At 63.1% G+C, this 56013-nt stretch carries 58 protein-coding genes, 1 tRNA gene, 1 pseudogene and 1 other annotated feature (1 of these 61 only partly in view); of the genes and pseudogenes, 35 read left to right on the top strand and 25 right to left on the bottom strand.

Going from position 1 to position 56013, the window contains the following annotated elements:
• From VQ045_RS04645 to VQ045_RS04585, 13 genes are all read left to right on the top strand, one after another.
• Positions 1–460: the 3' portion of a flagellar hook protein FlgE gene (locus tag VQ045_RS04645; RefSeq protein WP_327623889.1), read on the top strand. Its footprint begins 800 nt before the window's first position; only the last 460 of its 1260 coding nucleotides appear in the window; the start codon falls outside the window, past its left edge; its stop codon occupies positions 458–460.
• A gap of 40 nt (positions 461–500) precedes the next feature.
• Positions 501–2000, top strand: coding sequence for a flagellar hook-associated protein FlgK (gene flgK / locus VQ045_RS04640; protein WP_331829312.1), 1500 nt, complete (start codon positions 501–503; stop codon positions 1998–2000).
• 11 nt (positions 2001–2011) lie between these two features.
• Positions 2012–3097: a flagellar hook-associated family protein gene (locus VQ045_RS04635; RefSeq protein WP_327623887.1), complete on the top strand. Its 1086-nt coding sequence runs from the start codon at positions 2012–2014 to the stop codon at positions 3095–3097.
• A gap of 152 nt (positions 3098–3249) precedes the next feature.
• The gene (gene flaF / locus VQ045_RS04630; protein ID WP_327623886.1) at positions 3250–3597 is read left to right on the top strand and encodes a flagellar biosynthesis regulator FlaF; all 348 of its coding nucleotides are present in this window, start codon (positions 3250–3252) and stop codon (positions 3595–3597) included.
• A gap of 2 nt (positions 3598–3599) precedes the next feature.
• Complete coding sequence (flbT, locus tag VQ045_RS04625; protein ID WP_327623885.1) at positions 3600–4055, top strand: flagellar biosynthesis repressor FlbT; 456 nt, start codon at positions 3600–3602, stop codon at positions 4053–4055.
• Positions 4055–4459, top strand: a complete 405-nt coding sequence (gene flgD / locus VQ045_RS04620) for a flagellar hook assembly protein FlgD (RefSeq protein ID WP_327623884.1) — start codon at positions 4055–4057, stop codon at positions 4457–4459. The genes flbT and flgD overlap by 1 nt, the downstream gene beginning before the upstream one ends.
• 5 nt (positions 4460–4464) lie before the next feature.
• Positions 4465–4734 carry a flagellar biosynthesis protein FliQ gene (gene fliQ / locus VQ045_RS04615; RefSeq protein ID WP_327623883.1) on the top strand — a complete coding sequence of 90 codons (270 nt, stop codon included), beginning with the start codon at positions 4465–4467 and terminating at the stop codon, positions 4732–4734.
• 151 nt (positions 4735–4885) lie between these two features.
• Entirely contained in the window at positions 4886–6973 is a 2088-nt protein-coding gene (gene flhA, locus VQ045_RS04610; RefSeq protein WP_327623882.1) for a flagellar biosynthesis protein FlhA, read from the top strand.
• Entirely contained in the window at positions 6970–7725 is a 756-nt protein-coding gene (locus tag VQ045_RS04605; protein ID WP_327623881.1) for a flagellar biosynthetic protein FliR, read from the top strand. The genes flhA and VQ045_RS04605 overlap by 4 nt, the downstream gene beginning before the upstream one ends.
• Positions 7726–7763: 38 nt before the next feature.
• On the top strand, positions 7764–8129 hold the full coding sequence (locus tag VQ045_RS04600) for a hypothetical protein (protein ID WP_327623880.1): 366 nt from the start codon (positions 7764–7766) through the stop codon (positions 8127–8129).
• A gap of 35 nt (positions 8130–8164) precedes the next feature.
• Positions 8165–8689, top strand: a complete 525-nt coding sequence (locus VQ045_RS04595; RefSeq protein ID WP_331829311.1) for a rod-binding protein — start codon at positions 8165–8167, stop codon at positions 8687–8689.
• Positions 8690–8699: 10 nt separating this feature from the next.
• Positions 8700–9053 (top strand): hypothetical protein, encoded by a 354-nt coding sequence (locus VQ045_RS04590; RefSeq protein ID WP_327623878.1) that lies wholly within the window; start codon positions 8700–8702, stop codon positions 9051–9053.
• Positions 9050–9520 carry a hypothetical protein gene (locus tag VQ045_RS04585; protein WP_327623877.1) on the top strand — a complete coding sequence of 157 codons (471 nt, stop codon included), beginning with the start codon at positions 9050–9052 and terminating at the stop codon, positions 9518–9520. Before VQ045_RS04590 ends, VQ045_RS04585 begins: the two co-directional genes overlap by 4 nt.
• A 108-nt stretch (positions 9521–9628) precedes the next feature.
• Here the strand turns inward: VQ045_RS04585 and VQ045_RS04580 are convergent, their stop codons facing one another.
• Positions 9629–9970 (bottom strand): hypothetical protein, encoded by a 342-nt coding sequence (locus VQ045_RS04580; RefSeq protein WP_327623876.1) that lies wholly within the window; start codon positions 9968–9970, stop codon positions 9629–9631.
• A 417-nt stretch (positions 9971–10387) separates the two neighbouring features.
• On the opposite strand from VQ045_RS04580, the gene VQ045_RS04575 reads away from it, so the two are divergent.
• Positions 10388–10771 (top strand): hypothetical protein, encoded by a 384-nt coding sequence (locus VQ045_RS04575; RefSeq protein WP_327647102.1) that lies wholly within the window; start codon positions 10388–10390, stop codon positions 10769–10771.
• A gap of 47 nt (positions 10772–10818) precedes the next feature.
• On the opposite strand, the gene VQ045_RS04570 is transcribed toward VQ045_RS04575, so the two are convergent.
• The 4 genes from VQ045_RS04570 to VQ045_RS04555 all read right to left on the bottom strand — a co-directional run bounded on the left by VQ045_RS04570 (position 10819) and on the right by VQ045_RS04555 (position 16101).
• Entirely contained in the window at positions 10819–11130 is a 312-nt protein-coding gene (locus VQ045_RS04570; RefSeq protein WP_327623874.1) for a polyhydroxyalkanoic acid system family protein, read from the bottom strand.
• A 145-nt stretch (positions 11131–11275) separates the two neighbouring features.
• Positions 11276–12613, bottom strand: a complete 1338-nt coding sequence (locus VQ045_RS04565) for a DEAD/DEAH box helicase (RefSeq protein ID WP_327647100.1) — start codon at positions 12611–12613, stop codon at positions 11276–11278.
• Positions 12614–12841: 228 nt separating this feature from the next.
• Complete coding sequence (locus VQ045_RS04560; protein ID WP_331829310.1) at positions 12842–14089, bottom strand: D-alanyl-D-alanine carboxypeptidase family protein; 1248 nt, start codon at positions 14087–14089, stop codon at positions 12842–12844.
• 188 nt (positions 14090–14277) lie between these two features.
• Positions 14278–16101, bottom strand: a complete 1824-nt coding sequence (locus VQ045_RS04555; RefSeq protein ID WP_327623871.1) for an ABC-F family ATP-binding cassette domain-containing protein — start codon at positions 16099–16101, stop codon at positions 14278–14280.
• Between the two features lie 261 nt (positions 16102–16362).
• On the opposite strand from VQ045_RS04555, the gene VQ045_RS04550 reads away from it, so the two are divergent.
• Together VQ045_RS04550 and VQ045_RS04545 are read left to right on the top strand one after the other, a co-directional pair.
• Positions 16363–16842, top strand: a complete 480-nt coding sequence (locus VQ045_RS04550) for a thermonuclease family protein (RefSeq protein WP_331829309.1) — start codon at positions 16363–16365, stop codon at positions 16840–16842.
• Positions 16843–17007: 165 nt separating this feature from the next.
• The gene (locus VQ045_RS04545; protein ID WP_331829308.1) at positions 17008–19038 is read left to right on the top strand and encodes a putative bifunctional diguanylate cyclase/phosphodiesterase; all 2031 of its coding nucleotides are present in this window, start codon (positions 17008–17010) and stop codon (positions 19036–19038) included.
• A 68-nt stretch (positions 19039–19106) separates the two neighbouring features.
• On the opposite strand, the gene VQ045_RS04540 is transcribed toward VQ045_RS04545, so the two are convergent.
• The 4 genes from VQ045_RS04540 to VQ045_RS04525 all read right to left on the bottom strand — a co-directional run bounded on the left by VQ045_RS04540 (position 19107) and on the right by VQ045_RS04525 (position 25899).
• Entirely contained in the window at positions 19107–22238 is a 3132-nt protein-coding gene (locus tag VQ045_RS04540; protein WP_331829307.1) for an efflux RND transporter permease subunit, read from the bottom strand.
• Positions 22235–23599 carry an efflux RND transporter periplasmic adaptor subunit gene (locus VQ045_RS04535; protein WP_331829306.1) on the bottom strand — a complete coding sequence of 455 codons (1365 nt, stop codon included), beginning with the start codon at positions 23597–23599 and terminating at the stop codon, positions 22235–22237. The genes VQ045_RS04540 and VQ045_RS04535 overlap by 4 nt, the downstream gene beginning before the upstream one ends.
• A 219-nt stretch (positions 23600–23818) precedes the next feature.
• Positions 23819–25672: a PRC-barrel domain-containing protein gene (locus tag VQ045_RS04530; RefSeq protein WP_331829305.1), complete on the bottom strand. Its 1854-nt coding sequence runs from the start codon at positions 25670–25672 to the stop codon at positions 23819–23821.
• Positions 25673–25734: 62 nt separating this feature from the next.
• A complete protein-coding gene (locus tag VQ045_RS04525; RefSeq protein ID WP_253964745.1) occupies positions 25735–25899 on the bottom strand; it encodes a DUF1328 domain-containing protein in 165 nt (54 codons plus the stop codon).
• Positions 25900–26152: 253 nt separating this feature from the next.
• Here VQ045_RS04525 and VQ045_RS04520 point away from each other — a divergent pair, with 253 nt between their 5' ends.
• Entirely contained in the window at positions 26153–27064 is a 912-nt protein-coding gene (locus tag VQ045_RS04520; RefSeq protein WP_331829304.1) for a diacylglycerol/lipid kinase family protein, read from the top strand.
• Between the two features lie 54 nt (positions 27065–27118).
• Here VQ045_RS04520 and VQ045_RS04515 read toward each other — a convergent pair whose 3' ends face one another.
• The 6 genes from VQ045_RS04515 to VQ045_RS04490 all read right to left on the bottom strand — a co-directional run bounded on the left by VQ045_RS04515 (position 27119) and on the right by VQ045_RS04490 (position 29630).
• Entirely contained in the window at positions 27119–27484 is a 366-nt protein-coding gene (locus tag VQ045_RS04515; RefSeq protein WP_327647983.1) for a hypothetical protein, read from the bottom strand.
• Positions 27485–27560: 76 nt separating this feature from the next.
• Positions 27561–27788: a hypothetical protein gene (locus VQ045_RS04510; RefSeq protein ID WP_331829303.1), complete on the bottom strand. Its 228-nt coding sequence runs from the start codon at positions 27786–27788 to the stop codon at positions 27561–27563.
• Positions 27789–27889: 101 nt separating this feature from the next.
• Positions 27890–28342, bottom strand: a complete 453-nt coding sequence (locus VQ045_RS04505; RefSeq protein ID WP_327623863.1) for a hypothetical protein — start codon at positions 28340–28342, stop codon at positions 27890–27892.
• Between the two features lie 2 nt (positions 28343–28344).
• Positions 28345–28815, bottom strand: coding sequence for a DUF883 family protein (locus tag VQ045_RS04500; RefSeq protein WP_327623862.1), 471 nt, complete (start codon positions 28813–28815; stop codon positions 28345–28347).
• A gap of 38 nt (positions 28816–28853) precedes the next feature.
• On the bottom strand, positions 28854–29405 hold the full coding sequence (locus VQ045_RS04495; RefSeq protein ID WP_327623861.1) for a sigma-70 family RNA polymerase sigma factor: 552 nt from the start codon (positions 29403–29405) through the stop codon (positions 28854–28856).
• 6 nt (positions 29406–29411) lie between these two features.
• Positions 29412–29630 (bottom strand): NepR family anti-sigma factor, encoded by a 219-nt coding sequence (locus tag VQ045_RS04490; protein WP_327623860.1) that lies wholly within the window; start codon positions 29628–29630, stop codon positions 29412–29414.
• 326 nt (positions 29631–29956) lie between these two features.
• On the opposite strand from VQ045_RS04490, the gene VQ045_RS04485 reads away from it, so the two are divergent.
• The 5 genes from VQ045_RS04485 to VQ045_RS04465 all read left to right on the top strand — a co-directional run bounded on the left by VQ045_RS04485 (position 29957) and on the right by VQ045_RS04465 (position 33467).
• A complete protein-coding gene (locus tag VQ045_RS04485; RefSeq protein WP_327623859.1) occupies positions 29957–30751 on the top strand; it encodes a response regulator in 795 nt (264 codons plus the stop codon).
• Positions 30752–31131: 380 nt separating this feature from the next.
• Complete coding sequence (locus VQ045_RS04480) at positions 31132–32073, top strand: HWE histidine kinase domain-containing protein (RefSeq protein ID WP_327647986.1); 942 nt, start codon at positions 31132–31134, stop codon at positions 32071–32073.
• A gap of 145 nt (positions 32074–32218) precedes the next feature.
• Positions 32219–32509, top strand: a complete 291-nt coding sequence (locus tag VQ045_RS04475) for a hypothetical protein (RefSeq protein WP_327623857.1) — start codon at positions 32219–32221, stop codon at positions 32507–32509.
• Positions 32510–32653: 144 nt separating this feature from the next.
• Positions 32654–32938: a glycine zipper domain-containing protein gene (locus VQ045_RS04470; protein ID WP_327623856.1), complete on the top strand. Its 285-nt coding sequence runs from the start codon at positions 32654–32656 to the stop codon at positions 32936–32938.
• Positions 32939–33158: 220 nt separating this feature from the next.
• A complete protein-coding gene (locus VQ045_RS04465) occupies positions 33159–33467 on the top strand; it encodes a hypothetical protein (RefSeq protein ID WP_331829302.1) in 309 nt (102 codons plus the stop codon).
• A gap of 73 nt (positions 33468–33540) precedes the next feature.
• On the opposite strand, the gene VQ045_RS04460 is transcribed toward VQ045_RS04465, so the two are convergent.
• Positions 33541–34323 (bottom strand): HugZ family pyridoxamine 5'-phosphate oxidase, encoded by a 783-nt coding sequence (locus VQ045_RS04460; protein ID WP_331829301.1) that lies wholly within the window; start codon positions 34321–34323, stop codon positions 33541–33543.
• Positions 34324–34529: 206 nt separating this feature from the next.
• Here VQ045_RS04460 and VQ045_RS04455 point away from each other — a divergent pair, with 206 nt between their 5' ends.
• The 5 genes from VQ045_RS04455 (at position 34530) to VQ045_RS04435 (ending at position 40189) form a co-directional block, all read left to right on the top strand.
• Positions 34530–36116, top strand: a complete 1587-nt coding sequence (locus tag VQ045_RS04455) for an ABC transporter substrate-binding protein (protein ID WP_331829300.1) — start codon at positions 34530–34532, stop codon at positions 36114–36116.
• Between the two features lie 156 nt (positions 36117–36272).
• Entirely contained in the window at positions 36273–37280 is a 1008-nt protein-coding gene (locus tag VQ045_RS04450; protein WP_331829299.1) for an ABC transporter permease subunit, read from the top strand.
• Between the two features lie 94 nt (positions 37281–37374).
• The gene (locus VQ045_RS04445) at positions 37375–38229 is read left to right on the top strand and encodes an ABC transporter permease subunit (protein ID WP_327648007.1); all 855 of its coding nucleotides are present in this window, start codon (positions 37375–37377) and stop codon (positions 38227–38229) included.
• Positions 38230–38240: 11 nt separating this feature from the next.
• Entirely contained in the window at positions 38241–39212 is a 972-nt protein-coding gene (locus VQ045_RS04440) for an ABC transporter ATP-binding protein (RefSeq protein ID WP_327623850.1), read from the top strand.
• The gene (locus tag VQ045_RS04435; RefSeq protein WP_331829298.1) at positions 39209–40189 is read left to right on the top strand and encodes an ABC transporter ATP-binding protein; all 981 of its coding nucleotides are present in this window, start codon (positions 39209–39211) and stop codon (positions 40187–40189) included. Before VQ045_RS04440 ends, VQ045_RS04435 begins: the two co-directional genes overlap by 4 nt.
• Before the next feature lie 160 nt (positions 40190–40349).
• On the opposite strand, the gene sciP is transcribed toward VQ045_RS04435, so the two are convergent.
• Entirely contained in the window at positions 40350–40640 is a 291-nt protein-coding gene (gene sciP, locus VQ045_RS04430; RefSeq protein WP_206455261.1) for a CtrA inhibitor SciP, read from the bottom strand.
• Positions 40641–41003: 363 nt separating this feature from the next.
• Between sciP and mnmA the strand changes: the two genes are divergently transcribed.
• The gene (mnmA, locus tag VQ045_RS04425; RefSeq protein ID WP_327623848.1) at positions 41004–42179 is read left to right on the top strand and encodes a tRNA 2-thiouridine(34) synthase MnmA; all 1176 of its coding nucleotides are present in this window, start codon (positions 41004–41006) and stop codon (positions 42177–42179) included.
• 36 nt (positions 42180–42215) lie between these two features.
• On the opposite strand, the gene VQ045_RS04420 is transcribed toward mnmA, so the two are convergent.
• The gene (locus tag VQ045_RS04420) at positions 42216–43181 is read right to left on the bottom strand and encodes a Gfo/Idh/MocA family protein (protein WP_331829297.1); all 966 of its coding nucleotides are present in this window, start codon (positions 43179–43181) and stop codon (positions 42216–42218) included.
• Positions 43182–43532: 351 nt separating this feature from the next.
• Here VQ045_RS04420 and VQ045_RS04415 point away from each other — a divergent pair.
• Positions 43533–43609, top strand: a tRNA-Met gene (locus VQ045_RS04415).
• Here the strand turns inward: VQ045_RS04415 and VQ045_RS04410 are convergent.
• From VQ045_RS04410 to traA, 6 genes are all read right to left on the bottom strand, one after another.
• Positions 43566–45191 (bottom strand): recombinase family protein, encoded by a 1626-nt coding sequence (locus VQ045_RS04410; RefSeq protein WP_331829350.1) that lies wholly within the window; start codon positions 45189–45191, stop codon positions 43566–43568. The genes VQ045_RS04415 and VQ045_RS04410 overlap by 44 nt on opposite strands.
• A 16-nt stretch (positions 45192–45207) precedes the next feature.
• On the bottom strand, positions 45208–45468 hold the full coding sequence (locus tag VQ045_RS04405; protein ID WP_331829296.1) for a pilus assembly protein HicB: 261 nt from the start codon (positions 45466–45468) through the stop codon (positions 45208–45210).
• Positions 45465–45884 (bottom strand): putative toxin-antitoxin system toxin component, PIN family, encoded by a 420-nt coding sequence (locus VQ045_RS04400; RefSeq protein ID WP_331829295.1) that lies wholly within the window; start codon positions 45882–45884, stop codon positions 45465–45467. Before VQ045_RS04400 ends, VQ045_RS04405 begins: the two co-directional genes overlap by 4 nt.
• A gap of 93 nt (positions 45885–45977) precedes the next feature.
• Entirely contained in the window at positions 45978–46208 is a 231-nt protein-coding gene (locus VQ045_RS04395) for a hypothetical protein (protein WP_331829294.1), read from the bottom strand.
• Entirely contained in the window at positions 46198–46413 is a 216-nt protein-coding gene (locus VQ045_RS04390) for a helix-turn-helix transcriptional regulator (protein ID WP_331829293.1), read from the bottom strand. The genes VQ045_RS04395 and VQ045_RS04390 overlap by 11 nt, the downstream gene beginning before the upstream one ends.
• A 130-nt stretch (positions 46414–46543) precedes the next feature.
• The gene (gene traA / locus VQ045_RS04385; protein WP_331829292.1) at positions 46544–49615 is read right to left on the bottom strand and encodes a Ti-type conjugative transfer relaxase TraA; all 3072 of its coding nucleotides are present in this window, start codon (positions 49613–49615) and stop codon (positions 46544–46546) included.
• A 171-nt stretch (positions 49616–49786) separates the two neighbouring features.
• On the opposite strand from traA, the gene VQ045_RS04380 reads away from it, so the two are divergent.
• The 5 genes and pseudogenes from VQ045_RS04380 (at position 49787) to VQ045_RS04360 (ending at position 54016) form a co-directional block, all read left to right on the top strand.
• Positions 49787–50113, top strand: a complete 327-nt coding sequence (locus VQ045_RS04380) for a conjugal transfer protein TraD (protein ID WP_331829291.1) — start codon at positions 49787–49789, stop codon at positions 50111–50113.
• Position 50114: 1 nt separating this feature from the next.
• Positions 50115–50381, top strand: a complete 267-nt coding sequence (locus VQ045_RS04375; protein ID WP_331829290.1) for a conjugal transfer protein TraD — start codon at positions 50115–50117, stop codon at positions 50379–50381.
• Between the two features lie 586 nt (positions 50382–50967).
• On the top strand, positions 50968–51675 hold the full coding sequence (locus VQ045_RS04370) for a hypothetical protein (RefSeq protein WP_331829289.1): 708 nt from the start codon (positions 50968–50970) through the stop codon (positions 51673–51675).
• Positions 51676–52053: 378 nt separating this feature from the next.
• On the top strand, positions 52054–52437 hold the full coding sequence (locus VQ045_RS04365; RefSeq protein ID WP_331829288.1) for a hypothetical protein: 384 nt from the start codon (positions 52054–52056) through the stop codon (positions 52435–52437).
• A gap of 309 nt (positions 52438–52746) precedes the next feature.
• Positions 52747–54016 (top strand): annotated as a pseudogene (locus VQ045_RS04360) (IS256 family transposase).
• A gap of 10 nt (positions 54017–54026) precedes the next feature.
• Here VQ045_RS04360 and VQ045_RS04355 read toward each other — a convergent pair.
• Positions 54027–55255, bottom strand: a protein-coding gene (locus VQ045_RS04355; RefSeq protein WP_331829287.1) for an IS3 family transposase whose coding sequence is annotated in 2 segments (ribosomal slippage) — positions 54027–54964 and positions 54964–55255 — 1230 coding nt in all. Because the reading frame shifts where the segments join, the coding sequence is not laid out codon by codon here.
• Positions 54855–54971: a sequence feature (AL1L pseudoknot), on the bottom strand. (Overlaps the previous gene by 117 nt.)
• Before the next feature lie 355 nt (positions 55256–55610).
• On the opposite strand from VQ045_RS04355, the gene VQ045_RS04350 reads away from it, so the two are divergent.
• Positions 55611–55838, top strand: coding sequence for a hypothetical protein (locus tag VQ045_RS04350; RefSeq protein WP_331829286.1), 228 nt, complete (start codon positions 55611–55613; stop codon positions 55836–55838).
• Positions 55839–56013 lie beyond the last annotated feature (175 nt).

Below are 56013 nucleotides of genomic sequence, written 5' to 3'. Positions count from 1 at the left end.
CATGACCCTGTCGGACGGGGCCGTCGTCGCGGTCAATTTCGGTGAGATTACCGAGTATGCCACTGACTTTAGCGCAAAGCTGAATGCAAACGGCAACCCACCCGGCGTCATCAGCGAGTTCGCGTTTACCGACGAAGGACAGATCAGCGGGGTTCTGTCCACCGGCAGCGTCATCCCACTCTACCAATTGAACCTCGCGCGGTTCCAGAGTCCGGATCAACTCGCCGCAGCTTCCGGCAATGTCTACAGCGCCACGTCGAATTCGGGGGCTGCCGAAATCGGAACTCCGGGCGGCAACGGCTTTGGCGGCCTTTTGTCCGGGGCGATCGAGCAGTCGAACGTCGATCTGGCTACCGAACTTACGGATATGATCGAAGCCCAGCGAAGTTACAGCGCCAATTCGAAGGTGTTCCAGACGGGTTCGGAAATCCTCGACGTACTCGTCAATCTGAAGCGCTGAGCCACACCCGGCCGGCGTCCCCCAAGGACTTTTCCACGTCATGTCGCTTCTTACCGCATTCTCGAACGCGCGCTCCTCGCTGGGAAGCCTCTCGGCGCAGTCGGCGCTCGTCTCACGCAACATTACCAATGCCGACAATCCATCGGCAACGCGGAAATACGCCACTCTAGGCACCGGCCGGCAGGGCGGTGTTCAGATCCTTTCGGTCGCCCAATCCCGCGATCAGGCGCTTTTCCGTTCGTTGGTCACCTCGAATTCGACGGTCGGCGCCGTCGAGGTGACCGCGAACGCGCTCGACCGAATCCGGGACGTGATCGGGGATGTCGACGCGTTCGATTCTCCGGCGGCATCGCTCGTCGGGCTTCAGAACGCCTTGTCGCAACTCGCCGTCACGCCGGAAAGTCCGCCCTCGGCCGAGGCCGCGATCTCCGCCGCCAAGGACATGGCCAGCAGCCTCAACCGCGCAAGTTCGGCGGTCCAGAACATGCGGAAGGATGCCGATACGCAGCTTGCCCAAGCTGCGGCCGCCATGACCAAGCTTCTTGCCGAGCTCGAAACGGTCAACAAGCGGGTGACGGTCGGCACGGCTACCAATGCCGACATCACCGATTTCGTGGATCGACGGGACCAGATCGTTTCCGAATTGTCGGGATATGTCGGTCTCAACGTGCAGATGCGGGCTGGGAACGACCTTGTCCTGACGACCGACTCCGGCATCACCTTGTTCGAAACGACGGGGCGTCCGATCGATTTCACGCCATCCCCCGCCTATAGCGCGACCGTCAGCGGTGGCGCGTTCAAGATCGACGGGGTCAGCGTCTTCGGTCCCTTGGCGCCCATGCCGATCAAGGGCGGCAGCGTCTTCGGTCTGTTGCAGCTGCGCGACGAGACCGCCATCACGTTCCAGGGACAGCTCGACGCGCTGGCATTCGCACTCGTCGACAGCTTTGCCGAGACCGAGCAAAATCCCGCTCCGCCCCCGGCCGTGCCGGACACAAATCGTTATGCCGGGCTGTTCACCGCCACGGGCATGACCACCGTGCCGGGCTCGTCCGCGGCGACCGTTGGCCTTGCCGGACTGATCAAGGTCGCTGCCGGAGTGGACAATACCGTCGGCGGTGACCCGATGCGCCTCAGGGACGGCGGAATTTCCCACGCGGACCAACCCGACGAAGCGCGGTTCGTCTACAACTCGAAGGGCGCGGGCGGGTTCACCTCCCGGATAAACGACCTCGTCGCCCAGTTTTCAACGACGCGAAGCTTCGACATCACGCTCGGAGCTGGTGGTACCGGAACGCTAGGCGACTACGCCGCCGCCTCCATGGGATGGCTCGAGAGCCGCCGTGCCGAAGCGACTGCAGATGTCGATTACGGCAAGGTGCTTCTCGCCCAGACCCGGGAGACCCTGTCGAACCGGACCGGGGTCAACCTCGATGAAGAAATGACCCGACTTCTCGATCTCGAACGGTCCTACCAGGCATCGAGCAAGCTGATCTCCACCGTCGGTCAGATGATCGATGCCCTCCTTGCGATTGCCTGATCGGAGACACGATGTCGAATTTTCTCGTATCCAGCTATTCGCTTTCCACGGCCCCTCGCTCGTCTGTGTCCAGAATTCAGGCCGACCTCCAGATCGCACAGAAGGAGGTCACGACGGGGCGCTTCGCCGATGTCGGGCTGGCGCTTGGGGTTCGGACCAGCCAGGCGATCTCGCTGCGCGCCGAATTTCAGAGCACGAACCGTTTGCGCGAGGCCAACGGCCTGATCAGTCAACGTTTCGACGTCATGCAGTCTGCCATGACGTCAATGGCCGCGACCGCAGACGCGTTCATGAGTTCGTTGATCGGCAACGGAACCAGTACGCCGGGCGTTTCAGCCACGGTTCAACAAGCGGCCGCCGGTCTCCAGCAGTTGATGGCAGCGTTGAACAGTTCGACCGGATCGCGCTTCCTGTTCTCGGGGGCGGCCACGGAGAAGCCGCCCATTGCCTTTCAGGCGGTCGGGGGCGGCGACACTCGTACCTATGAGGACAACTCGACCGCAAAGCAGGCGACGGCCGATGCGTTCCTGACGAAGTTTGGGTTCAACCAAAATGATCCGGCGGTGGAAACGATCAGCGCCGCGGATCTGGGCGATTTCATCGACACCGAGTTCGAGGATCTGTTCGCGCTTGCTCCAACCGCCGGTCTGGGATGGGGCAATTGGTCAAACGCGGATGGCACGCCCGTCTACAACGTCATCAATGGCGAAAGCCAGATCAATGTCAGCTACGCGGCCGATGCCGCCGCGTTCCGTAACATTACCAAAGCTTACGTGATGCTGGGCGACCTTGGCGCTCTCGGAATGAACGAGGAGGCACGTCAGCTTGTCACAAGCCGGGCGGTCGAAAGTCTGAGCCTGGGATTGTCACAGTTGAAGACGATGCAAAGCGAGATCGGCGCCAGCCAAGCTCGCCTGGATCGAGCCGACCAGTCGCTGAAAGGCCGCAGCACCGTTCTGAACATGTCGATCACTTCGATTGAGGAGGTTGACCCATACGAAGCTTCGACGCGGGTAACCAATTTAATGAACTTGCTGGAGTCTTCCTATGCGCTGACCGCGCGGATCTCGCGCCTCAGCATCTTGAACTACCTGTAGGGACGGAGGCGGGCGCCCGGATCTGATGACCCGGGATGCAACAAGAAAATTCGGCGGGATAGGGGTTCCGGCTCGCTGCTCGCAAGAAAAGACAGATCGCAAGACCCGGTTCGGCGCGAATGCGTCATCCGGGTGGGCAACAAGGGGTTGGAATGTATCAGTTCTCTTACGCGGAAGTGGCTCAAGACGTCGAAGTCGATGCCCGCGATCGTGAGCGCCAGGCACTCGATCATTCGATCGCGCTGCTCAAGACCGCCGAGGCCAACGGCCCGCGTTCGCGCGATGCCATCGAGGCGATCTACACCACCCGAAGCCTGTGGGCGATCCTCGTCGAGGATCTCGCGAGTGCCGAGAACGGCCTGCCGGACGAACTCCGGGCCGAACTGATTTCGGTCGGTTTGTGGATCATGCGCGAAGCCGAAGACATCCGGATCGGGAAGTCCCAGAATTTTAAGGGCATCATCGAGATCACCACGCTGATCCGCAACGGGTTGAACTGAGGATGGCAACGCTTCGCATCACGCTGCGAGCTGGCGAACGCATCTTTGTCAACGGCGCAGTTCTGAAGGTTGATCGCAAGACCACGCTGGAATTTCTCAACGACGTCACCTTTCTGCTCGAGAGCCATGTAATGCAGGCCGAACAGGCCACGACACCACTGCGCCAGCTCTATTTCATCGTCCAGATGATGCTGATGGATCCGAACAGCGCCGCCGCCGCGCGCCAACTGTTCGGCAAGACCCTGGAGAGCATGCTCGGAACCTATCAAAACAGCGACATTGTCGATGGTCTCGCCGAAATTGAGGGTTTGATCGAACGGGAACGGGCGTTCGAGGCGTTGAAACGCCTGCGCACGCTTATCCCGATCGAGGACGATATCCTGCGGGTTATAACGGCATCGCCTGGGCCAGCCCGTACCAAGACACCCGAACTGCGGCTTGCCGCCGGAGGCTTTTGATGAGTATTGGCGCCGTCACCTCGACCCCACCTGCATCCGCCAGCGCGAGCCTTACCGCCGCGTCCAGCAAGAACGGCATGGATTACGACGCGTTCCTGAAGCTGCTGGTTGCCGAGATGTCGAACCAGGACCCGCTCAATCCTACGGATTCGACCGAATACATCGCGCAGTTCGCGAGTTTCGCCGGTGTCGAGCAGTCGATCAAGACCAACAAGAAGCTGGATTCGCTAATGATGGTGTCGGCGCTGACACAGGCGAATTCGCTGATCGGACGGACCGCGACATCGGCCGACGGGACGATCTCGGGCACGGTTGCCGCTGTGCGCGTCGTCGAGGGCGGCGTCGAGGCCCTGCTCGAAGATGGCCGGACATTGCCTCTCGCTCCCGGCCTGACGGTGGAGTAGACCAAATGAACCAAGCTGACGCTCTCGACATCGTCCAATCCGCCGTCTGGACTATCGTTACCGCCTCTGGCCCGGCGGTGGCCGCCGCCATGGGCGTCGGCGTGGTGATCGCCTTGTTCCAGGCGCTGACCCAGATCCAGGAAGTGACGCTCACCTTCGTTCCCAAGATCCTGGCGATCTTCGTCGTGATTGCGCTGACGGCTTCCTTCACCGGAGCGCAGGTCTACGCATTCACGCAGGAATCCTATTCCCGTATCGAAAACGGCTTCAACTGACCAATTCGCCGGCTGGGCACGCGCCCGGTGGCGGACGCCAGCCTTGAGCAATCTTCGTCTGCGACGAACGGAAAGCCGGGCAACGGTGTAAGGCGGTCGTGACGATCGCCACGCATCTCCCGGCTGAACGCTTGCCGTAGAGAGTAGCATCATGGCCGTCGACACGCTGGACCCCGTATCCGCCGAAACCAAGGGCGGTCGCGATATCGGTTTCGCGATCGCGGTCGTTTTCGTCCTCGCAGTCCTCTTCGTCCCGATTCCGGCTTTCCTCATCGATCTGGGCCTGGCGCTGTCGATCGCCCTGTCGGTGCTGATCCTGATGGTGTCGCTGTGGATTCATAAACCCCTTGAATTCTCCGCTTTCCCGACCGTTCTGCTGCTTGCCACCATGCTGCGCCTGTCGCTCAACATCGCGACCACGCGCGTCATTCTGTCTCAGGGCCACGAGGGCGTGAACGCGGCCGGCCATGTGATCGGCGGATTTTCGCAATTCGTGATGGGCGGCGATTTCTTCATCGGTATCGTCGTCTTCCTCATTCTGATCACTGTCAATTTCCTCGTCATCACCAAGGGTGCATCGCGTATCGCCGAGGTCGGTGCGCGCTTTACCCTCGACGCGATCCCCGGCAAGCAGATGGCGATCGATGCGGATCTGTCGTCGGGCCTGATCGACGACAAGCAGGCGCATTGGCGCCGCAAGGAGCTCGAGGAGGAGAGCGCCTTCTTCGGCTCCATGGACGGCGCGTCGAAATTCGTGCGCGGTGATGCGATCGCCGGTCTCATCATCACCGCCGTCAATATTTTCGGCGGTATCGTCATCGGCATCAGCCGGCACGATATGGACGCGGCCAGCGCCGCCGAAGTCTTTACCAAGCTGTCGGTGGGCGACGGACTGGTCTCGCAGATTCCCGCGCTGATCGTTTCGCTCGCCGCCGGTCTTCTCGTGTCCAAGGGAGGGACGCGCGGCGCGGCCCAGACCGCCGTCATCGGCCAGCTCGGCTTCTATCCCCGGGCGCTCGCTGTATCGGCGATGTTGATGGCCTTGCTCGGCTTCATGCCGGGTCTGCCATTCCTGCCATTCATCATCCTCGCCGGGCTGCTCGCTTCGGTCGCCTATCTCGTCCCGAAACGCCGCAGGGAGGTGGTCCGCAAGGCGGACGCCGACCGCAACCAAGAGCAGGAAGTGGCCCGGGAGGCGGAACGCACCTCGGTGAAGGAATCGCTGAAGATCGTCGAGATCGAGCTCGTGCTCGGCAAGCAGACGTCGGCGCATCTTATGCTGCAGCGGGACGAACTCGCCCATCGCGTCCAGAAGATGCGCCGGCGGTTTGCCGGGCGTTATGGCTTCGTCGTGCCGGAAATCAAACTATCCGACGATCTTGCCATCGAAGCGAAATCCTACGAGATCAAGGTTCACGGAACGACGGTCGCATCGCAGCAATTGCGCCTCGGCGAACATATGGTGGTCCTCGGCGACGCTTCGGTGCCGGACGTGCCCCACGATCTGACCAAGGAGCCGGCATTCGGCATGCGCGCAGCCTGGGTCCCGGAGAGTTTTTCCGCCGAAGTTCGGCGCCAGGGCTTCGAGCCGATCGACACGCTGTCGATCATGTTGACGCATCTGTCGGAGACGATCCGCAACAACCTCGCCCAGCTTCTGTCCTACAAGGACATGCGCTCCCTGCTGGACCGTCTGGAGCCCGAATACAAGCGTTTGATCGAGGAGATCATACCCACTCACATGTCGTATTCCGGCCTGCAGGCCGTCATGAAGCTGCTGCTGGCGGAGCGGGTGTCGATCCGAAACCTCAGTCTCATCTTGGAAGCGATCGCCGAGATCGCGCCGCATGTGCGCCGTTCCGAGCAGATCGTCGAGCATGTCCGCATGCGCATGGCGCAGCAGATTTGCGGTGACCTTTTGCACGATGGCAAGCTCGGTGTCCTTCGCCTCGGCAACCAGTGGGATCTTGCCTTCCATCAGGCGTTGAAGCGTGACGCGAAGGGCGAAGTCACGGAGTTCGATATCGACCCGCGCCTTGTCGAGCAGTTTGCCACGGAAGCCACAAAGGTCATTCGCGAGAAGATGGATCAGGGCGAGATCTTCGTGCTTGTCTCCGCCCCCGACGCGCGGCCCTATGTCCGCATGATGATCGAGCGGATTTTCGTCAATCTGCCGGTCCTCTCCCATCTCGAGATCGCCCGCGGCGTCGACATCCGGGCTATCGGTTCGATCTCGTGACGGCGGAACTCTCCGACATCGTCTTCTCGCTGTTTCTGATCTTCTGCCGGATCGGCACCTGCCTGCTGCTCATGCCAGGTTTTTCGTCCTCCCGCGTTCCGTTGCAGGTCCGGCTATTCCTGGCCTTCGCGATATCGCTGGCGCTGTCCCCGGCCTTGCTGCCGGTTCTGCAGCCGCTTGTGGCTGGGTCGGGAGACAATGCCCGGCTGTCGCTGATGGTGACCGAAATCCTCAACGGCTTGTTCATCGGACTACTGGGACGCAGCTTCATGATCGCGCTGCAATTTGGCGGATATGTCATCGCCAATTCCATTGGCATGGGCCAGTCGATGGGCGTGCCGATCGATGACCAAAGCCCGGCTCCCGCCGTGGCTTCGCTGGTGACGCTGACTGCCACCACGCTGATCTTCGTCCTGAACCTGCATGCCGAAATCGCCAGGGCCCTCGTCGCCTCCTACAGCGCGATGCCCGCCGCCGCGGGTTTTTCCGTGCGCGGCTCCCTCGTCAACATCACTGACAATCTCGACGAGGCCTTCCTCTTGACTCTTCGGATTTCGAGTCCATTCGTCCTGTATGGCGTCATCGTCAATTTTGCGATCGGGCTGGCCAACAAGCTGACGCCGACGATCCCGATCTACTTCATCTCGCTGCCATTCGTGCTCGCCGGCGGGTTGGTTCTGTTCGGCTATGTGATCAGCGATTTCCTGGTTCTGTTCATGCAGGACTTCGAGCAGTGGGTACTGACCGGATGAGCGGGAACCGATCCAAACTCCATCGCTTGGAGCGGCTGATGAAGGTGCAGGGCCAGAAGCGTCTGCTCGAGGAATGGCGCCTGGGACATCTTCGCAAGGAACGCAACGAGATCGACCGATCCGACTCCGAGCTGCTCGGCAGTCTCGGCACGACGTCGGAGCTGCACGGCCTCTTCGTCGAGGCCAAGGTCCGCAATCTGCGGCGCAACGAGGCGGCCCGCCGGGTCAATCTCGAGCGCCAGACCGAGACCGAGAAGAAAATCCAGTCGACCCGTCGATCCGAGAAGGGCGTCGAGAAGTTGCGCGACGAAACGCGTCGATCGACGGTCGTCGAGGACGAGGCGAAAGATCTGGAAGTCGGCGTCGACGGATTTCTGGCTCGGAAGCGGACAAGCTTCGAATAAGGCCGGCGCGATACAAGAGGCGAACCTGCCGATTCATGAGCCGACTGTCGCCGATGACCGTTTCCCCCATCCTATCCGCCGCGAAGACCGAGCCGACGCAGATCGCGCCGCGCGTTACTGATTCTCGTATGGTCAAGGATGCGGCCTCGACCGATTTCGCGACGATTCTCGACGCGGCGGCCCCCGATGTCACGTCGGAATCGCCGCCGGCACCGATCATCCCGCTTGTCGCCCATGAAGCGCGGGCTGTGCCGCCTCTCGAGCAGTTCGAGGGCTTCGTCCTGCGCAGCTTCGTCGAATCGATGTTGCCATCCGAAGCCTCCAGCTATTTCGGATCCGGCACCGCCGGCGCGATCTGGCGTTCGATGATGGCCGAGGAGATCGGCAACGAACTCGCCAAGGGCGGCGGCATCGGTATCGCCGCTTCGATCGCCAACGAGCCCGGTGGTGGCTTCGACGCGGTCGATGGCCGCGAGGCCGCCAGCGACAGCCTGAACCGCATGCTTCGGCAAAACGACATCGCGCGGGCCGGGGCCATCCGCAAAGACAGTGCAGAATAGGAACGTCGACTTGGATACCATGCTCGCAAAGGCCGTTGATCGGCTCGAAACCGCCCTTGCCACCGAGACCGACGCGCTCAGCGCCGGCAAGGCGCTCGATCTCATGGAGATCACCGCCCGCAAGAACCAGAGCCTGCTCGAGCTCAGCCGTCTGGCGCGCCGAGCCGAGGCCTTGCAGGAAGACCCGGACGCGCGAGAGCGTTTGACGGGCCTTGCCAAGGTTATCGAGCAGAACCGCCGCGCGCTTGAACTGCATGTCCGCGCCAGTCACGAGATTTCGGCGCTGATCGCCCGTTCGATTACCGACGCCGAATCCGACGGCACCTATAGCTTGCAGCTCGGGCGCAAGGCCGTTCGGTCGTGATCAAACTGGTGGCTGTCGGTCTCTGGGTCTGCATTGTCGCCCTCGGATCCAGCTATGTCATGGCCTCGATGAACGCTGATGCCGCCACCGAAGGCACCGAGTCGACCTATTTCGAAGGGCTCGACTACCGCAAGACCGGCAATATCACCATTCCGATGATCGCGGACAACGCGATCCAGGGCTATATTCTCGCGCAATTCGTCTTCACCATCGACGGCAAGGTGGCCCAAAAGCTTCAGGTTCCGCCCGACCCGTTTATCCTCGACGAAGCATTTCGACGGCTTTACTCGACGGACGGCTTCAACTTCGAGGAGCCGCAGCGCTTCGATCTCACCTCATTGACCACTTCGATCCGCGACGCGGTCAATGCCCGCTATGGGCAGGTGCTCGTGCACGAACTTCTGGTGGAGCAGTTCGACTACATCGCCAAGAAGGACATCCGCAACGGACGGCCTGAGTCCCAATAGAGTCGCCCGCCGCGCCGCCATCTCTGGACGCAGACGAGGGGCCCAGGATCGTGGTCAGTCGGTGCGAAATGCCGACGGAAAATCGGTCCCCGTTTACCTCATTCCCCGCTACTCGGTGATCGCGTAGTAGCGGCCGGTCAGGCGCAGGATTTCCGCCCGGTTCGCGGCGACAACGGGACCGGTAAAACGCAAGCCGATCTGGAGTCCGCGGGTCCACACCAGTGTGGCCGGCTGAAACGTACAATCCACCTCGTCATAGAGCGCGATCTGGCTCGGCAAGCGGCGGGCGGCATATCGTCCGATACGCGCGCCCTTCGAGGAACGGTCGATCGCCGTGCCGTCCTCCAGGAATGTCCGATCCAGGGACACGATCTTGACCGGCTGGATACGGGTGCGCCGACGGGGCACCATGCGGCTATCGGAGCGCGGTGGGGTCGAATGCATCGTCATGGCACGCATCCTATCGCGGCGATGGCGAACAAATCCTCAACGCCTGCCGGGTCGGGTGGCTCTGCCCTTCGTGGAATTTGTCCGAGATCTACGTCATCACAGGGGTGGAACATCGGCGCCGCGCTCGATCCCTCTTCAAGCGCTAGGGCGGAATGAGGATAAAGCGCTGAGCCGGAGGCCGCCGAAAAACCCGCGCCCACGTTTGCGAGCCGGCTGACTAAAATCGATCCCGTTTGGTCGTGATCTATAAAACCTTAACCTGTGAATGCGATGTTCCCTGGTGGAGGCCTTCGACCGGCTTTCGTCGAATATCAAGGGTTCGAGGTTCTCTTGTCCACATCCATTCCCCATCAACCGACCGTCAAAGCGTGGCCACCGGCCGACTTGTATCCGCCTCCCCCGCGCTCTGACCGGATCGTGAATCTGGGCTTGGTAGGGCTGGGAATTCTATCGATTAGCTTCTTCTCAGCCGTCACCATCATATCCGCGCTGGACCCCAGTTATTTCACCCGCCCGCTGCTCGACCAGATGATCACCGGGTCGACGGACAAGCCAGGTGACTTGGTCGAGGGGGCAATACCGGTGCCCAAGTTGGTTCGGGCTGTCGCGCTGACGCCGCGGGATTTCCAGATCGTCATGGTTTTCGGTTCGGAAGCGCATCTGGCCTCGCCCGGAGAGCTCTGGCGCGTGAGGGTCGGATCATTGGTTCCTGGGCTCGGGGAGATTCTCGCGATCGAGCCGGGAGAGAACGGCGGGACCGTGCGCGCCCAGAACGCGACCTTGACCGGCGTTCGCAACTGAGGGGTATGCCTCGCAGCGTCCAGCCTGCTGTCGACTGACCCGTTGCGCTACTTTTTCTCCAGCAGCACCTGACCCTCCTTGCGGAGGCGACCTTTGAGCTTCTCGGCGATCGCTGCGAGGAATACCGGCAGATCCACCTCGACGTGGACCGCATCGTCGAGAACGTCGAGGCGTCCGGTTACCGACTGGCCCATTACCCGTGCCCGGAAGTCGAGATGCTCGCCCGTCCATACATCTTCGAACTTGACCATGCCGCCGAGCATGTCTTGGCGCAGCTTGCCGAAACTCTCCTCGATCCGCGTGCGGGCCGCCTCGCGGCTCAGCTTGTGGGGAATGTCGACCTTGATCGTTTCGGCCATCAGGGGCTCCTTGTTGCAACAGCCCGGCATATGGCGACGGCGCTTTGGCTCCGCAACTCACGGTTCGCCGATGGATGTCGCTGACGACGAAAAAAGGGCGACCTCGCGGCCGCCCCTTCGCATTTGCAAGAAGCGCGCCGCTGACTCAGCCGACCGTCGCCGAACGGGTCTGACCGCCGCCGGACCGCCGGCGCCGGTTGCCGCCACTGGGCTTGGCCTTGTTGCCGGCCGCCGGACGCGCGCCGCGACCCTCGCCGAAGCGTTGGCCACCACCGCCAGGGCGTCGACCCTGGGGTTTGGCGCCACGCGGCGGGCGCTTCTCCTCGGGAGCGTTCAGATCGACATGAGCCGCGTAATCGGTCTTCTGCAAATCGAATGTCAGGCCCGTGAGCTTTTCGATCTGGCGCAGCTTCGAGCGTTCGGAGGGATCGACCAGCGCCACGGCGATGCCGGATTTGCCGGCCCGCGCGGTGCGGCCGATGCGATGGACGTAGCTCTCCGGCTCTTCCGGCAGGTCGAAATTCACCACGTGGCTGATGTCGTCCACATGGATGCCGCGGGCGACGATGTCCGTGGCGACCAGCACGTTGATATTTCCGGACTGGAAGGCGGCGAGCGCCTTCTGCCGCGCCGCCTGGCTCTTGTTGCCGTGGATCGCGCCTGACTCGATGCCGGCCTTTTCCAGATCAGCGGACAACCGGTTGGCGCCGTGCTTGGTACGGGTGAAGATCACCACCTTGGCGAATTCGGGCTGGGCGAGCTTTTCGATCAGCCACAGCTTCTTGGCCTTCTGAGGCACGAGATAAACGCTCTGATCGATCTTCTCGACGGTGATGACTTCGGGCGTCACCTCGACCCGGACCGGCTTGGTCAGGATCTTGGCCGCGAGATCCTCGATCGAGCGCGGCATGGTCGCCGAGAACAACAGCGACTGGCGCTCCTTCGGCAATTGCCCGACGATCTTCATGACGTCGCGCACGAAGCCCATGTCGAGCATACGGTCGGCTTCGTCGAGAACGACGTGACGGACCTCGCCCAGGATGATGGCGCGCTGGTTGACGAGGTCGAGCAAACGGCCTGGCGTCGCGATGACGATATCGACGCCGCGGCGCATGGCCTCGATCTGCGGACGAATCGACACGCCGCCGAAGATGACGTGGTGCGATAGCTTCGTGCCGGCCGTGTAGGCCTTGACGTTGCCGGCGATCTGCGAGGCGAGCTCACGGGTCGGCGTCAGGATGAGCATCTTCGGCGTCTTGGGAGCAGGGCGCCCGCCCTTTTCCAGAAGCGCATGGATGACTGGCAGCGAGAACGCCGCAGTCTTGCCGGTTCCGGTCTGAGCGACGCCGAGGACGTCGCGACCCTGCATCACGGCGGGGATCGCCTGCGATTGGATCGGTGTGGGTTGCGTGATGTCGAGACGCGCAAGCGCGTCGAGAAGCGTGTCGGCGAGGCCGAACGCCTTGAAATCGGTATGGGTCAATGGATGCCTTACGGGATGCGGACGATGCGTCCGCGAAAAAGTCGATCGTCTTCGCGCATGCGGACGGATCGACGGGCCGTGTCGAAATGCGAAACCCTCGACCGAAGCCGGGGGCCGATTCGATTGGCGCTGGCAAAAATCTCAAAACCTGGCAGGCTTCGGGAAACAAGCAGGCGCTGCGCGATCACGGCGTGATGCCAACGCATATCGGCTTTAATGTGCGGCGCGTCAAGGCTCTTTCGCACTGCGCCATGTCAAATGGCCGACGATCGTCTCGCCGATCCGCCGCAAAAAGCTCGTCCGCGCGACCGGTTTGGCGGCGTGCAGCGGCACGTCTCGCACGGTTTCGTCGCCGCGCAAGAACCGGATCCAGCCGAGCCGCTGGCCTTCCGCGACCGGCGCCACGACCGGACCGTTGTCGATGATCGTCCGCGTCAAGTCGGCGAGACTGCCCCGTGGCACCAGCAAGCGGAGTTCGGAATCGGCAACGAGGGATATCGTGTCGACCACGCCGTCGCTGACCGGCATTTCTCCGACCGGCTCGCCCGCCTTGATCAGCACTACCTCCTCGAAATCCTGCAATCCGTATTCCATCAACCGCCGCGTCTCGCTCGCGCGCTCGTCGGCCGATTGCATTCCGCTCATCGCCAGCACGACGCGCCGGCCATCGCGTTCGGCCGAAGCGACGAGGCCAAAGCCGGCCCTGGCCGTGTGGCCTGTCTTTAGCCCGTCGGCGCCGACACGCAGCAAGGGGTTGCGATTCTGCTGCTTGATACCGTTGAAGGTGAAGCTCTCCTCCGCGAAGAGCGGATATTCGTCTGGAAACTCACGGATCAGATAGGCGGCCAGAAGCACCAGATCGCGCGCCGTCACATATTGCTCCGGGTCGGGCAGGCCGTGCGGATTGGTGAAGTGGGAGTTCGTCAGGCCGATCCTTTTGGCTTCGGCGTTCATCGTCGCGGCGAAGGCCTCGACCGAGCCCGCGATGCCTTCCGCCGCGACGATCGTGGCATCGTTGCCCGACTGGATGATGATGCCTTTGATCAGGTCGTCGAGGCTGACCTCGGATTTGAGCGGCAAGAACATCGTCGAGCCACCGGATTCCGCGCCGCCCTCCCGCCATGCTTTTTCCGAGACGGTGAAGCGGTCGTTGCGCTCCACGGTGCCTTGGCGCAATGCGTCGAAGATCACGGCCAGCGTCATCAGCTTGGCGAGGCTCGCCGGCGCGATCCTCTCGTCGACGTTTTTCTCGTAGAGCACCCGGTCGGTGGAAAAATCGACGAGGAGGGCCGTCGGGGCGGTGGTTTCGAAGGCGAAGGCGGGCAGGGGCAGTAGGGTGACGAGGGCGAAGGCAAGCATGACGAGCAGCGCCGGGAAATATCTGGCCCGATGCGCTATCCGCTCCGTTCGGGTCCGGCCGGTTGCTATCGCTAGCGCACCCGGCGTCGACACCGGTCTCTTCGGGGCTTCGATCATTGGCGTCTCCGTTTCACTTCGTCTGCGACCGCGCACCGGCGTCGTGAGATGAAGGATGCACCCGATCATACGCAGTTTCGATTAAGAAGAGCGTGAAAGCTATCCCGCGGCCATCCCTGCGTCCGGATGCGACCGTACGTATGTCGATTGCGAGACGATCAGTGCCAGGCGCAGATCTGGAAACAGCTTCACCCCTCGATCTCAGCCCGCTGCATTTCCAGTTGCAGCCAATCGTCCTCGGCCTTCGACAGCGCGGCCCGGTTCGTGTCGACCGCGCTCGCCAGTTCGGCAAAGCGCTTGGCGTTCTTGGCAAAGAGTGCCGGGTCCGCCATTTCGGTCTCGGCCTTGGTGATCGCCGCTTCCAGTCTGGCGATTTCCTTCGGCAGGTTCTCGAGTGCGAATTTCTGCTTGAAGGAGAGCTTGGGGCCGGACTTCGTCGCGCTCTGCTGGGCACCCGAGCCACCGGAACGGCGTAGGGGTTTGGCCGCCGCGGTGCCGCCGGTGGCTTCGGTCTTTCGAGCCTCGCGCTTCTGGGTGAGCATGTCCGTATAGCCGCCGGCATATTCCAGCCAACGGCCATCGCCGTCCGGCGAAATCACGCTGGTCACCGTGCGATCGAGAAAATCGCGGTCGTGGGAGACGAGAAGGACGGTGCCAGGATAGTTGGCGATCAACTCCTCCAAAAGGTCCAGCGTCTCCATGTCGAGGTCGTTGGTCGGCTCGTCGAGAACCAAAAAGTTAGCCGGCGTCGCCAGAGTCTTGGCCAACAGCAGGCGTGCCCGTTCGCCGCCGGAGAGCTTGCCTGTGGGGGTGCGGATCTGCTCCGGGGTGAACAGGAAGTCCTTGAGATAGCCCACGACGTGGCGCGGCTCGCCATTGACCATCACCTGGTCGCCGCGCCCGTCGGTGATCGCATTCTGCACCGACAGATTGTCGTCGAGTGCCGCGCGCTTCTGATCGAGGAAGGCGAGATCGAGATTGGTGCCGAGCTTGACCTTGCCGGAATCGGGTTTGAGCTCGCCGATCAGCATCTTCAACAAGGTGGTTTTGCCGATACCGTTCGGACCGACGAAACCGACCCGGTCGCCCCTGGCGATTCGGGTGGAGAAATCGTCGATCAGCGTGCGCCCGTCATAGGCCTTCGAAATCCCGACGGCCTCGATGACGAGCTTGCCGCTCTCGCGGGTGGCGCTGGCCTCCATCGCCACCTGGCCGACGGCGCGGCGGGTATCGCGGCGCTGCTGGCGCAAATCGTGAAGGGCGCCGAGCCGGCGCATGTTGCGGGTGCGCCGCGCGGTGACGCCGTAGCGCAGCCAGTGCTCCTCGCGCACGATCTTGCGGTCGAGCTTCTGCAGGTCGCGTTCTTCCTCTTCCAGCACCTTGTCGCGCCACGCCTCGAAGCCGGAAAAGCCCTCGTCCAAGCGTTTGGCAGCGCCGCGGTCGATCCAGACGGTGGCCCGGGTGACGCGTTCCAGGAACCGTCGGTCGTGGCTGATCACGACGACGGCGCTCTTCATCTGACGCACCTCGTCCTCCAGCCATTCGATGGTCGGCAGGTCGAGATGATTGGTCGGCTCGTCGAGGAGGACGATGTCCGGCTCAGGCGCCAGCGTTCGGGCGAGTGCCGCGCGTCGGGCCTCGCCGCCGGACAGGTTCTCCGGCTTCATCTCCTCGGTCAGCCCCAGCGCGTCGAGGCACCGCGTCACCCGGTGCGGGTCGTCGGCCGGGCCGAGACCCGAGGTGACATAGGCGCCGACGGTCGTGAAGTCGCCGAAGTCGGGCTCCTGCGGCAGATAGCGCAGGGTCGTGCCAGGCTTCAGGAAGACCTCGCCGGAATCCGGCTCGACCTGTCCGGCGGCGATCTTCAACAGCGTCGATTTGCCGGAGCCGTTACGCCCGACCAGCGCGATGCGCTCGCCGGGCAGGACGTTGAGTTCGACGCCGGTCAGAAGCGGCGTGCCGCCGAAGGTGAGGCGAACGCCGTCGAGGCGCAAAAGGGGAGGGGGTGCCATGGCGGCGTTCTAGCCGGGATGGCGGGAAGGGGGAAGAGCGGCGCGGCCGGGATCGCTGCTCCCCTTGGCACGGCCTTCCAAGACCGGTGCAACACTTCAGTATAAGTTGCTTGAAAGATTCGCGATCACGGTAAATTTTCGTTTACGGGCGAGGGCTAGTCTCAAGGGATGAGTCCCTGGACCTCGTCATCGCCGCGCAAACGTTTCGCTCGCCAGCCCAACCGGTTCCGGCGGAAACGGCGTACGTGGTTGCCGTATCGCATGATCCGGGATGCCGTGTCGGTTGCCACGGTTTTCGCGGTCATGGTGGGTGTCGGTGTTGCCAGGGAGCAGGGATGGCTCGACCATCTCGACCGCTTGCTTCCCACACAGTCGCAATCGACCGGGCCGCGCTCTGCCGCACGTCATATTCCGCTTTGCTCTGGTTCGGTCCGCGTGACCTGTGTCGTCGATGGCGACACGGGCTGGGAGGCTGGCACGAAATGGCGGATGACGAGCATCGACGCGCCGGAGGTCTCGAAGCCCGGCTGTGCGGCCGAAAAAAGCATGGGCGATCGGGCGACGCGGCGGCTCCAATCGCTGATGTCCGGCGGATATTCCTTGCAGGGCGGTGGACTGGATCGCTACGGCCGGCGGCTGGTGTCAGTGACCCTCGCCAACGGCCGCGATGCGGGCGAGGTGCTGATGGCAGAAGGTCTGGCGCAGCGATGGCCGAACAGCGGCAACAAATGGTGCGGCTGAACGGCCAGACCTGACCTGAAAATCATCCAGCATCCGAGACGATCGCGTTCATTGAAATTTACGCCGTCCCCTGCTCCGTCACGCCGAGAAAATTCCTCATAGTAAGAGGACAGTTCTTCAATTTTCGGAGGTTATGCCGGAAGGTTCAACAAGATCGGCACCGTGATGCGCATCGTTTTCCATCTGATCAGCGACCACAATATTCCGCTTGTGCTGCTTGCGGCATTGATGTGCGTCGTCGGCGCCGCGGTGACGATCAGCTTGTTTCGGCGCGCCCTGCAGAATGAGGGCCTGCGCCGGCAAGGGTGGAACTTCCTCACGGCCGTCAGTGCCGGTTCAGCGATTTGGGCAACCCATTTCATCGCCATGCTGGGTTATCGTCCTTCCGCGCCGGTATCCTTCGATCCCGTGCTCACGCTGGTATCGATCCTGATCGCCGTCGTCGGCTCCGGAATCGGCTTTGCAATTTGCGCGAAATGGAAAAATCGGTCGGGAACGATTATCGGCGGCGGTGTCATCGGCCTCGCCATTGCCGCGATGCACTATGTCGGCATGCTGGCGTATCGCGTTGAAGGCCTGGTGTCGTGGAATCAGGCCTATGTCGCGGGTTCGATCGCGCTGGCGGTCGGCCTGTCCATAGCGTCTATCGCTGCCTCGCACCGCTGGGCATGCGGCGTGAAGCGGCACATCACGACGGCATTGCTGGGGGCCGCGATCGTCCTCCTCCACTTTACCGGCATGGCTGCATTCCAAGTGTCACCGATAGCGGGAGCCGGCGCCGGCGTGGACAGCGGTGTCTTCGCTGCCATGGCATTGTCGATCCTGATCGGTGCCATGATCATTCTCGGCACGGGCATATCCAGCTATCTCATCGACGATCGCACGCGCGCGGTGTCGAATGAGCAGTTGCAACGGATGGCATCTCACGATCCGCTGACGGGATTGGCCAATCGTCGGGCGCTGCGGGAGCGGATCGACGCTGGCTTCCTGTCGGGTGAGCATTTCGGGTATCTGCTCGTCGACCTCGCTCAGTTCAAGGCCGTAAACGATACGTATGGCCATGCTATTGGCGATATCCTTCTCGTAGAGGTGGCCGCTCGCCTCAAGCAGATCGTTGGTGCCGATGGTTTCGTCGCCCGCATAGGAGCGGACGAACTGGCAATCATCCTTTCAGGCACTGACGATGATGCCGTCGGCATCGCCTACGAGATCCTTCTTGCGATCAGTGATCCGTTCGAGATTCTGGGCCATGTTATTGTCACGGGTTGCAATATCGGCATTTGTCGCGCCGCGCTGGCTGTAACCGCTGAAGGCCTCATGCAACAGGCCGACATCGCGCTTAACGAGGCCAAGCGTACCGGCCGCGACCGCGTGTTTTTCTACGAGGAGGGCATGCTCGAGAAAGTCGCTGCTCGCCATCAACTTGAAACCGATCTGAAGTCCGCGTTGGAAAACCAGGAGTTCCGTCTGGTCTATCAGCCGATCCGCGCTCTCGCGAGCGGGCAGACGATTGGGTACGAAGCGCTGATTCGATGGCATCATCCCACACGCGGTCTGGTGCCGCCCGCTGATTTCATCCCTCTGGCGGAGGAGATCGGATGCATTGTGGCGATCGGCGGTTGGGTGCTCGCGGAAGCCTGCCGGGAGGCCGCGAAATGGGACAACGACAAGTATGTCGCGATCAACGTTTCCCCGGTGCAGTTTCGTTCGCCACTGCTGTTCTCGCATGTCACGCAGGCTCTGGCGACCAGCGGCGTGCCCGCTCATCGTCTGGAGATCGAGCTGACGGAAACGGCGATCGTCGCTCAGGGCGCGCGTGTCGCCCAGACGTTGGAGGCGTTTCGGGCACTGGGTATCACGGTGGCGATGGACGACTTCGGTACCGGCTTTTCGTCGCTCGCGCATCTGCGTGACTTGCCGCTCGACCGGATCAAGATCGATCGAAGTTTCGTGGCGACCGCGGCGACGGACAAAAATTCCATGGCGGTTCTTCGGGCGGTGACGCAACTCGGCCGGGATATCGGGATCGCGACATTGGGAGAGGGCGTCGAAACGGTCGAACAACTACGCTTGCTGGAATCCTTGGGTTGCGATGCCGCCCAAGGCTATCTCATCGGCAAGCCCGGAGCTGTCGAAGCCGCGTCGTTTAAAACCTCTGCTGACCCGAAATTCGCGGCCGCGGTCGCCCGGACGTGATTTGATCCTCCACCATCAAGGTCAACGCTCCAAGTGAGCTTCGTTGCGGGTGGTCGCCCGTTCGTTCCTCACTCCGCCGGCGCTCCGCGAGCCTCCGCTGCCGCGATATCGCGTTGCAGACGCGCCGCTTTCTCGGCGTTCGGCGTCGAGAAGCGGCCGAGGATCAGATAGGCGACGGGCGTGACGTAGAGCGTCGAGAAGGTTGCGAGGCCGAGGCCTCCGACGATCACCGTTCCGAGCGCCGCGCGCGCCTCGGCGCCGGCACCGGAGGCCAGCAGCAGCGGCACGCCGCCGACAACGGTGGCGATCATGGTCATGATCACCGGACGCAGCCGGATCAACGCGGCCTGCTCCGCCGCCTCACGCAATCCCATCCCTTCCTCTCGTAACTGATTGGCGAATTCGACGATGAGGATGCCGTTCTTGGCCATGATGCCGACCAGCAGGACGAGGCCGATCTGGCTGTAAAGATTAAGGCTGGTCCCGAAGAAATTCAGCGCGAAGATCGCGCAGGCGACACCGAGCGGCACCGTCGCGAGGATGATGAAGGCCGAAACGAAGCTCTCGAACTGGGCGGCGAGGACCAGGAGGATAATGACGATGGCAAAGCCGAACACCATCGCAAGCCCGCTGTTGGCCTCTCCGAGCGCCGCGGCTTCGGCCAGCGGAATCAGCCGCTGGTCGGCCGGCAGAATATCGGCGGCGAAAGCCTGCAGCGAGACCCAGCCGTCCTGGATCGCCATGCCGTCCGGCAATTGTGCGGCGAGCGAGACCGCGCGTGAGCGAGCCTCGCGGGTGAGCGCCGGCGCGATCGGCTTTTCCTCGACGCTGGCCACCGTCGACATCGGCACGATGCGGCCATCCTGAGCCTTCAGGAAGATGTTGGCGAGATCGCCCGGGTCGTTGACCGGTTGGCTGGTCGAAATCAGCTTGATCGACACCTGTTTGTCCTCGATGTAGGTCCGGCCGATTTCGCGGCCGTCGAGGAGCGCCTGCATGGCCGTGGCGAGGCCGTCGATGTCGATGCCGAGATCGGAGGCTCGGGCTCGGTCGATCAGCACCGAGAGCTGCGGCTGGGTAGCGTCTTCGGAGAGCCGTATGCTGCCCCAGCGACCGTCGGCCTGCATGGCCTCCTTCAGCCTGTCGGCGCTCGTTGCCAGCTCTTCGTAATTCTGCCCGGCGATGGCGAATTGCAGGCCGCGGCCGCCGCCGCGGATGCCGAGCGAATTCGGCTGGATCGCAAAGGCGCGCACGCCCGCCACCTGGCGCAGCTTGCCATTGATCTCGGCGACGATCGCCTGCTGCGAGCGTTCGCGTTCCGCCCAGTCGGCCAAGGTGACGACCAGGAATGCGGAGTTCGCTGAGCCGCGTCCCGAGATGGCGAAGACATTCCGGGCTTCGCCGGCTTCCACATAGGGAAGAACGATGTCCTCGATCCGGCGCAGCTGGGAATTGGTGTAGTCGAGGCTGGCTCCTTGCGGCGCGCTGACGCTCATCAGGACAAGGGCGCGATCCTCGCTCGGCGTCAGTTCCTGGGGCATCTGGAGAAAGGTGAGGTAGGCCGCGAAGGAGAACAGGCCGGCGACGACGACGACGAGGAGAGGAAGCGCGAGGCAGGCGCGCAGGGTGACGGCGTAGAGTCCGGCGAGACGTGTGCCGAGCCAACGCATCGTCCGCTGGAACCAACCCGGTCTCCGCTCGTCCTCGCGGGCCTTGAGGAAATGCGCCGCGAGCATTGGGCAGAGCGTCAAGGCGATGAAGGACGAGATGACCACCGCGATGGCGAGGACGAAGCCGAACTCGCGAAACAGGCCGCCGGCCGTCCCCGGCAGGAACGAGATCGGCACGAAAACGGCGGCCAGCGTCGCCGTCGTCGAGATCACGGCGAAGAACACCTCGCGGGTGCCGATGACCGCCGCGGCGTGGGGCCGGGCACCCATGTCGCGGCGCCGCACGATGTTCTCCAGGACGATGATCGCGTCGTCGACGACCATGCCCGTCGCCAGTACCAGCGCCAGGAGCGTCAGGATGTTGATCGAAAAGCCGACGAGATGGATGAAGGCGATCACGCCGATCAAGGCGATCGGGATCGTCACCGCCGGAATGACGGTCGCGCGGACATTCAGGAGAAACAGGAAAATCACCAAGACGACGATGGCTACGGCCAACCCCAGCGCGACAGCCACCTCGTGGATCGCCCCGTTGATGAAGGTCGCGTCGTCGCTGGTCACGCGAATCGTGACGCCATCGGGAAGCGTACGATTGAGATTGGCGACTTCGGCGTGGATTCCGGAGGAGATATCGAGCGTGCTCGATCCGGCCTGGCGCACGACACCGAGCCCGACGCCGGCCTGGCCGCTCACCCGGAGCTGTGAGGCCGCGTCGTCCGGCCCGAAACGTACGCTGGCGACGTCGGCGAGCCGCGTGCGGGCGTCGAGGAAGATGGCCTCGAACGCCTCCGGCGATGTCACGTTGGCGTCGGCGCGCACGATGAGATTCTGGGTCGGGGAGGCCAACGATCCGGCCGGCACGTCAAGCGCGGCGTTTCGCAGCGCGTCGGCGACGTCGCCGAGCGTCAGCCCCCTTGTCGCCAATCTGTCGGGATCGATGTCGACATAGATCAGCTTCTCGCGCTCGCCGTAGATCTGCAAATCGGCAACGCCCTCGACGGCCGCCAGCTGATCGGCGATGCGGTCCTCGACCAGTGTCGACAGATCCTCGATCGCCATGGCGGGAGCGGTCACCGCAAGCCGCATGATCGCTTCGGCATCCGCATCAGCCTTGACGATCCGCGGTTCGCCGGCGCCATCCGGCAGGGCGTTCGCGACACGGCCGACCGAGTCACGCACGTCACTGGCCGCGACGTTGAGATCGGTCGAGTCGGTAAATTCGATGGTCACCCGGCTGTCGCCGAAGCGCGAGCGGGAGGAGATCGAGGCGATACCGGACACGCGGGCGACGGCGCTTTCGATTTCGCTGGTGATCTGCCGGTCGACCGTTTCCGGCGAGGCACCGTCGAAGTCGATGCTGACGCTGATCACCGGGCGGTCGACATTGGGCAGTTCGCGCACTTCGACCGCATTGAAAGCTGCGAGTCCGGCGACGACGATCAAAAGGTTGAGCACGATGGTCAGAACCGGCCGGCGAACGAAGAGGCCGGCGAGCGCGGTCAAGCCGTCGGGCTTGGACGGAAGGCTCATCGGGCCGGGTCCTCGGCGCTGGTCGCGGGAAGAGTGGGGGCCACCGGCAAGGCGGCTGCCGCGGCGCTCCCGACGGCCTCAGGCGCGAGGAAACTCCGGCGTCCGGGCGTCGCTGGCGCATTGTCGGCCGACGGAGTCGGTGGCGCCGGCCGGGGCGAGGCCGGCGCTCCGCTTGGCTTCGGCCCGTCGGTTGTCTGGATCGCCACGGCACCGTCCGAGCGGACGGACTGCAGCCCTTCGACCACGACGAGATCGCCCGTCTTGAGAGCGTCGGAAGTGACCAGAACCCTGTCGCTGTTGCGCTCGACGATCTGAACCGCCGCTTTGCGCGCTTTGCCATCGACGATTTTCCAGACGATCGGTCCGGTGCGCTCCCAAACCACAGCGATCGGATCAAGGGAGAGGAAGGTTTCCCCCTCCAGCGACAAGGTCACGGTGAACGACATGCCCGGACGCAGCGCGTCGTCGGCATTGTCGACCATCGCTTCGGTGCGCAAGGTGCGGCTGCTTTCATCCAGACGGCTGTCGATCGCGCTGATGTGGCCTTGATAGGTCTTGTCCGGACGGGCGGTTGAGACAGCCTGGACCGGCGCGCCGACTGTCAGTTTCTTCACGAAGCTTTCCGGCGTATAGAAGATGACCTTCAATTGCTCGCGGTCGTCGACGGTGGCAATGACCGTCTGACTGCCGACGAGATCTCCCTTGTCGACCGAGACGATGCCGACGCGGCCTCCAATCGGAGCGCGAATGTCGCGTTTGCCCAGTGCTATTTCGGCGGTTCGCAGATCCAGCCTGGCGGTCTCGCGCTCGCGGATGATGGTATCGACCTCGACGGCGCTGAGGGTGTTCGATTTCCGCAGCCGTTCGAAGCGGGTGACCTTGTCTTCCGCCGCGTCGAGGGCGATCCGGGCACGCTCCACTGCAATTTCTTCGCTCGCCCTCTCAAGGCGCACGAGAACGTCGCCTTCCTCGACCTTCTGGCCGGAACCGATACCGATCTCCGCCACGATGCCAGTGGTATTGTCCGGATAGACGACGATCGAACGCGCGGCATCGCCGGTGCCGATCGCCCGCATCCGTGTGCGGGTCACCCCGGTCGTAACCGCGCCCGCGACCACGGGAGTTGCATTGTTGCCGCGGCCGGCGCCTGCGCGCCCTCCGCCTGGACGCTCGGCGCTTGCTTCCATCGCGGGATTTGCAGCCTCTGGCGCGAGCCAGACGATGGCGGATCGGATCGCCGGGGGGAGGGCGATGTCGGATTCCAGGATCCACCGGCCCGCCGCCGGATCGACCTTCAAATAGGCTGCCCCCGCCCCCAGCAGCACCACGAGCGTTACGATCAGCTGTTTCAGGAATGCCATTGGCTACCGTGTCATCTAGAAGGGCGGCGCGATCGTCGAGCCCTGGATGCGATTATAGCGGAGTTTGGACGACGACACCCGCAAGGATGGGTTACGAAGTGTAATTCGGGTCGTTTCGGCTTCACAAGCAGGCATCGGGCGTACAATCACGGGCCGGCAACGAAAAAAGGGCCCGCCTTGCGGCGAGCCCCTTTCGGCTGGTTGCTGATCCGTCGAAGATCAGTTGGTCTTCGTCGCAGGCTGCTCTTCGGCCGGGGCCGGAGCGGTGTTGGTCGACTGGGCCGGCACTTCGCCGCTCTGGAGGCGCATGGTGTCGCGGCTCTCGGCATAGGTGTCGGCGTTATACTCCGGCTGGCTCTTCAGCTGATCCTCGGAGAACTGCGTGTAGAGGTAGAGCGAGCCATTGGCGTCCTGCATGAACTCCAGGTTATCCATGGCGACCGCAACTTCCTTCTCGCCGATGCCGAGGAACCCGCCGACGTCGATGATGATCGCGTCGACCTTGCCCTCTTCGCTGAGCGCGACGTCGCCGATCTCGCCGACCTTCTCATCGTTCGGGCCGTAGACCTTCGTGCCCATCAGGTTGTCGGCCGTCAGCAGTGACTTGTCGGTGACCGGACTCATCTGCTGCTGCTGGTCGGTGCCACCAGTCGAAGCGGTGGTCGTGGCGTCGGCCGTGCCGGCGACAACGCCCGCGGCACCTGCGGCTGCCGCGTCAGCGGCCTGCTGGGTCTCCAGAGCTGCGTTGTCCGTCTTGGTCTCGACGTCCGCTGCGGCCTGCTTGGTCTCCAGCGCGGCCTTGTCGGCAGCCTCGTTGGTGTTCGCCTTGGCATCCGCAGCGAGCTTCTCCGTGTACTCCGCCGACTTCTCCGTGGAGGCCTCGACGTTTGCCGCCTGCTCGGTTTCCGCCGTCGCATCAACCGCGCCGGTTTCCGTGGCAGCCATCTGCTCTGGACGCTCGTCTTCGAAGGACGGTGCCTTCTCCAACTGCTCCTTCGAGGCGGCGAGCGTCACGCGGACGTCGTCCTTGTCGTCGGCTTCCCGGGCCAACTGGAACTGATCGAACGGCACCGCGACGTCCTTCTCGCCGATTCCGAGGAACCCGCCCACACCGATGATACCGGCCTCGATCTTGCCTGACGACGCCAGGACCAAGTCGTTGATCTCGCCGATTTTCTCTGCGTCCTCACCCGGACCCGAATAGACCTCGGCTCCGACGATCTTTTCCGAGAGATACTGATCGGCACCAACGCTCGCCACGAATTCGCCAGTTGTCGACGACGATGCCGTCTGGGTCGCTGCGGCGTTGGCATCGGGCTGAGTGGTCTCTGCCGCGATCTTGGCCTCGGTCTGGGTTTCAGCCTTGGGCGCGTCGCCGGTTGCGGCGGCCGTCTCGGTGGATGCCTCGCCAGCAGGCGCCACAACGGCACCTTCGGTCGAAGCCGCCGCCTGCTGCTCGTCCGGCTTGGTAAACGCTGGGGCTTGGGCGAGCTGGTCGGCGCTCAGGTTGAGAACCGCGCGCGGCTCATTGTCCTTGTCCATGGTCCAGGTGATCTGGTCGAACGGGATGGCAAGGGTCTTGGATTCCGTGCCGACATTCGCATCGACGATCGCTGCGACGACGGAACCATCGTTTCCGACGAGGAAGTTCTGGATCTCACCGACGGTCTCGGCGTCCTCGGCTTCGCTGGCATAGATCGAGGCACCGCTGAGCTCGGACGCCAGGTACTGGTCCGCCGACAGGTTCTGCAGGTAGCCGCCTGCGCTGGCGGTCTGTTCCGTCTGTGCGCTTGCGTCAGCGGCAGGCGCGGCCGTCGTAGCGGACGTGTCGGCGGTGGCAGCTGCCTCGGGAACCTTGGTCTGCTCCGGGGTCGCGGCGTCCTGCGCATAGGCGCCAGTGGCGATCACAGTGGCAAGCGCGGTGGTAGCGAGAAGTTTGCGGATCATGATAAGACCTCCTTGGTCTATTGTTACCGATAGACTTAGCCACGCGGTGTGTGTTGTGGAAAGCAGGTGCCGCGTGGCATTCAGTGGGTTAATTTGCGGGAAAGCGATCGGTTCCCATTTGGTCACGTTTTATTCACGAACTTCGTGATGAGGTGTGCCGCGAAGGCTCTGCCCCGCGGCGGTTTGCGTCATGCGAACACCAGAACTCCGAAAAGCAGCATCAACAACAGGCCGATGAGGACGATGAAGATCAGAATCTTGGCGATGCCGGCCGATGCTCCGGCGACGCCGCGAAATCCCAACAGGCTGGCGACCGCCGCAACGATCAGCAATATGACGATCCATTCGATCATGAGATGCTCCACATTTGGGCACGCTGGCGGCGGCCCGGGTTCGACGATGGCGATGAAACGGACCACCCGCGCAATGGTTCCGCTTAACAACTGTTTTTCCCATCGTTGTCGGGGTGGAGAGCTTCCTGGCCTATCCGGGGCGAATCCGGAGGCATTTCTTTTCACCCGCCCCATTTGCTTATGAATTCGCCGCCTAATTTAGCCCGGATGGCCGCAGACCCCGCGGATCACTTCAAACGCCGGATACGACCCCATGAAGATTCTCGCCCTCCTCAATCGAGACGGCGGAACGCTGAAGACGACGGACCGCGACGAACTCATGGCGCTTATGCGTGACGAGTTTGCGATCCATGGGCACGAATTGGCCGTGGAGAGTTGCGCGGGGGACGAGATCGTCGACGCGATCAAGGCGGCGGCTCTGCGTGACGATCTCGACGTGCTTATGGTGGGTGGGGGCGACGGCACGGTATCGGCGGCGGCCGCCGCGCTCGCCCACGGCGGCATCGCGCTCGGCATTTTGCCGGCCGGCACGATGAACCTGTTTGCCCGGACACTCCAGATTCCGCTCGATTTGCCCGCGGCCGTAGCCGCACTGGCAGGGGGCGTGGTGGTGAATGTTGACATCGGCAGCGTCAATGACCGGATATTCGTGCATCAGTTTGCCGTCGGGTTGCATGCCCGGATGGTCCGGATGCGCTCCAAGATCCAGTATGGCTCCCGGCTCGGTAAAATCGTCGCGACCGCACGCGCAGTCTTCCTGGCGCTACGGCGGGTTCCTGCGATCGAACTCGAGCTCGAGATCGACGGCGTCCTCAAGCGTATCAAGTCGCCTGCCGTCGCGGTGTCGAACAATCTCTACGGAGTTGGGCATATCCCGTATGCCGATGATCCGCGGGGAGGTGAATTGGGCGTCTACATCTGCACGGAACGCAAGGTTGGCGCGGTGACCAAATTGACGTTTGACATCTTGACCGGCGCCTGGCGGCAAAATCCCGACCTCCTGTCCCAGACGGCACAACGGGTGCGCATCCACTATTGGGGCAAGAATCGAAAGAAGCGGGCCGTTCTGGATGGTGAACTCTGCACGTTGGACGCGGAAAGTGTCGTGGAGATCCACCCACGCGCCCTCAAGGTCCTGGTGCCGGCGGAGGCCACCTATCTTTGAGGCGTCGGCACGACTCTGGCTGGCCGGACCGATATAGCCTTTGCGTGCGGCGGCTCAGTCGTCGTCAGGGAGGTCGTCGGGCGAACGCGCATCGGAGCGTGCCTCGGGATCGAGACCCGCCGCCTCCAGCGTGCCGTAGGTATGGCCGCCTTGGGCAAGCATGTTCAGCGCTTCGCTGATCTGTTGCTGAAGCGGGTCGAATTCGCCGCCCTGGTCGATGACGTCCCGCGTTCCGACCTGGCGGGCCAATTCCTCCAGGCGCCCCTGACGCTCTTCGATCGTCATTCCGGGACTGTTGAGAATGTCTTCGATCTCGGCCTGGGTGACCGGCTGACTGATGCCAGGTTGATCGGCATCGTCGCCAATCTCTTCGTCCACGGCGATGATATCGGTCTCGGTCTGGTTGTGAGGATCGGACATCTGCAATCTCCCTAAGGCTCGATCTGAACGCCCCGATGCCAAAAGCCGGGGCATGGCCGATTTCGCAAAGACGATACTAGCCTGAATTTTTGGGCGCGACGACTGTTTCCGAGGGCTCGGAGCCGACGGCCGGAGCCTCGATCGTGGGACGGTCGGTGGAAAGGTCGGAATCCGGCAGGAACCAGCCATAGGCGCCAAGGCCCAGAAAGGCGATGACGGCGAGAACCAGCCCGGCAATGAGAACAAGAAGTACGGGCGTACCCTTTTTACCCTGCCTGGCGTTTTCGGGTTCGATATCAGACAAGGGAAACCTTTTTGAATTCGATCTGTGGAACCGTCATCGGAATACTCCTTGAAAACTCTCCGCTGTCCCGCTGTGTAACGGTTCGGCTGTGCGCTACGCCGTCAGTACCATCGGTCTCCGCGGGTTCGGTAAGAGGAGATCGCCCGCCAGATGCCCCAGGCGCCCGCCGCCGCGACCGGCACAAGCAAAAGGCCTTTGCGCTTTTTCACCAAGCCGAAAACCTGTGGCGCACTCGACAGGGCGGTGACGCCCGCGATCGCAGCGATATCGCGTTGCAGGCGGTCGTCGGCGCGTTTGCGGGGCGGTTTGCGTGCGATCACCACGGCGACCCCCGTTGCGATGAGCAACAGGAACGAAACGCCCGCGAACCCTAGCGCCGTCTCCAACGCCCCGTACCGATTGGCCAGAAAGATGGACAGGGCACTGATCAGTGAGGCCAGCATCGCGATCGCGAAGAGTCCCATGATGGCGTAAAGTACTGCCAGCCGCTTCAGCCGCGCCATATAAATCCCGGCTTCGCCGGTCATCAGCTTGATGATCAGTTGCAGGATCATCGTCAGCGGCGGAAGAGACGGGCATAGAGGTAGCCAGCTGCCGCTGCGATAAGCACGCTCTTGATCGGCTCGGAGCGAACCTTTTCGCTGAGTTGCTCCTCGAGATCGGAAGCGGCGTCCTGTGCCTGGCGCAGATATTGCTCACCGCGTTCGCGCACATCGTCCCTCAAGGCAAAAGCCTGTCGCTTCGCATCATCCGCTCGGCCCGTCGCCAGAGACTTCAGCGCATCCGCCACTCCCGCGACGTCTTCGCGCAGCTTGGCAACCTGTTCTTCCAGGTCGGCATTGTCGCCCTTCGCGGGGGGGGGGCCAGCCGTCTGAGCGGAAGTTGAGCTCTTGTTCGGGGAAGTGTCGGAAGCCATGAGAACCTCGTTCTGTGCGAATTGACAATGGGGCCTGGAACTGTGGATGGGGCGCTCGGTCCCGAAGGCGATCTTCTTACCTGAAACCATTTCGCCCGCGCGTTGTTCCATGCGACGCGCAGCTTTTGCACGCCTGGGAACGACGGTTGTCAGGCGGCCGGAGCAACTCCGATGATCTGCGAGGAAATCGAGTCAGGACCGTATTCGCCGTCCCCCTCGATGCCGAGGATTTCACTGATTCTGGTACGGGCGCGCGATACGCGGCTCTTGATCGTTCCGACGGCGCAATGGCAGATGTCTGCTGCTTCCTCGTAGGAGAAACCGGATGCGCCGATCAGGATCAGCGCTTCGCGCTGATCGTCGGGCAGCATGTCCAGCGCCTTGCGGAAATCCTGCAGATCGACATGACCCTGCTGCTCCGGGTGGCCGGCGAGCTGCATGGCATGCATTCCGTCGACATCCTGTACCTCGCGCCCCTTTCTGCGCATCTGCGTGTAAAATTCGTTGCGCAAGATGGTGAAGAGCCAAGCCTTGAGGTTGGTCCCGGGCTGGAACGTATGCTGTTTGTCCCAAGCTTTGACGAGCGTCTCCTGCACCAAGTCGTCGGCGCGATCGAACGAACCGGACAGCGAGGCGGCGAACGCTCTCAAATTGGGAATAATAGCAATCAATTCTCTGCGAAAGTCCATCTGATCGCTCATCAAAACCTACTTGCGGCCTGATGTCTTGGAGGCGGATTCCGCCTCGTCGAGCGCGTCCAGCAGCGACAGGAAGCGATCCGGGACAGGCTCGCTCGCCACGTCGTCATAATACGCCTTCAGACGCTTGCCGATCGCCGAATGCACGCCGGGATCGGTACCCTTACCCGCAGATTTGTTCACATGTGCCGTATGCACCATATCTTCCTTCGTCTCGCGATCACCCATCATACGTCTCGGAGCGTTGTGTTAAGCAGCCTTGTTGGTAGCCGCGCGCTGACGGTCTGTCGCGTATCTCTCATTTGCAAAACTCGCATTCGCACTGACACCCCCCTCGGCAATCGTTGCCGAGAAACTAGCTTCGATCCCCCGCCCATCAAGATATTAAGGCGCTGCGGCCCACAATATTTGACGATGAGGTTTCACTTTTCCAACCCAGTTCCCATGTGCCTAATCGTTGGAAGCGCATAAAGTTCCAATGCGTGGAACTTTTCTGCATATTCCGCGTTTTCACGCCCACCGACTTTGTTTCGGTCGACACGAGGGGAGTTTTCATGTCGATGTCATCCCGCATAGCGCCGCATATTCCGTATCTCCGGCGCTATTCACGAGCACTTAGCGGCTCTCAATCGAGCGGTGATGCTTATGTCGCGGCTGTTCTGGAAGCTTTGATTGCCGATCCGAGCCTGTTTCCCGACGACCAAGCGCCGCGAATTTCGCTCTACAAGCTGTTTTCCTCGATGTGGCAGTCCGTCGAGGTGAACATTCGCGACGATGCGCCGACCTCCGCTTGGGAAGAGAAGGCCTCTCGCAATCTGCGCGCCATCTCGCCGTTGCCGAGGCAGGCGTTTCTCCTCGTCGCGGTCGAGGGGTTCACGACCGAGGAGGCCGGCTACATTCTCGGCGCCGACGAGGCGAAGTTCTCGGACTTGATCGACCAGGCCAGTTCCGACATTGGGCGGCAGGTGTCGACCGATATCATGATCATCGAGGATGAACCGCTGATCGCGATGGATATCGAGCAGATGGTGGAAAGCCTCGGGCACACCGTGACCGGTATTGCCCGGACGCAAAAGGAGGCGATTGCGCTGTTCGAGCGGCAGCGGCCCGGGATGGTGCTGGCCGATATTCAGCTTGCCGACGGCAGTTCGGGAATCGATGCGGTCAACGATATTCTCGCGAAGGTTTCGGTTCCGGTCATCTTTATTACCGCGTTCCCGGAGCGGCTTTTGACCGGCGAGCGGCCAGAGCCCACCTTCCTGGTGACCAAGCCGTTCAATCCCGACATGGTGAAGGCGTTGATCAGTCAGGCGCTGTTCTTCGAAACCGATAGTCAGGCGGCCGCGTAAGCGGCTGTCGCCATGTCCGCTCGCCAGCTAGTCGGCAATGGTCGCCGCGCATTGCTGGAAAAATGCTTTGGGATCGACCGATGTGCTGTCGTGCAAGCTGAGCGAGTCGGCGAAAATCGGAAGGGAAGAAGCATCACCGGCCGGCGGGTGGGTGAGGCATCGGATGCGGGTGGCCGGATTGTCGAGGTTCGGACTGCATCGAACATGGGCTCGCGGTCTGCTGTCTGGGTAGAACGCTTGGAAGGTGAGGTGCCCCTCTTTCTGCGGAATGTTTGCGGCTCCCCTGAGGTCGCGTCGAGGTCGAGATCGGGGCAATCATGTTGGTCGAGCGTCCTATGATGGTGTCGAACAAAATACTGCGGGCGCTCGAGACCACGGACATGTCCGTGTTCTCCCAGGACTGCGATCTGCGTTATGTCGGGATCTGCAATGCCGGCCGATCCTGGCTCGCCGGAGCGCAAGCGGGTATGGTCGATGCTGATCTTTTGGCGCCGCAGGGCGCCGAGCGATCGGTCGTGATGAAGCGGGAGGTGATCCGCACGCAGCGGCCCGCGCGCTTCGAGCTCGCCATCGCGTCCGGCGCCTCTTTACGATGGTATGACATTCGCATCGATGTGGACCATGACGAGGACGGTGACGTCTGCGGCGTGATCGGAACCTCGGTGGAGATCACTGAACAAAAGCGCCGCGAAGAGACGCTGAAGACCCTGCTGCGTGAGTTGTCGCATCGCTCCAAGAACCTTTTGGCGATCATCCAGAGTCTGGCGAGTCAGACGGCGCGTCACTCGGTGACCGTTCCGGAGTTTCTCGTCCGCTTCAGAGGGCGGATTCAATCGCTCGCCTACTCCCAGGATATCGTCACCGATGCCGATTGGCGTGGCGCGGACTTGATGAGCCTCGTCACGATGCAGGTCGAACGCTACGCGCCCGACGGCATGGATCAAATCGCGGTCGAGTCTCCCGACGTCTATCTCTCGCCGACGGCGTCGTTGCATGTGGGGCTCGCACTGCACGAACTGGCGGTCAACGCCGCCTCCTACGGATCATTGTCCGTCCCCGGCGGAACGGTCGCCATCGGCGCGTGGCTTGAAGACAGGGAGGATGAGGAAACCCTCGTCCTGGATTGGCAAGAACGAAACGGTCCGCGCGTTCGCCCGGAGCGTGATGCTCGCTTTGGTACGTCGACGTTGGAGCGGATCGTGCCGAACGCGGTCGGCGGGGCAGCCTCGCTCGAATATTTTTCCGACGGCTTGCGCTATACGCTGACGATTCCTCAGGACCAGTACGAGGTCAACTCGCGCTCCTCTGCCGTAAAGGCCTGAGTCGCCGATCCGGTTCGCTGAGCCGACGGGAACACCGGGCTTTTCGCCGAATCGCCTTTTTCCGAGACGTTTTTTTTCAGGTGCCAGCAGGGAATTTGGAACGACTTTCCGAATTGGCCGTTGTTTAGCCAAAGGAGACGTTTCGATGGAACATGTTGCGGCTTTTATGTTACTTGTCGGATGCTCGGGCGATGCTTCGGTCTGCAGAGAAATTCCCGTTCCTGTTCCGGCATATGAGTCGGTTGAGGAATGCCGGCGCGATTTGGCGCTTGAGATGCGCCTGAGTGGCTCCACGGAGAGCAGGGTTCTCGGCGCCTGCAAGGCCGTCGACGCGGACGTCTTCGAGCAATCGGCTTCGATCGACTGGGCCGTCAGCCGGACCGGCGAGTTGCTGATCACGTTTGACGCGGAACCGCAGATGGTGGCGTCCCGTTAAAAGCGGCCGAAAAAATTTGGGCGGGCTGTCCGGCGTTTGATACCCGTGCCAATCTGGATCTGGTCAGTCATCAATATGGTGACGGAACGAAATTGATGCGTTATCGTTGTGAGTGGGGACGACGGGTCCAGTGAGAGGTTGAACATGTTCAAGAAATATTCGATTGCCGCCATCGCAGCGGCTACCATCTTGGTCGCCGGTTGCACGACGGAAGATCGCTATACCGCCGGAGGCGCGGCGCTTGGCGGTCTTGGCGGCGCGGCGATCGGAGCCGGCGTGACGGGCGATGCGAAGGGCGCGCTGATCGGCGGCGCCATCGGCGCTGGCACCGGCGCGGTGGTCGGCAACGTCATCGGCCGCTCCAAGGAGCGTCCGGGCTATTGCCGTTATTCCGACGGTAACATCTATCGTTGCCCAGCCGGTTACTGACCGGGCACGACGGCGATTTGATCGTAAGAGAGCTGCCGGGGTCGTCTCGGCAGCTTTTTTTGTGGCCAAATCCGGGAGAAAAAGCCTCGGCACGGACCGATCGCGTCCGATGCGGAGGGCCGAGCCGCCGGCGCGGCAGTGAAGACGGTCCGTGTACGGGCGGTTTCTCGATGAGATGTGCATTCGGTCGGCGCGGAATGATGGGATGGAGAATCTGAGGTTGACCGAAAAACGTTCGCAGACGCCCCGCGGGCATCGAAAGAACGGCTGCCTCCTTGCGGCGCTGGTCGGCGCAATTGTGCTGTCCGGTTGCACTGGCGGCGCCTTGCCTCCCGTTTTTGGCGCGGTTTTCGGTCTCTCAGGGGCCGAGGTTGCACCGTTCCGGGTCGGGCGAATTCCGGAGACCGTCATCACCTCCGACGATCGCGTGCTCGGCCTGGCGGCCAATAATCCGGGCCAATGCATCTATCTGAGCGGGCAGAGCAATCGCCGGTTTCGGGCGGCCTGCCCGGAGGGCTTCAAGGTTTAGGCCGCGACGGGACGCCGGGGAAGCGACGCCTGCGTAGGGGTATAGGTTCTCGCGGTCTCATCCCTCAGATTCGTCACGCCTTGTCGGCCGCCAAATCGACGAAGGCGCTCCGGAACCCTCCGGCTGCCACGGCATCGGCGCGAAACTCCACCCGTCGCAGTGAATCTCCCCGCAGAATTTCGAAGCCGAGGCGATCGAGAGTCGCGATGCGCCATCCATGTCCCTCATGGCCGGCATCGAGGGCAATGCGGTCGATCGCGTCGCCATGGTCCGCATTGATGTGGTCGCGCGCCCGGATGGCCGTGGCTTGGAGGTCCTCCGCAGGGCCGTCGATGAACTCGGCAGGCGTGAGTTCAAAGGCGCGCCCAAAGCCGCCATTCAGCGAAGCGGACGCCGACTCCAGCTGGACGAAATGGAAATCGCCGAAATCCGCGTAGAGCGCGGATTTCGGATGGCGCGCGAGGAACCGCTCCCGCACCGCCGGACGCTCCGGATCCGTCGCCGCGATGGCGCTTGCCGTCCCGAACACCGTCAAACGGGGATGGGTGAGGGGGTCGCCTTTGCCCGTCGCCCCGACCAGCAGTGAGCAGCGGCGATCGACCGCAAGGGCCTTGGCATGCAGCGTGAGGTCGGACATCAGCAGGAGCGGCCGGCCGAGGAAGTCGGTTGCCACGAGGACTCGGCTGGCCGCCGGATGACCGTCGCCAGGGCGCAGCACCGCAAGGGCGCCGTGGCGAGCCGAGCGCAGCAGTGTCCGGGCGAGCCGTCTCGCGTCCGCGTCGACGGGCTGCAAGGGGGAGGCACGCTCGGCGGGGCGGTCGGCCGAAACCTTGGGGCGATCTGTTTTCTTGCTCATCCCACGAATGATAAACCAGATTGTTCATGCCGCGCAGCGGCAAATCCTGGCCAAATCGACGCGATATGCATCGTCGGAGGGCGAAGCGCAGGGGATGGTTTTTTGAATGCTTGGTCAAAAAATGCGCTTGCATGACGCCGGCAAAACCTGTCCGATATCGACTTCCGGCGGGTTTGACCCGTCTCGTGATCAGGGAGATGCCATCCATGAAACTGTTCACCCGGCTCGTTGCGGCGACCGCTTTAACGCTCGCGCTCGGCTCCGCCGCATCGGCCAAGACGCTCGTCTACTGTTCGGAAGGATCGCCCGAGGGTTTTGACCCGGCGCTCTATACCGCCGGCACGACCTTCGATGCCTCGTCCAAGCCGGTCTATAATCGCCTGGTCGAATTCAAGCGCGGCACGACCGAGATCCAGCCCGGCCTCGCCGAGAGCTGGGAAGTGTCGGAGGACCGGACCGAATACACATTCAAGCTCCGTCCCGGCGCCAAGTTCCACACCACCGACTTCTTTACGCCGTCGCGCGATCTCAATGCGGACGACGTCATCTTCTCCTTCGAGCGCCAGCTCAAGGAGGACAACCCGTTCAACAAATATGTCGACGGCGCGAGCTGGGAGTATTTCAACGGCATGTCGATGCCGGATCTCGTCAAGTCGATCGAAAAGGTCGACGACTTGACAGTGAAATTCGTGCTCAATCGCCCGGAAGCGCCATTTCTGGCCAACATGGCAATGGACTTCGCCTCGATCCTTTCAAAGGAATATGCGGATTCGCTCGGCGACAACAAAGCCGATCTGAACCAGAAGCCTGTCGGCACCGGCCCGTTCAGCTTCCTCGCCTACCAGCCTGATCAGGTGATCCGCTATAAGGCCTTTGCCGACTATTGGGACGGCAAGCAGCCGATCGACGATCTGGTCTTCGCCATCACCACCGATCAGGCGGTGCGCCAGCAAAAGCTCCTGTCGGGCGAGTGTCACGTGATGCCCTATCCGGCACCCGCCGATATCGAGGCGCTGAAGGCCAACGCCGACATTGAAGTCATGGAGCAGGAGGGGCTGAACGTCGGCTATCTCGCCTACAACACCAAGGTGGCGCCGTTCGACAAGCCGGAGGTCCGCAAGGCTCTCAATATGGCGATCAACAAGGAGGCAATCCTCGAAGCCGTGTTCCAGGGCGCCGGCAAGGCTGCCAAGAACCCCATCCCGCCGACGATGTGGTCCTATAACGACGCTGTTGAGGACGATCCCTACGATCTGGAGAAGGCCAAGCAGGCCCTGGCCGATGCGGGCGTCGAAAACCTGTCCATGAAGATCTGGGCGATGCCGGTGCAGCGCCCGTACAATCCGAATGCGCGGCGCATGGCCGAGCTCATCCAGGAGGATTTCAAGAAGATCGGCGTTACGGCCGAGATCGTCTCTTATGAGTGGGGCGAGTATCTCGAGCGCTCGAAGGCAGAGGACCGCGACGGCGCGGTGTTGCTTGGCTGGACCGGCGACAACGGCGATCCGGACAACTTCCTCGCGGTGCTGCTGGGCTGTGACGGCGTCGGCGGCTCCAATCGGGCGCAATGGTGCAACGAGGAATTCGAGAGCCTGATCCAGAAGGCCAAGAGCGGCGAGCAGGAAGAGCGCGCCAAGCTCTACGAGGAGGCGCAGGTCGTCTTCAAGCGCGAGGCGCCCTGGGGCACGATCGCCCACTCCGTCGTTCACATGCCGATGCGCTCCAACGTGACGGGCTATGTCATGGACCCGCTCGGCGGTCACTGGTTCGACGGCGTCGACATCAGCGAGTAACAGGTCGGGGAAGGGCGGTTCTTGGGCCGCCCTCCCTGCTTTTTGTGAAGCGATGCGAGGTTCGGGTGGGCAAGGTCCATTTGCGTTGTCGTGTCGACCCCGCCGGGCGGCACCGGGAAACGGTGCACGCATCCGGCGAACCTCAAGTCGGATGCCATGCTCCGTTTTCTTCTGTACCGGATCGCCCTCCTGATCCCGACCTTCGTCGGCGTCGCCATCGTCGCCTTCGCCTTCATCAGGCTGCTGCCGGGTGATCCGATCATGCTGCTCGCCGGCGAGCGGGGCATGTCGGCGGAACGCTACGCCGAGCTGCAAAAGGTCTATGGCTACGACCAGCCGATCGTCATGCAGTTCTTCGACTATCTCGTCGGCATCCTGCAGGGCGACCTCGGCACCTCGATCGTCACCAAGCGGCCGGTGCTGGGGGAGTTCCTGACGCTGTTTCCCGCGACGCTGGAACTGTCGACCTGCGCCATCATCTTCGCCGTCGCGATCGGCCTGCCACTCGGCATTCTGGCGGCCGTCAATCGGGGGACGTGGCTCGACCAGTCGATCATGGGGACCGCGCTCGTCGGATATTCCATGCCGATCTTCTGGTGGGGACTGCTGCTGATCATCTTCTTTTCCGGGACGCTCGGCTGGACGCCGGTCTCGGGACGCATCTCGCTGCTCTATTATTTCCCGCAAGTGACCGGCTTCATGCTGATCGACAGCCTTCTGTCCGGTCAGGACGGAGCGTTCCGGTCGGCGCTCAGCCATCTGATCCTGCCGACGATCGTCCTTGGCACCATTCCACTCGCCGTGATCGCGAGACAGACCCGCTCCGCCATGCTCGAGGTGCTGAGCGACGACTATGTCCGCACCGCCCGCGCCAAGGGGCTGCGGCCGCTGCGAGTCGTCGGGGTCCACGCCCTTCGCAACGCCCTGATTCCGGTGGTGACCGTCATCGGCCTGCAGGTCGGCGTGCTTCTGGCCGGGGCCATCCTGACGGAAACGATTTTCTCCTGGCCCGGCGTCGGCAAATGGATGGTCGATTCGGTTTTCAAGCGCGATTATCCGGTGGTGCAGGGCGGGCTGCTGCTGGTCGCCGGCGTGGTGATGGTCGTCAATCTCCTGGTCGATCTCCTCTACGGGTTCATCAACCCGCGTATCCGGCATCACTGAGGCGATTATGGTCCATACCGACGAACTCAACAGGATCGACGATGCCGAGGCCGCCGCGGGCGGTGCGCCCGGACGCCGGGGCACGCGGCGGGCGATGCTCGCCGAATTCTGGTTCTATTTCTCCGAGAACAAGGGCGCCGTGATCGGACTGACGGTATTCTGTCTGCTCGTTCTGATCGCGATTTTCGCACCGCTGATCGCGCCGCACAGCCCGTCGGCGCAGTATCGCGACGCGCTGCTACAGCCGCCTTTCTGGGAGGATGGCGGAACGGCCACCTTCCTGCTCGGCACCGACGCGGTGGGACGCGACCTGCTCTCGCGGCTGATTTATGGCGCGCGTTTCTCGCTTTTCGTCGGTGTCGTCGTGGTGTCGATCTCGGTTACCGGCGGGATCGTGATCGGGCTGATCGCCGGCTATTTCAGGGGCTGGGTGGATACGCTGATCATGCGGGTGATGGACGTGATCCTCGCCTTCCCATCGCTGCTCCTGGCGCTGGTGCTGGTCGCGATCCTCGGGCCCGGCCTGGTCAATGCGATGATCGCCATCGCCATCGTGCTGCAACCGCATTTCGTCCGGCTGACGCGGGCCTCGGTGATGGCGGAGAAAGAGCGCGAATACGTCACCGCGGCCCGTGTCGTCGGCGCCAGTCCCTTGCGGCTGATGGTGGTGACCATCCTGCCCAACTGCCTCGGCCCGCTGATCGTCCAGGGGACGCTGTCCTTTTCCACCGCCATCCTTGATGCCGCCGCGCTCGGCTTTCTCGGCATGGGCGCCCAGCCGCCGACGCCCGAATGGGGCACGATGCTGGCCGAGGCGCGCGAGTTCATCCTCAGGGCGTGGTGGGTGGTCACTCTGCCCGGGCTGGCAATTCTCATCACCGTGCTTGCCATCAATCTGGTGGGCGATGGCCTTCGCGATGCGCTCGACCCGAAGATGAAGCGGAGTTGACACTCTAACCCATGCCCCTTCTCTCTCTCCGCAACCTTTCCGTCGTCTTCGACACGGCCTCCGGCCCGTTCAAGGCGGTCGACGGCGTCGACATTTCGGTCGAGCCGGGCGAAGTCCTCGGCATCGTCGGCGAGTCCGGCTCGGGCAAATCCGTCGCCATGCTCGGGCTGATGGGTCTGCTGCCACCCTCCGCCACCGTCACCGCCGACGAGATGGCCTTCGAGGGGCGCGACATGCGCGCCATGTCGGATCGCGAGCGGCGCAAGATCATCGGCGGCGATATCGCCATGATCTTTCAGGAGCCGGTGGCCAGCCTCAATCCGTGCTTCACGGTGGGTTACCAGATCCGCGAGGCCCTCAAGGCGCACACCGATCTCGACCGCAAGGCACGCCAGACCCGCGCGGTGGAGCTCCTTCAGCAGGTTGGGATGCCGGAGCCGGAACGCCGGTTGACAGCCTTCCCGCATCAGCTCTCCGGCGGCATGAGCCAGCGGGTGATGATCGCCATGGCGACGGCCTGCAGCCCGAAGCTTCTGATCGCCGACGAGCCGACGACGGCGCTCGACGTGACCATTCAGGCGCAGATCCTCGATCTCCTGGTCGATCTTCAGAAGCAGCACGGCATGGCGATGATCCTGATCACCCATGACATGGGTGTCATCGCCGAGACCGCCGAGCGGGTCGTGGTGCAGTATGCCGGCCAGCAGGTCGAGCGTCAGCCGGTCGCGACGTTGTTCGATACCCCGCACCATCCCTATACGGCGGCGCTGCTTGCCGCGATTCCGGAACGCGCCACAGGCGCGCGCCTGCCGACCATCCCCGGCGTCGTTCCGGGGCAGGGGGATCGGCCAAACGGCTGCCTGTTCAATCCGCGCTGCCCGAAGGCCGACGACATCTGCCGCACGGTGGTGCCGCCGCGGCAGCCACCGGCTTTGGGGGAAGCGCTCTGCCACTATCCCCTCAACGCGGGAGACGCCCGATGAGCGCGATCGTCACCGCCAAGAATGTCAGCCAGGTCTACGAGGTGCGCCGTGGCCTGTTCCAGAAGCCGCTCGAACTCAAGGCCGTGAAGGACGCCAGCTTCGTCGTCGAGCAAGGCGAAACGCTGGCGATCGTCGGCGAATCGGGCTGCGGCAAGTCGACCCTCGCCCGTATGCTGACGATGATCGAAACGCCGTCGGAGGGCGAACTCGACGTCGACGGCGTGCGCGTCTCGGGCGATCATCCCGGCGACATCAAGAAGCTCCGCTCGACCGTCCAGATCGTCTTCCAGAATCCCTATGGCGCGCTCAACCCGCGCCAGAAGGTCGGGGCGATCATCGAGGAACCGCTAAAGATCAACACCAAGCTTTCGCGCGCCGAACGCCGCAAAAAGGCCGAGACGGCACTGGCAGAGGTGGGTCTGCGGCCCGAGCACTACGATCGCTATCCGCATATGTTCTCGGGTGGTCAGCGCCAGCGCGTGGCGATCGCGCGCGCCATCATCCTGGAGCCGAAGATTCTGGTCCTCGACGAGCCGGTGTCGGCCCTCGACGTCTCAATTCAGGCGCAGATTCTCAATCTCCTGGCCGACCTCCAGGAGCGGTTGAATCTCACCTATATTTTTATCAGCCACGATCTGTCGGTGGTCAGGCACGTCGCGGACCGGGTGATGGTGATGTATCTCGGGCGTCCGGTCGAAATCGCCTCGGTCGACGCGCTCTATGCGAACCCGCTGCACCCCTACACGCGGGCGCTCCTGTCGGCGACGCCGGCGACCGATCCGGGCAAGAAGACCCAGCGCATCCGGCTGACCGGCGAATTGCCGTCACCCTTCGATCCGCCGCCGGGTTGTGCCTTCCACCCGCGCTGTCCCTATGCCAACGACCGTTGCCGCTCGGAACTGCCCGTGCTTGTCGAACACGGCCCGACCAAGGTCGCCTGTTTCGCGGTGGAGGAAGGCCGATTACCGCCGGCCTGACTGTCGCCAGCCTCGGACCTGTGAGGTCCGCCGGTATCGTGGGCGGTTGACAGGGTCATGAAAAAACGAAGCCCCCGGTTTTCACCGGGGGCTTTCAATCGCTTTCGAGCCGACGGTAGCCGGTCTCCTCAGGCGCTCGGAAAATGGGGTATGTGCCTATTCAGTGCAGGTCCACCTTCTTGCGATATTCCTGGATCTGTGTGGTACGCAAACCAGCCAGACCGTGCTGGTCGATGGACATCTGCCAGGAGAGGAATTCCTCCACCGTCAGCGTGTACCGCGAGCAGGCCTCGTCGAGGCTGAGAAGCCCGCCGCGAACTGCCGCGACGACCTCCGCCTTGCGGCGGATGACCCATCGTCGGGTATTTGTGGGCGGCAAGTCTGCAATCGTCAACGGGCTGCCGTCCGGGCCGATGACGTATTTTACGCGTGGTCTAACCTGATCGGTCATTGTACTCTCTACAAAACTCAAAGACCTAATCGAACCTCACCCTAGCGCGGCGCTTCTAAAAAAAGCGTCAAGCTTCCCGTAAGGTTTCGATAAGAGTTTGAGCGACCGGCGATCGACGGGGCCAACCCGGCCCCGGAGTCTCACCGCTGGCCCTTCCAACGGTCGCGGATCGTTGCGGGGAAAGCCTTCGGCGGCGTATGACTTGCGGGGCTCTTGCGGGGCGCCTACCTGTGCCGGAGCGCGATGCGTGTCAGGTCCCGAATGAGAGGGAGCGTCATGGCCGCATTATTTTGCTTTTCGGTGCCAGCCCGCTAGAAACGGACCTCCGCCGTCAGAACCGCCGAGACGCCGCAGGAGGCGCCAATGTTGAACAGCCTCGATCTTCCAAAGCTGCCCGCCGAGACGCGTGTCGTCGTCGCCATGTCGGGCGGCGTCGACTCGTCCGTCGTCGCGGCCATTCTGCATGAGCAAGGCTACGACGTCGTCGGCATCACGTTGCAGCTCTATGACGCGGGCGAGGGCGCCCGCCGTGCCGGTGCCTGTTGCGCTGGCCAGGACATTCACGACGCCCGCCGGGTCGCCGAGACGCTCGGCATCCATCATTACGTGCTCGACTATGAGGACCGGTTCCGCGCGGCGGTGATCGATCCATTCGCCGAAAGCTATCTGGCCGGCGAGACGCCAATCCCCTGCGTCGCCTGCAACCAGACCGTCAAGTTCCGCGATCTTCTCGCCACGGCAAGGGATTTGGGCGCCGACGCGTTGGCGACCGGCCATTATATCGATAGCCGACCGAATGGCGGGCATCGCAGTCTCTATCGGCCGCTCGATCTCGATCGCGACCAGAGCTATTTCCTCTACGGGACGACGCAGGCCCAGCTCGATTTCCTGCGCTTTCCGCTTGGCCGCCTGACCAAGCCCGAGACCCGCGCGCTCGCCGACAGGCATGGCCTCGCGATTGCCGCCAAGCCGGACAGCCAGGACATCTGCTTCGTGACCAAGGGCCGCTATAGCGACGTCATCCAGCGGCTACGGCCCGACGCGGGTGAGGCGGGCGATATCGTCCATATCGACGGGCGGCTGCTGGGCCGGCACGCGGGCATCCTGCATTACACGATCGGCCAGCGGCGCGGCATCGGCGTCGCCGCCGGCGAGCCGCTCTATGTGGTGGCGCTCGAACCCGCGACCGCGCGTGTCATCGTCGGGCCGCGCGAAGCGCTGGCGACGCGCCGCCTGCGTCTGCGCGACGTCAATTGGCTCGGGCGCGAGACGCCGGGCGCCCATGCCGCGTCGGGACGCCCGCTCTTCGTCAAGGTGCGCTCGACGCGCCCGCCGGCATCGGCCCGGATCGTCGGCGACGACAGCGACTGGCAGGTCGAACTCCTGGAAGGCGAGGATGGCGTGGCGCCGGGCCAGGCCTGTGTCTTCTATGCGTGCGAGGACGCCGGCGCCGAGGTCCTGGGCGGCGGCATCATCGCCGAGACGGTTCGGCCGGCGGTGGCGACCAGCCATTCGGCGACCGTCGCGGTGGCCGGGTAGAGTAGGGACGGACGTCTTGTCGCCGATTCCGCGTCGTCAGGCCGTCAGGTCCGGCGACGAAAGCGGCGAGGCCAGCGACAGGATCCGGACGGTCTCCACGGCCTCGCTGGCTCCGGTTTCCGGCTCGGTTCGGGTCATGACGCAATCCAGGAAGTGCCTGAGCTCGCGATCGAGCGGCAAGCCCGGTTCGGTCGGAAGAAACGCGGCAGGCGCATTGTCGAAGTCGAATGTCGCGCCGGCTCGCCGCACCTTGTGGGCATAAAGCGCCAGCTTCTCGCCTTCCGGGGCCAGATCGTCGAAGGTCAGCATTCCCTCCGTCCCAATCACCGAGAATCGCCGGTCGCGATAGGGCGAAACCCGCGAGACATGAATCTCCGCGCCGATGCCATTCGGGAATTCCAGGATGATGTCGGCGATGTCGGTCTCGTCGCTGAGCACCGTGCGACGATGGCAGATGACCGTGTCCGGATGCTCCCCGGCCAGATGCAGCACCAGCGACAGATCGTGCGGCGCCAGATCCCAGACCACGTCCATGCTGGGAAACCGCCCCAGACCCATCCGGTTCGAGATCAGATGGCGCACCTGGCCGATCCGGCCTTCGGCGACGATCTCGCAAAGCCGTTGGAACACCGGATGAAAGCGGACGACGTGCCCGACCATCAACAGGCGTCCGGCCACGCGCGCCGCCGCGGCAGTCTTCTCGGCGTCGGCCGAATCGAGTGCGATCGGCTTTTCGATAAGGACATCCTTGCCCGCCGCGAAGGCGGCGCGCGCCATGGCGCCGTGGGCGGATGCCGGTAGCGCCAGGACCAGCGCGTCGATATCGGACGCCGCGACCGCCGCCTCGGGAGACAGCGCCTTGACGCCGTAGCGTTCCGCGAAGGCCTCCGCGCGGTCGTCATGGCGATCGGCCACCCCTGCGAGGGCGCCGATCTCGGCGAGGGTCCGGATGTGGTTCTGGCCCCATTGTCCGCAACCGACGACCGCTATTCGTGGGTACATGATGCGTTCTCTCCTGGTGATGTCGAACCGGACCTAGCGAAGCGGCGGCCTCGCCGCAAGGATCGGCGCTGGACGCCTTTCCTTGCGGGGTCTGTCACGGATCGGGATTGAGGGGAGAAGGGCGGGCCACGACGCCGGCCGCCGCTGTGGGCTGTGGCGATCGACATCGGCCGCGTCGGACCCAGGCGAGTTGCTTGCCGATGGCGAACGAAGCGGCATGACGACGGGTTGCGGCGATTTCCACCGGCGAAGGCCAAATCAGCCGGAGCAGACGCTTCTCCGACCATTGACAGCCGTCGCCCGCGCCTCCTATATCCCCGCCGACCCGAAGTGGTCGCCTCGTCGTGAGATGGCGGAGTAGCTCAGCTGGTTAGAGCAGCGGAATCATAATCCGCGTGTCGGGGGTTCGAGTCCCTCCTCCGCTACCATCATTGCAGTGTTCGGTGGTTCGCCCGGTTTGCGGTGAGGCAGGTTGAGAAGCTCTGCTAGAGAACCGTGGACGTTCAGGTCAAATTTCCCCCGTCCTTCGCACGGTATCACTTCGATGCTTGTGACGAGCGAACGAATGGCATTGAGCGCGTCCTGGCGGTCGTCTTCGTTGGAGTGCAGCGCCTCCTGCAACTCGGCGATCCTGCGGCGGTAAACCTCAATCGAGGCCGGATGCAGTTCCACGACATCGCTGGCATCCAAGATTGCGGCCAGATCGGCGGTAAGGCGCTCCTTCTCCGCTTCCATCTCGATCAGCCGGGTCTTCATGCCTGACGTTGCAGCACCATCGGCTATGGAATCGATGATGTTCGAGATTTGCCTATCGAGAATGCCTAGCCGTTTGTTGATCTGGTGCCGGTCCCGCCGCATCATGGCGTTCAGCCGCTTCCTCTCGGCATGATACTCAGCAAGGAATTCGGCAATCGCATCGGGGGCGAGCAGCCGTTGCTTGATGCCTTCAAGCACGCGACATTCGAGGTCGGGCACGCGAACAGTTCGGTTGTTCGCGCAGGTTCCCCGTTCCCGATGCGCTGTGCAGGCGAGCTGATCCTGGGACTTGATGGTGTAGGTCGCGCCACAGCAACCGCACCGCACCAGACCGGAGAACATATGCTTCGGCCTTCTGCGCTTATGCAGCCGGGTTCCACCGTAGAGCTTCTTGCGTACTTGGACGGCGTTCCATAGCTCGTCGCTGACGATGCGCAGGTGAGGCGCTTCCACCACCTGCCACTGTTCGGACGGGTTCGGGCGGGAGATGCGCTTGCCGGTCTCCGGGTCCTTGACCATCTGAACGCGATTGAAGACCAAGAGCCCGATATAGGCCTCGTTATAGAGTATGCCGCTGCGACGTTTGAGGTTGCCGTTGATCGTGGAGGCTCCCCATTCTCGGCCGAAGGGAGAGGGAATGCCGTCGCGGTTAAGGCCAGCGGCGATGGTCCGGGCGGAACGCCCCGAGGCAAATTCCTGGAAGATGCGCTGGATGATACCAGCCTGTTCTTCGTCCACTTCACGGAGGCCTCGGATCGGCTCCCCTCGCTCGTCGAGCTTCTTGACCACACGATATCCGTAGGACAGGCCCCCGGCGGAGTATCCGTTGATAACGCGGCCGGACTGGCCACGCCTGATTTTGGCAGCCAGATCACGAAGGAAGAGAGCGTTCATCGTGCCTTTCAGGCCAATATGCAGTTCGTCCACCGTTCCTTCTGACAGGGTAACGATGCGAATACCGGCGAAGCGAAGCCGCTTGAACAGTGCCGCAATGTCTTCCTGGTCACGGGACAGCCTGTCGAGGGCTTCGGCCAGAACCACGTCGAAGCGTGCGTCCTGTGCATCCGTGAGAAGCGTCTTTATCCCAGGTCGAAGGATCATGCTGGCGCCGGAGATTGCGGCGTCGGTATAGTTTTCTACGATCTGCCAGCCTTCACGCTCCGCATGCTCGCGGCACAGCCGCAATTGATCCTCTATCGAGGCCTCCCGCTGATTGTCGGAGGAGTAGCGGGCGTAAAGCGCGGCGCGGGTCATGGCGATCTCCGTTCTATCAGTCCTTGATGGCATCCTCCGGCGCCGGCGGCACATCCGGCGCACGGTCAAGAAGCCTCGTCAGATCACCGCGCTTCGCCGTGCCGGCACGCGCTTTCAGGAAATCGTCAGCCGTCTCCACTGCCCCGATCTTCTGCGCCACGGCCGAAATGATCCACTGATTGAGCGATACACCATCCTCCATGGCAAGACGCACCGCCGTCTCCTTGAGCGATTGCGGCAGTTGCAGCGGGTATTTGTAGCGTTGGGTCTGCGTCATGTGTTCAGTCTCCTGACGATCTCTCCTGGCGTTGCAATGGTCACGCCCAGCTTGAGGGCCGGGCGGAAATCCCTGACATTATGCGTCACGATAGCCTCGGCCTCTCCGTTCAGGGCAGCCTCAAGCACCATCTCATCCGCGGCATCGGGCAGCATGGGCCGCGTCCGAAACGAAATATCGACACCCGCGGACACGGCGGCAAGCGCGCTCATGACCGCCGCGACATCCTCCAGGCTGTGGCCCGTCGCCTTCCGGGTTTCCTCCCGGCTCAGCACCGCCTCGTATTCCAGAAACAGCGCCGTGGAACAAAGCGGCGTCACCACACTCCGGTCAACGAACCGCAACAGCAGGTTGCTTGCCCCGTTGCGGCTGCGGAACGCCGCCACGATCACGTTGGTGTCCAGAACCAGCCTCATGGGAGGTTAAATATAGACATCCTATAAGATGTCAATCTTCCGCTCATCGCATCCGGTCATGCGAGGCATCCCCGAGTTACGCGGGCCACGGTGTCATCCGTCATCGTCGCCTGCTTCGGGTGGCCTGTTGTCATTGGCTGCGCGCATGGCTTTCTCGTGATCTTCCCGCGCGATCTGACGTCCGATCAGTCGAGCGATGGACAGCACAGCCGCATCAAGCCGCTCGGACGCGTCGAGGGCCTCGTGACCGGCTTCCTGTCCATCAGTCGGGCGGTTGTCATTGGCAGGTTTCCCTCTGCCCGAGCACCTGTCGTCATCGGCCATCACCGGCCTCTTGCTCCGGCCGCCATGCGACGGGATCGGCAACCCAGCGATCAATATCGGACTCCCGCCAACCGGCACCGTTGATGCTGATCCTGATCTGGGCCGGGAAAGTACTCTCAGCGATCTTTCGATAGATGGTGGAGCGAGACAGGCCCGTCCGGGCGAGGACGGTATTCAGGCGGACGATACGGTCTGGTGCGGGCATGGATGCGATGCCTCCGGCTGGCGGTTTCTGACGGCTCTTTGTCCAGTCAGGACAGGCCCTTGCCGGGGCGCAAGAGGGTTCGGGGAATCGTCGCGGCGCCGGATGGAAACGGCGGCACATAGGACGGTTCTCATATCCCGATCCCCCTTCCTCTCCCGAGGTCGAGACCGTGAGAGAGGGCGAGGGCCGCGCCGAGTCGGCGGCCAGCCTCCATGTCGATGCCTAGCGCGGCCTTGCGATTAGCGAGCAGGGATTCCAGTTGCGGATCGCGTTCGAGGCTTTTCGCCATGTCGCCCAGCGCCGACCGCGTGACCTTGTAGCCGGACATATCGCCCGCCTGGTATTGGCGCTGACTGGTGCGGTCGAGCTTCTGCCAGCGCTCGACAAAGCGGTCGGCGCGGCGGCTGGGATCGGTGCGGATTTCGGTTTCGAGCTGGAGCGCCCGGATGGCGCGGTTGACCTTGCCTGCACCTGCCTCTCGGGCGAGGTCGGGCTCTTTCACGTAGGCTGCTTCCGCATCGCGCCAGCCATGAGGCCGCACGCCCTCGAAAGCCTTGCGAGCGTCGGAAAGTTTCCGCATCTGGTCCGGGCTTCGCTTGCCGCCCGCATCTTCGGCGCTGAAGATCGCGTCCACCGCGCGGGCATGACGGATGAGCGTATCGGTGCGGGCCTTGCGCAGCGCCGCCTCCGGGTCCGCCGCCACGGCTCTTTCCGGCGCATCCGGCGTTCGCCGGACCTTTGCCGCAGCGCTTTCCCGTACCGGCCCCTGCGCTTCGCCAGCGCCCGGCGACGGCGCTGCCCGTTCCGGCCCCTGTCCGCCATCGGCGGGCAAGCGCATACCGTTGAACATGCCACGCACCTTTTCCGGGACGACCTTACGCACGATCTCCGCGACACGGGCGCGGAAGGTGATGCCGCGCCGCTCGGCGTAATCCCGCGCCGGGTCGATCTGCTGCTCGTAATCGGTGGCCATGTCCTTGGCGCGGTCGCGCGACAGGGTATTCACCAGCCTGTCCTGGCCGGCGAAGTCGTCGTGGCCATAATGCAGGTCCATGCCGTCGCGATGCCGGGACAGCGCGACATAGCTGCTGTGGGCGTCCATGCCCGGTGTGGCCAGCACATGGGTGCGGTCCACGGTCATGCCCTGCGCCTTGTGGATCGTCGCGGCATAGCCGTGGTCGATGCGGTCGTAGTCCTTCAGGTCGAATGAGATACTGCGCCCGTCATCGGCGTGCACGGACATGCTCTGCGCGCTGACCTCAACGATGGTGCCGAGCGTACCGTTCTTCACGCCAAGGCCGCGCTCGTTTTGCAGGAACATGACGCGGTCTCCACTGGCGAAGCTGCGCGCGCCACGTTCGACGGCGACGCGCACGTCCTCACCCAGATCGCCCGCGTCCCGCATTCGCTCCCGCGCACCTTCATTGAGGGCGCGCACCTCGGCATTGGTATGGGTGAGGATGATCCGGCTGCGATCCGGTTCGGCCTGCCGGTCGCGGTCCCAGCGGTCGATCAGATCATCGCGCGCCTGTTCCCGCGCTGGAGCCTCATGCACCATGCCATGACGGTCATAGGCATGGATCGCATTGCCGGTTCTGCCGGTCGCCAGATCGCGCGTGGCGTCCCGCTGCCAATCGTTGCGCTGGCGGCGCACCTCGCTGATCTCCGCGCCACCGTGGCGGTCATGGATCGAGCGGAAAGCCGCGCCCGCTTCGATGGACTGTAGCTGCCGCGGATCGCCGACCATGACGATCTTCGCGCCGGCTTGAGCCGCATGGGACAGCACGCGGTCCATCTGGCGCGTGCCGACCATGCCGGCCTCATCGATTACCAGCACGTCACCGCTGGTGAGCAGATCGCGGCCGTTCCGCCAGCCATGTTCCATGCTCGCGATGGTGCGCGATGCTATGCCCGATCCGCTCTGGAGGGCTTGCGCCGCGATGCCGGACAGAGCGATGCCCCGGGTCTCGTATCCCGCCGCTTCCCATGCTTCCCGCGCGACGCCCAGCATCGCGCTCTTTCCCGTTCCGGCATAGCCGATAACGATACCGAGATCGCGCCCGTCGGTGATATGGGCCAGCGCATCGGCCTGCTCGTCGGAGAGGACAAGGCCGCGTTGTTCGGCATGCGCCAGTGCCGCCTGCCTGTCAGTGTCGTTCACCTCATGGCGCTTCCGATCTGCCATGAGTTCGGCGGCACGGTGCAGGCGCTGTTCGGCTTCGATCATGTCGCGGGTGGTGAACCGGTCCTCGCCGCGTCGGTCCCGTCCCAGTTCGACCAGACCGGGCGCGTTTCCTATGGCAAGTGTCACCGCATTGAACTGGTCGATGCCGTCGCTGTGCCGATGCGCAAACATTGCCATCTCGCGCCGCGTGAAGGTCGATTGCTGATGCGTGATCGCATCCAATGCCAGGGACGGATCGGCGATGATGCGTTGGCCATTGTCGCGGGCGATCTGCCGGTGCATCTCGGCCCGGTCCGCAACGGTGGCGGCCGCCTCGATCCCTTCGCCTTTGACACCACGTGTCTCGATGCCGTCGTCCTCGACACGATGTGTCTCGATGCGCTGCGCGGGGGCGCCGATCTGGTTTTGCGGCTCAAGCCCGATGCCCTGCGCTTCAAGGCTGCGGTGATCGATCCGGGCGTCGATATCGAGTTCGACCAGCCGCTCGTTGGCAAGCTCCGCCCAGCGTTCGCGCCAGCGCTCCACCATCTCGGTGCGATTCCAGTCGCGGACCTTCCGGCCAAAGCCGTCCTCGTCCACCGACCGCATGGTGAGCATGACATGGGCATGGGGTTTTGGCATGCCGTCCTCTGCCCGATCCCAATGGACGTTGAGGTCGGCGATCATGCCCTGGTCGACGAATTCCGATTGCGCGAAGTCGCGGGCGAGCTCGATGCCCTGCACCTTGCTCATCTCACGCGGGAGGGCGAACTCCACCTCACGGGCGAGCTGGGCGTCCTTGCGGACCTCGAAGGCTTCGACGTCGTTCCACAGTCGTTCGCGGTCGCTCCATGCCTCAGGCGCGTTCTCCGGCAGCAGCACCTTCGAATGGACGACGCCGCGCTTGGCGGAAAAGTCCTGAACGCGGTCAATCCGCTCGTCGCGCATCCGCGAGGCGGAACGGTAGGCGGCGGAGGCCACCGCGCTGCTCCCGGCCTTGCGGCCAATGACCTTGACGTGAAGATGATAGATCGCCATCGCGATCAAGCATTGGCACGGTCAAGCGCACGTCGGAACGACGTATAAGCGCGCCCTCCCTCGAAAAAATATCGGGATGGACCGGCGCGTGCCAGACCGTTCCGACAACCTTACAGCATTGCGACAGGCGCTCAACTAACATCGCTGCATCAACAGCTTATGGAGGATGCCATGCGCAAGCCACGGGACTATGACGCGGAACTGAAAGCTCTCGAAGACAAGGCCAAAGACCTGAAGACCCGCAAGGTGCAACAACTTGGTGAACTGGTGATCGCCACCGGAGCCGATGCGTTCAGCCCCGAGGAACTGGCGGGCGCGCTGATCGTGCTGGCCGAAACCACCGATGCCGGAAGGAGGGAGTCCTGGGCCAAGCGTGGGGCCGCGTTCTTTCGCAGCAAATCGCGGCGATCTGCAAAAGCATCTGACCGCGACATTGGCGGCGCTCCGGCGCAATCGGGCAGCGCGCAATCGGCATCAGGCAGCGCGGGCGCGGCATGACATGCGCACCTGGCAGGTCGAACGCCGCAAACGCACGCGGCATCTGATTGAACTCGGCGGCCTCGTCGTCAAGTCCGGCATTGTGGAGCTGACCGGCGATGATCGCGCCATGATCTACGGCGCGATGATCTGGGTCGCCGAAAAGCTCAAGAGCGACGATGGACAACGAGCGCGAACGCTCTGGGCCGAGAAGGGGAAACAGGCGTTCGCCGCGGAGCGCAAAGGAGGAACGCGCATCGTCTCGCGAGAACAGGATGATCGGGCATGACCGGTGGCGGGGCGGCGCGGAGACCTACGCCATCCGCTTGGTGATCCCGCCGGCTCAGAGCGATCATGGCGCAGTCATGGTCCAGCGTAGATAGAGGGCCTCCTGGCACTCCTGATTGACCGCAACGGGTCAGATTAACCCGTTCCGCTCAAATGATCACTCGCCGTCAATGGGCCGCGCCAGCCGAACGCCCGGCCCGCCGCCGTTCTCGGAGATGAACTCGATGCCCCCATGAACCAAGGCATGCACGATCTTTGCGGCTGTCTCAGGGCGGCCGCCCAGTGGCCCATCCTCCGCCTCAAGGCGCGCGATCGTTGGTTCTGAAACGGCGGAACGCGCCGCCAAGTCTCCTTGGGACCACCTGAGCAACGCCCTGGCAGCCTTCACCTGTCGGATTGTGACGGTTGGATAACGATTTGATAGATTTTCTATTGACATCCACACCAATCGAATTGATATTTTTTCTATCAAAAATCTGATGCCTCAGCCTCACCTCATGTCTGGCGCGGCATGCAGAGTGGCTGGCCAGGATGCGGAAATATCCTAGCCAGCCTGACCACTCGCCAAGCTGTAAGGAGCTCGGATCATGGCTGATTCTGAGACTAGCACGAGTCTGTCTATCGTCACCCGTCGCATGCTGCTAGCCGGCACCACATTGATGGCAGCGGCATGGACGACCAATCCATTGAGGAGATCGCCAGCAAGGACTAGCGGCGATCCGGATGTCGCATTGCCGCTCTGGCACGAATGGAACGACGCTCACCTTCGCACTTATGAGGCTTGCTGCAGACAGCAGACCCTCGAGGCTCGTTTGGTCGAGACGATTGGGTTTCCTCGTGCAGAGGTCGATCTGCCTGACGAGGGCAGATCGATCTTCGTGCATACCCGTGATCAGATCGAAGAGACCTTCGGCGACGATCCGGCGATGGCCGCGACGTGGGCAATCGCGGAAGTTGAGCTCACGGCACACCAGGCTCGCTGGGATGCCGCAGATGGCGAGTTGGGATACTCCGTCGCCAAAGAGGCCGAAGAGGCCGCAGCCTTCCGCGAACAACAGCTGGTCGATGCGCTGATGAGTGCATCTGCCACATCACTTGCCGGCGTTGCGGGCAAGCTCGATGCCATCTTACGCGAGGGAGAAAGCTCTGCTGAATGTCCGGAGTTCCCCTGGCCCTTTCTCCGTTCGGCGCTTGTCGACCTCGTGCGCATTGCCCAAAAAGCTCAGCCAGATCGATTTGTGCCCGGCTCCGATCGCATTGCGTTGTTGTCAGGTAGGAGCGACCGTCGAGAATGAACTCACATGCTGCCAAAAGCGTATGTTGGCAGATACCCGCGAGATGATCACCGCAAGGAGGGAAGACTACAACTGAACTGTTGGGGTGGATGCCGCCTTCTGGCCGGCATCGTAAGGTGTCAGCGCAGCGCCGTGGTGGCGCTTTCGAAGGAGGAGCCCATGTCAGACGTGCATGTCCTGGCGATCGACCTCGCCAAACGAAGCTTCCAGGTTTGCGGCACGGATCGGGGCGGGGCGGTTCTGTTTATCCGCGCGCTGTCTCGGTCGAAGCTGATGCAGTTGCTGGACGCGCAGCCGCCTTGTCAACCTCCGCCTTCGTGTTGACGGCCTCAGCGGCCTCGCGCGCGAGATGCTGGCCGGGGCTATGGAGCGCGCCGCATGACACGCGCGACGCCGATCCCCGAGACCATCACGCTCCACGTCCCGTTCCGCGTCGTGAAACGCGGCGGCCGGAAGGAGATGCAACTGCCCGACGGCGCCGCGCGGTCGCGAAGTAGCGACAACACGCTGGTCAAGACGCTGGCGCGCGCGTTTCGCTGGAAGCGCATGCTGGAGTCGGGCGACTTCGCAACGATCGCCGAACTCGCCGAGCGCGAGGGCATCGCGGCGTCCTACGTGACCCGTGTCCTGCGCCTCACGCTGCTCGCGCCGGACATCGTCGAGGTGATACTGGACGGGCAGCAGGCGCCAGAGGTGACGCTGGCAATATTGATGAAGCCATTATCGGAGCATTGGCAGAACCAGAATGACGCAATCCGGTGATACATCTCGGCGTTTTCGTCGTTCGCGGATGAAGCTCGGTTCAACCGGATACCACCCCTTGCTCCCTCATTCGTTCGAGAACGCCCACGGCATGCTTGGACTGGAGTTCGCCCGGCAGCTTGCGCGGCATCGAGGCACAGACCTGAAGGATCTGTTTGAACCGCCCCGGGTTTCCCGGAGACTGTTTGGTTTGAATCCTACGCGGCGATCGGCAGAGCTATGGCTGAAAATGGGTGATGGGGCCTGAGAAGGCGGCGTATCGTGGCGGGTGCTGAAGCCTGCCAGAACCTCCCGAAGGAGCGATACGCCATGAAAGACGATACCACGATCACCCCGCTTCACCAGCCCGGATCGATCCTTGACCGTCTCACCGAGATCGCCCGCGAGGGCGCGCGCCAGATGCTGGCCGCCGCGCTCAGGGCCGAGGCGGCGAGCTTCGTTGCACAGTTCGAGGATGAACGCCTGCCCGATGGACGCCATCGCATCGTGCGGCATGGCACCGGGCCGGGACGGATGATCCAGACCGGGATCGGCCCGATCCCGGTGCAGCGCCAGAAGGTGCGCGACCGCGCCGCCGGCGTGCCGGCCGAGAGAAGGATCCGCTTCACCTCGAACATCCTGCCCCGCTGGGCGCGGCGGTCGAAGAGCCTCGATGCCTTGCTGCCGGTTCTTTACCTGCGTGGTATTTCCACCGGGGACTTCCAGGAAGCGCTGACGGCGCTGCTCGGGTCTGACGCGCCGAACCTTGTCGCCTGGCGTGATCTCGCGCCTCACGGCCGGCTGGCAGGAGGATTACGACCGCTGGCAGCGCCGCGACCTCTCCGCGCGCCGCTATGTCTACATTTGGGCCGATGGGGTCTACCTGCAGGCCCGCATGGAGCCGGCCGCCGAATGCATGCTGGTGATCATCGGCGCGACACCTGAGGGGCGCAAGGAACTGCTTGGCTTCCAGGTCGGGGTGCGAGAGAGCGCGCAGAGTTGGCGCGAACTGCTGGTCGATATCAAGGCCCGCGGCCTCTCGGTCCCGCCGGAGATCGCCGTGGGCGACGGGGCCATGGGGTTCTGGAATGCCCTCGATGAAGCCTTCCCGGGCACGCGTCATCAGAGGTGTTGGGTTCACAAGACCGCCAACATCCTGAACAAGTTCCCGAAATCGATGCAGCCGGCGGTGAAGGCCGACCTGCGCGAGATATGGCAGGCCGAGACCCGCGCCGCCGCCGAGGCCGCCATGGACACCTTCACCGAGAAATACGGGGCCAAGTACGAGAAGGCAGCGACTTGCCTGATCAAGGACCGCGACGCCTTGCTGGCTTTCTACGACTTCCCGGCCGACCATTGGGATCACCTGCGCACGGGCAACCCGATCGAGAGCGTGTTCGCCACCGTCCGGCACCGGACCGTGCGGACCAAGGGCGCGCTGTCTCAGAAGACGGCGAAGCTGATGGTGTTCAAGCTCGTTCAGGCCGCAGCGAAAACATGGCGCCGTCTGAAGGGCGCGAACCAGTTGCCAATGGTCCTCGAGGGCGTCACATTCACCGATGGCGTCGCCACGCAGGGCGCCGACAACCGCGCCGCTTGATCAAGCCGCGTCACCCAAAATCGGCCATAGCTCCGATCGGCATGGCCTCAAGCTGAGCGTAGTATACGGCTTCCGCCTCGGCGGGCGGAACGTTGCCGATCGGTTCGAGCAGCCGGCGATTGTTGAACCAATCGACCCATTCGAGGGTGGCGAACTCGACGGCTTCGAGACTGCGCCACGGTCCGCGTCGATGGATGACCTCGGCCTTGAAGAGACCATTGATCGTCTCGGCCAGCGCGTTGTCGTAGGAATACCCATCGCAACCTCCTTCGTTCAGGTGTTGCGACGACCGATTGAATGGAAGTTGCGATCCCCGGTCCGAATGGTGCACGAGACCTTTGCCTGCGAAGGGCTGCCGCTGGTGAAGGGCTTGCTCCAGGGCGTCGAGGACGAAGTCGGCATGCGCCGATCGCGACACGCGCCAGCCGACTATGCGGCGGGCGAACGTGTCGATGACGAAGGCCACGTAGATGAAGCCTCGCCATGTGGCGACATAGGTGAAATCCGAAACCCACAGCATGTTCGGCCGCGGTGCTTTGAACTGACGGTTCACCCGGTCGAGCGGACAGGGCGTGGCCTTGTCGCTGATCGTCGTCTTCACCGGCTTGCCGCGAATCACGCCCTTCAGACCTATCTGGCGCATCAGCCGAGCGACGGTGCAGCGTGCGACGTCGATGCCCTCGCGCTTCAACTGACGCCAGACCTTGCGAACCCCGTAGACGCCGAAGTTCGCCTCGAAGACGCGGCGGATGTCGTCGCATAGCTCGGCGTCGCGGCGTTCCCGAGCCGGTCGGCGATCCGGGTCGCGCTTGCGGGCCGCGTGCTCGTGATACGTCGACGGGGCGATCGGCAGAACCCGGCAGATCGGCTCGACCCCATAGACATCACGATGATCATCGATGAACGCCGTCATCGTCGGAATGGGCGGTCGAGCTCCGCCTGGGCAAAATACGCCGATGCCTTGCGCAGGATCTCGTTGGCCTGACGCAACTCGCGGACCTCACGTTCGAGAGCCTTGATCCGGTCGCGCTCAGCGCTCGTTTGCCCGGCCCTAACACCCTGGTCGCGTTCGGCCTGCCTGACCCAGTGGCGCAGCGTCTCCCCGGCGCAGCCGATCTTCGCCGCGATGGAGGAAATTGCTGCCCACTGCGACGCGTGATCGCCCTGGTGCTCCAGCACCATTCGCACCGCTCGCTCGCGGACCTCCGGCGAATATCTCTTCGATGTCGTCTTCGTCATCATGACCCCATTCTCTCAGGAAGTGAGGTCTCCGGGAAACCCGGGGCGGTTCAGTTGATCCTTCGGAGTGAGTTTCCGGTTCAGTTGATCCTTCGGAGTGAGTTTCCGCTCTGCGACGCCCTGCGCTAGGATTTCCCGCCAGAATTCGGGCCCGCGATTCACGACCTCGGTCTGGGCGGAAATTCCGTCCATCTCCCGTTTTTTCTTCCTTTGATCCGCGTCATATTCCTCCTGCGCGGCGGCGTAACCGTCACGACCCGTTAACCGTCGTTCTGTGGAAAACCGGCGACGCCCTTGATCGTCTCGGGGGATCCCGCAGGTTTACGGCCGGGGGGGCGCATGGAGATGTTTCGGCATGACTGTTGATATTGAAAACATCGCTGCCACGCTGGCTGACGACGCGACGATCAGCGATGATGAACTCATCCGACTGATTATCGACCTGTGTGCGGCCGGGGGGCGAACGAACGTCGTCAATCTTGAAAAATACAAGATTCGAAAGGTGCTCGAGGCGTGCGCGAGGCTTCGTGATCTGGGATGGAGCGGATCAGCCTCTACCCTTACGCACCGCCGTTCCCGCTGAGCAAAGCTTGGCAGAGACGCGCCAGATCCTTTCGGGCAAACATGGCGAAACGGGAACCATTTCAGGGAATGTCCCGGTCTCTGTTGAAACTCTGAAGTGGGCGGCGTTGCCCGCCTTGAGCCGTTAGGCTCGGGGTGCCGATTCCACTGAGGAGAGCAACGCCATGAAGAAAGAT

The sequence above is a fragment of the Aurantimonas sp. E1-2-R+4 genome (assembly GCF_036549515.1).
Lineage (GTDB): Bacteria > Pseudomonadota > Alphaproteobacteria > Rhizobiales > Rhizobiaceae > Aurantimonas > Aurantimonas coralicida_A.
The sequence above is the reverse complement of the archived record's forward strand: the minus strand, read 5'-3'. Positions and strand labels throughout refer to the sequence as shown.

Coding starts and splice junctions, on each gene's coding strand:
- flgK (WP_331829312.1), top strand. CDS start 501: ATGTCGCTTCTTACCGCATTCTCGAACGCGCGCTCCTCGCTGGGAAGC.
- VQ045_RS04635 (WP_327623887.1), top strand. CDS start 2,012: ATGTCGAATTTTCTCGTATCCAGCTATTCGCTTTCCACGGCCCCTCGC.
- flaF (WP_327623886.1), top strand. CDS start 3,250: ATGTATCAGTTCTCTTACGCGGAAGTGGCTCAAGACGTCGAAGTCGAT.
- flbT (WP_327623885.1), top strand. CDS start 3,600: ATGGCAACGCTTCGCATCACGCTGCGAGCTGGCGAACGCATCTTTGTC.
- flgD (WP_327623884.1), top strand. CDS start 4,055: ATGAGTATTGGCGCCGTCACCTCGACCCCACCTGCATCCGCCAGCGCG.
- fliQ (WP_327623883.1), top strand. CDS start 4,465: ATGAACCAAGCTGACGCTCTCGACATCGTCCAATCCGCCGTCTGGACT.
- flhA (WP_327623882.1), top strand. CDS start 4,886: ATGGCCGTCGACACGCTGGACCCCGTATCCGCCGAAACCAAGGGCGGT.
- VQ045_RS04600 (WP_327623880.1), top strand. CDS start 7,764: ATGAAGGTGCAGGGCCAGAAGCGTCTGCTCGAGGAATGGCGCCTGGGA.
- VQ045_RS04595 (WP_331829311.1), top strand. CDS start 8,165: ATGAGCCGACTGTCGCCGATGACCGTTTCCCCCATCCTATCCGCCGCG.
- VQ045_RS04580 (WP_327623876.1), bottom strand. CDS start 9,970: ATGACGATGCATTCGACCCCACCGCGCTCCGATAGCCGCATGGTGCCC.
- VQ045_RS04570 (WP_327623874.1), bottom strand. CDS start 11,130: ATGGCCGAAACGATCAAGGTCGACATTCCCCACAAGCTGAGCCGCGAG.
- VQ045_RS04560 (WP_331829310.1), bottom strand. CDS start 14,089: ATGATCGAAGCCCCGAAGAGACCGGTGTCGACGCCGGGTGCGCTAGCG.
- VQ045_RS04555 (WP_327623871.1), bottom strand. CDS start 16,101: ATGGCACCCCCTCCCCTTTTGCGCCTCGACGGCGTTCGCCTCACCTTC.
- VQ045_RS04550 (WP_331829309.1), top strand. CDS start 16,363: ATGATCCGGGATGCCGTGTCGGTTGCCACGGTTTTCGCGGTCATGGTG.
- VQ045_RS04545 (WP_331829308.1), top strand. CDS start 17,008: ATGCGCATCGTTTTCCATCTGATCAGCGACCACAATATTCCGCTTGTG.
- VQ045_RS04540 (WP_331829307.1), bottom strand. CDS start 22,238: ATGAGCCTTCCGTCCAAGCCCGACGGCTTGACCGCGCTCGCCGGCCTC.
- VQ045_RS04535 (WP_331829306.1), bottom strand. CDS start 23,599: ATGGCATTCCTGAAACAGCTGATCGTAACGCTCGTGGTGCTGCTGGGG.
- VQ045_RS04525 (WP_253964745.1), bottom strand. CDS start 25,899: ATGATCGAATGGATCGTCATATTGCTGATCGTTGCGGCGGTCGCCAGC.
- VQ045_RS04520 (WP_331829304.1), top strand. CDS start 26,153: ATGAAGATTCTCGCCCTCCTCAATCGAGACGGCGGAACGCTGAAGACG.
- VQ045_RS04515 (WP_327647983.1), bottom strand. CDS start 27,484: ATGTCCGATCCTCACAACCAGACCGAGACCGATATCATCGCCGTGGAC.
- VQ045_RS04505 (WP_327623863.1), bottom strand. CDS start 28,342: ATGATCCTGCAACTGATCATCAAGCTGATGACCGGCGAAGCCGGGATT.
- VQ045_RS04500 (WP_327623862.1), bottom strand. CDS start 28,815: ATGGAACAACGCGCGGGCGAAATGGTTTCAGGTAAGAAGATCGCCTTC.
- VQ045_RS04495 (WP_327623861.1), bottom strand. CDS start 29,405: ATGAGCGATCAGATGGACTTTCGCAGAGAATTGATTGCTATTATTCCC.
- VQ045_RS04490 (WP_327623860.1), bottom strand. CDS start 29,630: ATGGGTGATCGCGAGACGAAGGAAGATATGGTGCATACGGCACATGTG.
- VQ045_RS04485 (WP_327623859.1), top strand. CDS start 29,957: ATGTCGATGTCATCCCGCATAGCGCCGCATATTCCGTATCTCCGGCGC.
- VQ045_RS04480 (WP_327647986.1), top strand. CDS start 31,132: ATGTCCGTGTTCTCCCAGGACTGCGATCTGCGTTATGTCGGGATCTGC.
- VQ045_RS04475 (WP_327623857.1), top strand. CDS start 32,219: ATGGAACATGTTGCGGCTTTTATGTTACTTGTCGGATGCTCGGGCGAT.
- VQ045_RS04470 (WP_327623856.1), top strand. CDS start 32,654: ATGTTCAAGAAATATTCGATTGCCGCCATCGCAGCGGCTACCATCTTG.
- VQ045_RS04460 (WP_331829301.1), bottom strand. CDS start 34,323: ATGAGCAAGAAAACAGATCGCCCCAAGGTTTCGGCCGACCGCCCCGCC.
- VQ045_RS04455 (WP_331829300.1), top strand. CDS start 34,530: ATGAAACTGTTCACCCGGCTCGTTGCGGCGACCGCTTTAACGCTCGCG.
- VQ045_RS04450 (WP_331829299.1), top strand. CDS start 36,273: ATGCTCCGTTTTCTTCTGTACCGGATCGCCCTCCTGATCCCGACCTTC.
- VQ045_RS04445 (WP_327648007.1), top strand. CDS start 37,375: ATGCTCGCCGAATTCTGGTTCTATTTCTCCGAGAACAAGGGCGCCGTG.
- VQ045_RS04440 (WP_327623850.1), top strand. CDS start 38,241: ATGCCCCTTCTCTCTCTCCGCAACCTTTCCGTCGTCTTCGACACGGCC.
- VQ045_RS04435 (WP_331829298.1), top strand. CDS start 39,209: ATGAGCGCGATCGTCACCGCCAAGAATGTCAGCCAGGTCTACGAGGTG.
- sciP (WP_206455261.1), bottom strand. CDS start 40,640: ATGACCGATCAGGTTAGACCACGCGTAAAATACGTCATCGGCCCGGAC.
- mnmA (WP_327623848.1), top strand. CDS start 41,004: ATGTTGAACAGCCTCGATCTTCCAAAGCTGCCCGCCGAGACGCGTGTC.
- VQ045_RS04420 (WP_331829297.1), bottom strand. CDS start 43,181: ATGTACCCACGAATAGCGGTCGTCGGTTGCGGACAATGGGGCCAGAAC.
- VQ045_RS04410 (WP_331829350.1), bottom strand. CDS start 45,191: ATGACCCGCGCCGCGCTTTACGCCCGCTACTCCTCCGACAATCAGCGG.
- VQ045_RS04405 (WP_331829296.1), bottom strand. CDS start 45,468: ATGACGCAGACCCAACGCTACAAATACCCGCTGCAACTGCCGCAATCG.
- VQ045_RS04400 (WP_331829295.1), bottom strand. CDS start 45,884: ATGAGGCTGGTTCTGGACACCAACGTGATCGTGGCGGCGTTCCGCAGC.
- VQ045_RS04395 (WP_331829294.1), bottom strand. CDS start 46,208: ATGGCCGATGACGACAGGTGCTCGGGCAGAGGGAAACCTGCCAATGAC.
- VQ045_RS04390 (WP_331829293.1), bottom strand. CDS start 46,413: ATGCCCGCACCAGACCGTATCGTCCGCCTGAATACCGTCCTCGCCCGG.
- traA (WP_331829292.1), bottom strand. CDS start 49,615: ATGGCGATCTATCATCTTCACGTCAAGGTCATTGGCCGCAAGGCCGGG.
- VQ045_RS04380 (WP_331829291.1), top strand. CDS start 49,787: ATGCGCAAGCCACGGGACTATGACGCGGAACTGAAAGCTCTCGAAGAC.
- VQ045_RS04375 (WP_331829290.1), top strand. CDS start 50,115: ATGCGCACCTGGCAGGTCGAACGCCGCAAACGCACGCGGCATCTGATT.
- VQ045_RS04370 (WP_331829289.1), top strand. CDS start 50,968: ATGGCTGATTCTGAGACTAGCACGAGTCTGTCTATCGTCACCCGTCGC.
- VQ045_RS04365 (WP_331829288.1), top strand. CDS start 52,054: ATGACACGCGCGACGCCGATCCCCGAGACCATCACGCTCCACGTCCCG.
- VQ045_RS04350 (WP_331829286.1), top strand. CDS start 55,611: ATGACTGTTGATATTGAAAACATCGCTGCCACGCTGGCTGACGACGCG.